45 protein-coding genes and 1 pseudogene (2 of these 46 running past the window's edge) are annotated in these 57671 nt (G+C 42.5%); 29 read left to right on the forward strand and 17 right to left on the reverse strand.

Going from position 1 to position 57671, the window contains the following annotated elements:
• On the forward strand, positions 1-1076 hold the 3' portion of the coding sequence (locus ACO5E4_RS02315; RefSeq protein ID WP_485861941.1) for a glycerol-3-phosphate dehydrogenase/oxidase. The gene continues 514 nt to the left of window position 1, outside the view; the window shows 1076 of its 1590 coding nt (coding positions 515-1590); its start codon lies off the left edge, out of view; it ends in the stop codon at positions 1074-1076.
• Positions 1077-1333: 257 nt separating this feature from the next.
• Positions 1334-2671, forward strand: a complete 1338-nt coding sequence (locus ACO5E4_RS02320) for an NAD(P)/FAD-dependent oxidoreductase (protein WP_485861942.1) — start codon at positions 1334-1336, stop codon at positions 2669-2671.
• 90 nt (positions 2672-2761) lie between these two features.
• Here ACO5E4_RS02320 and ACO5E4_RS02325 read toward each other — a convergent pair whose 3' ends face one another.
• The gene (locus ACO5E4_RS02325) at positions 2762-3352 is read right to left on the reverse strand and encodes an FMN-dependent NADH-azoreductase (protein WP_485861943.1); all 591 of its coding nucleotides are present in this window, start codon (positions 3350-3352) and stop codon (positions 2762-2764) included.
• A 199-nt stretch (positions 3353-3551) separates the two neighbouring features.
• Between ACO5E4_RS02325 and sohB the strand changes: the two genes are divergently transcribed.
• Positions 3552-4610, forward strand: a complete 1059-nt coding sequence (gene sohB, locus ACO5E4_RS02330; RefSeq protein ID WP_485861944.1) for a protease SohB — start codon at positions 3552-3554, stop codon at positions 4608-4610.
• A 58-nt stretch (positions 4611-4668) separates the two neighbouring features.
• On the opposite strand, the gene ACO5E4_RS02335 is transcribed toward sohB, so the two are convergent.
• Positions 4669-5544, reverse strand: coding sequence for a fructosamine kinase family protein (locus ACO5E4_RS02335; RefSeq protein ID WP_485861945.1), 876 nt, complete (start codon positions 5542-5544; stop codon positions 4669-4671).
• Positions 5545-5783: 239 nt separating this feature from the next.
• On the opposite strand from ACO5E4_RS02335, the gene thrS reads away from it, so the two are divergent.
• The 4 genes from thrS to rplT all read left to right on the forward strand — a co-directional run bounded on the left by thrS (position 5784) and on the right by rplT (position 9375).
• A complete protein-coding gene (gene thrS / locus ACO5E4_RS02340; protein ID WP_485861946.1) occupies positions 5784-7715 on the forward strand; it encodes a threonine--tRNA ligase in 1932 nt (643 codons plus the stop codon).
• 347 nt (positions 7716-8062) lie between these two features.
• On the forward strand, positions 8063-8560 hold the full coding sequence (gene infC, locus ACO5E4_RS02345; protein WP_442542257.1) for a translation initiation factor IF-3: 498 nt from the start codon (positions 8063-8065) through the stop codon (positions 8558-8560).
• Positions 8561-8768: 208 nt separating this feature from the next.
• A complete protein-coding gene (gene rpmI, locus ACO5E4_RS02350; RefSeq protein WP_005542274.1) occupies positions 8769-8966 on the forward strand; it encodes a 50S ribosomal protein L35 in 198 nt (65 codons plus the stop codon).
• 55 nt (positions 8967-9021) lie between these two features.
• Entirely contained in the window at positions 9022-9375 is a 354-nt protein-coding gene (gene rplT, locus ACO5E4_RS02355) for a 50S ribosomal protein L20 (protein ID WP_005596075.1), read from the forward strand.
• A gap of 387 nt (positions 9376-9762) precedes the next feature.
• Here the strand turns inward: rplT and dxs are convergent, their stop codons facing one another.
• The 4 genes from dxs to ACO5E4_RS02375 all read right to left on the reverse strand — a co-directional run bounded on the left by dxs (position 9763) and on the right by ACO5E4_RS02375 (position 13939).
• On the reverse strand, positions 9763-11619 hold the full coding sequence (gene dxs / locus ACO5E4_RS02360; RefSeq protein WP_485861947.1) for a 1-deoxy-D-xylulose-5-phosphate synthase: 1857 nt from the start codon (positions 11617-11619) through the stop codon (positions 9763-9765).
• An 83-nt stretch (positions 11620-11702) separates the two neighbouring features.
• Positions 11703-12593 carry a (2E,6E)-farnesyl diphosphate synthase gene (gene ispA / locus ACO5E4_RS02365; protein ID WP_485861948.1) on the reverse strand — a complete coding sequence of 297 codons (891 nt, stop codon included), beginning with the start codon at positions 12591-12593 and terminating at the stop codon, positions 11703-11705.
• A 10-nt stretch (positions 12594-12603) separates the two neighbouring features.
• Positions 12604-12849: an exodeoxyribonuclease VII small subunit gene (gene xseB / locus ACO5E4_RS02370; RefSeq protein ID WP_296026697.1), complete on the reverse strand. Its 246-nt coding sequence runs from the start codon at positions 12847-12849 to the stop codon at positions 12604-12606.
• 139 nt (positions 12850-12988) lie between these two features.
• A complete protein-coding gene (locus ACO5E4_RS02375; protein WP_485861949.1) occupies positions 12989-13939 on the reverse strand; it encodes an alpha/beta hydrolase in 951 nt (316 codons plus the stop codon).
• Positions 13940-14136: 197 nt separating this feature from the next.
• Between ACO5E4_RS02375 and accD the strand changes: the two genes are divergently transcribed.
• Positions 14137-15024, forward strand: a complete 888-nt coding sequence (gene accD, locus ACO5E4_RS02380; RefSeq protein ID WP_314953539.1) for an acetyl-CoA carboxylase, carboxyltransferase subunit beta — start codon at positions 14137-14139, stop codon at positions 15022-15024.
• Positions 15025-15026: 2 nt separating this feature from the next.
• Positions 15027-16373, forward strand: a complete 1347-nt coding sequence (gene folC / locus ACO5E4_RS02385) for a bifunctional tetrahydrofolate synthase/dihydrofolate synthase (RefSeq protein WP_485861950.1) — start codon at positions 15027-15029, stop codon at positions 16371-16373.
• Positions 16374-16435: 62 nt separating this feature from the next.
• Here the strand turns inward: folC and ACO5E4_RS02390 are convergent.
• From ACO5E4_RS02390 to ACO5E4_RS02400, 3 genes and pseudogenes are all read right to left on the reverse strand, one after another.
• A pseudogene (locus ACO5E4_RS02390) lies at positions 16436-17077 on the reverse strand (histidine phosphatase family protein).
• Positions 17078-17161: 84 nt separating this feature from the next.
• Complete coding sequence (gene cls, locus ACO5E4_RS02395) at positions 17162-18619, reverse strand: cardiolipin synthase (protein ID WP_485861951.1); 1458 nt, start codon at positions 18617-18619, stop codon at positions 17162-17164.
• A 13-nt stretch (positions 18620-18632) separates the two neighbouring features.
• Complete coding sequence (locus tag ACO5E4_RS02400) at positions 18633-19541, reverse strand: LysO family transporter (protein ID WP_485861952.1); 909 nt, start codon at positions 19539-19541, stop codon at positions 18633-18635.
• 139 nt (positions 19542-19680) lie between these two features.
• Here ACO5E4_RS02400 and ACO5E4_RS02405 point away from each other — a divergent pair, with 139 nt between their 5' ends.
• The 3 genes from ACO5E4_RS02405 to ACO5E4_RS02415 all read left to right on the forward strand — a co-directional run bounded on the left by ACO5E4_RS02405 (position 19681) and on the right by ACO5E4_RS02415 (position 21684).
• Positions 19681-20361, forward strand: coding sequence for a TIGR01621 family pseudouridine synthase (locus tag ACO5E4_RS02405; protein ID WP_485861953.1), 681 nt, complete (start codon positions 19681-19683; stop codon positions 20359-20361).
• Between the two features lie 44 nt (positions 20362-20405).
• Positions 20406-21287 carry a DMT family transporter gene (locus ACO5E4_RS02410; RefSeq protein ID WP_485861954.1) on the forward strand — a complete coding sequence of 294 codons (882 nt, stop codon included), beginning with the start codon at positions 20406-20408 and terminating at the stop codon, positions 21285-21287.
• Positions 21288-21360: 73 nt separating this feature from the next.
• Positions 21361-21684 (forward strand): zinc ribbon domain-containing protein YjdM, encoded by a 324-nt coding sequence (locus tag ACO5E4_RS02415; RefSeq protein ID WP_048750901.1) that lies wholly within the window; start codon positions 21361-21363, stop codon positions 21682-21684.
• Between the two features lie 126 nt (positions 21685-21810).
• Here the strand turns inward: ACO5E4_RS02415 and tdeA are convergent, their stop codons facing one another.
• The 3 genes from tdeA to ACO5E4_RS02430 form a co-directional block, all read right to left on the reverse strand.
• Positions 21811-23181, reverse strand: a complete 1371-nt coding sequence (tdeA, locus tag ACO5E4_RS02420; RefSeq protein ID WP_485861955.1) for a toxin/drug exporter TdeA — start codon at positions 23179-23181, stop codon at positions 21811-21813.
• Positions 23182-23268: 87 nt separating this feature from the next.
• On the reverse strand, positions 23269-25200 hold the full coding sequence (locus tag ACO5E4_RS02425) for a MacB family efflux pump subunit (protein WP_485861956.1): 1932 nt from the start codon (positions 25198-25200) through the stop codon (positions 23269-23271).
• Between the two features lie 19 nt (positions 25201-25219).
• Positions 25220-26395, reverse strand: coding sequence for an efflux RND transporter periplasmic adaptor subunit (locus ACO5E4_RS02430; RefSeq protein ID WP_485861957.1), 1176 nt, complete (start codon positions 26393-26395; stop codon positions 25220-25222).
• Positions 26396-26661: 266 nt separating this feature from the next.
• Between ACO5E4_RS02430 and glnS the strand changes: the two genes are divergently transcribed.
• From glnS to ACO5E4_RS02460, 6 genes are all read left to right on the forward strand, one after another.
• On the forward strand, positions 26662-28332 hold the full coding sequence (gene glnS / locus ACO5E4_RS02435) for a glutamine--tRNA ligase (RefSeq protein ID WP_485861958.1): 1671 nt from the start codon (positions 26662-26664) through the stop codon (positions 28330-28332).
• A gap of 135 nt (positions 28333-28467) precedes the next feature.
• Complete coding sequence (locus ACO5E4_RS02440) at positions 28468-30225, forward strand: ShlB/FhaC/HecB family hemolysin secretion/activation protein (protein WP_485861959.1); 1758 nt, start codon at positions 28468-28470, stop codon at positions 30223-30225.
• Between the two features lie 42 nt (positions 30226-30267).
• On the forward strand, positions 30268-37452 hold the full coding sequence (locus tag ACO5E4_RS02445; RefSeq protein ID WP_485861960.1) for a two-partner secretion domain-containing protein: 7185 nt from the start codon (positions 30268-30270) through the stop codon (positions 37450-37452).
• Positions 37449-37895 carry a hypothetical protein gene (locus ACO5E4_RS02450; protein WP_485861961.1) on the forward strand — a complete coding sequence of 149 codons (447 nt, stop codon included), beginning with the start codon at positions 37449-37451 and terminating at the stop codon, positions 37893-37895. The genes ACO5E4_RS02445 and ACO5E4_RS02450 overlap by 4 nt, the downstream gene beginning before the upstream one ends.
• A gap of 142 nt (positions 37896-38037) precedes the next feature.
• Positions 38038-38733, forward strand: coding sequence for a hypothetical protein (locus ACO5E4_RS02455; protein WP_485861962.1), 696 nt, complete (start codon positions 38038-38040; stop codon positions 38731-38733).
• A complete protein-coding gene (locus ACO5E4_RS02460; RefSeq protein WP_485861963.1) occupies positions 38726-38962 on the forward strand; it encodes a hypothetical protein in 237 nt (78 codons plus the stop codon). The genes ACO5E4_RS02455 and ACO5E4_RS02460 overlap by 8 nt, the downstream gene beginning before the upstream one ends.
• A 330-nt stretch (positions 38963-39292) precedes the next feature.
• Here ACO5E4_RS02460 and lysM read toward each other — a convergent pair whose 3' ends face one another.
• Positions 39293-39736: a peptidoglycan-binding protein LysM gene (gene lysM, locus ACO5E4_RS02465; RefSeq protein WP_485861964.1), complete on the reverse strand. Its 444-nt coding sequence runs from the start codon at positions 39734-39736 to the stop codon at positions 39293-39295.
• 137 nt (positions 39737-39873) lie between these two features.
• On the opposite strand from lysM, the gene ypfJ reads away from it, so the two are divergent.
• Both ypfJ and ACO5E4_RS02475 read left to right on the forward strand, forming a co-directional pair.
• Complete coding sequence (gene ypfJ, locus ACO5E4_RS02470) at positions 39874-40701, forward strand: KPN_02809 family neutral zinc metallopeptidase (RefSeq protein ID WP_485861965.1); 828 nt, start codon at positions 39874-39876, stop codon at positions 40699-40701.
• Positions 40702-41081: 380 nt separating this feature from the next.
• Entirely contained in the window at positions 41082-41618 is a 537-nt protein-coding gene (locus ACO5E4_RS02475; RefSeq protein WP_485861966.1) for an ankyrin repeat domain-containing protein, read from the forward strand.
• A 372-nt stretch (positions 41619-41990) separates the two neighbouring features.
• Here ACO5E4_RS02475 and ACO5E4_RS02480 read toward each other — a convergent pair whose 3' ends face one another.
• The 4 genes from ACO5E4_RS02480 to ACO5E4_RS02495 form a co-directional block, all read right to left on the reverse strand.
• Positions 41991-42326, reverse strand: coding sequence for a hypothetical protein (locus tag ACO5E4_RS02480; protein ID WP_109103768.1), 336 nt, complete (start codon positions 42324-42326; stop codon positions 41991-41993).
• 419 nt (positions 42327-42745) lie between these two features.
• A complete protein-coding gene (locus ACO5E4_RS02485; protein ID WP_485861967.1) occupies positions 42746-43420 on the reverse strand; it encodes a DUF799 domain-containing protein in 675 nt (224 codons plus the stop codon).
• Positions 43417-43827, reverse strand: a complete 411-nt coding sequence (locus tag ACO5E4_RS02490) for a DUF4810 domain-containing protein (protein WP_006718155.1) — start codon at positions 43825-43827, stop codon at positions 43417-43419. The genes ACO5E4_RS02485 and ACO5E4_RS02490 overlap by 4 nt, the downstream gene beginning before the upstream one ends.
• A gap of 10 nt (positions 43828-43837) precedes the next feature.
• Positions 43838-44503: a CsgG/HfaB family protein gene (locus tag ACO5E4_RS02495; protein WP_314953621.1), complete on the reverse strand. Its 666-nt coding sequence runs from the start codon at positions 44501-44503 to the stop codon at positions 43838-43840.
• Between the two features lie 396 nt (positions 44504-44899).
• Here ACO5E4_RS02495 and codB point away from each other — a divergent pair, with 396 nt between their 5' ends.
• The 9 genes from codB to ACO5E4_RS02540 form a co-directional block, all read left to right on the forward strand.
• Positions 44900-46126 (forward strand): cytosine permease, encoded by a 1227-nt coding sequence (gene codB, locus ACO5E4_RS02500; RefSeq protein WP_314953601.1) that lies wholly within the window; start codon positions 44900-44902, stop codon positions 46124-46126.
• A 9-nt stretch (positions 46127-46135) separates the two neighbouring features.
• On the forward strand, positions 46136-47398 hold the full coding sequence (locus ACO5E4_RS02505; protein WP_485861968.1) for a cytosine deaminase: 1263 nt from the start codon (positions 46136-46138) through the stop codon (positions 47396-47398).
• Positions 47399-47572: 174 nt separating this feature from the next.
• Entirely contained in the window at positions 47573-48016 is a 444-nt protein-coding gene (locus ACO5E4_RS02510) for a YcgN family cysteine cluster protein (protein WP_048750348.1), read from the forward strand.
• A gap of 251 nt (positions 48017-48267) precedes the next feature.
• The gene (locus ACO5E4_RS02515; protein WP_485861969.1) at positions 48268-48636 is read left to right on the forward strand and encodes a hypothetical protein; all 369 of its coding nucleotides are present in this window, start codon (positions 48268-48270) and stop codon (positions 48634-48636) included.
• A gap of 27 nt (positions 48637-48663) precedes the next feature.
• Positions 48664-50853, forward strand: a complete 2190-nt coding sequence (glgB, locus tag ACO5E4_RS02520) for a 1,4-alpha-glucan branching protein GlgB (RefSeq protein WP_485861970.1) — start codon at positions 48664-48666, stop codon at positions 50851-50853.
• Between the two features lie 3 nt (positions 50854-50856).
• Positions 50857-52872, forward strand: coding sequence for a glycogen debranching protein GlgX (gene glgX, locus ACO5E4_RS02525; protein ID WP_485861971.1), 2016 nt, complete (start codon positions 50857-50859; stop codon positions 52870-52872).
• 19 nt (positions 52873-52891) lie between these two features.
• On the forward strand, positions 52892-54202 hold the full coding sequence (gene glgC, locus ACO5E4_RS02530) for a glucose-1-phosphate adenylyltransferase (protein ID WP_033002556.1): 1311 nt from the start codon (positions 52892-52894) through the stop codon (positions 54200-54202).
• A 163-nt stretch (positions 54203-54365) separates the two neighbouring features.
• Positions 54366-55808: a glycogen synthase GlgA gene (glgA, locus tag ACO5E4_RS02535; RefSeq protein WP_485861972.1), complete on the forward strand. Its 1443-nt coding sequence runs from the start codon at positions 54366-54368 to the stop codon at positions 55806-55808.
• Positions 55809-55918: 110 nt separating this feature from the next.
• A protein-coding gene (locus ACO5E4_RS02540) for a glycogen/starch/alpha-glucan phosphorylase (protein ID WP_485861973.1) crosses the window boundary here: on the forward strand, positions 55919-57671 show its 5' portion. The gene runs 713 nt beyond the window's last position; the window shows 1753 of its 2466 coding nt (coding positions 1-1753); its start codon is at positions 55919-55921; its stop codon lies off the right edge, out of view.

Below are 57671 nucleotides of genomic sequence, written 5' to 3' on the forward strand. Positions count from 1 at the left end.
CACAAACTGTTGTAGAACAAGGCGGTACCGTGTTGAATTATGCGAAAGTAACCGAATTGCTTAAAGATCAACAAGGCAAAGTCAACGGTGTTAAATTTACGGATGAATTAAGCGGTGAACAATATAGCGTACAAGGTACAGCGGTGATTAATGCTACTGGTGTGTTCATGAATGATATTTTATCTATGGATCACGGCACTGATAAAAAATTCGTCGTACCAAGCCAAGGGGTGCATTTGGTATTAGATAAATCCTTCTTGCCAAGTGATGACGCATTGATGATTCCAAAAACCTCTGATGGTCGTGTGTTGTTTGCAGTACCATGGCATGAAAAATTAGTGGTCGGTACCACAGATACATTGGTTAAAGAACCGTCTTATGAGCCGATTGCTTTAGAGCAAGAAATTCAATTTATCTTAGATACTGCCGGTCAATATTTAACGAAAAAACCAACACGTGATGATGTGTTAAGTATTTTCGCAGGGCTTCGTCCGTTAGCTGCGCCGGAAAAGGCCGGTCAAAGCACCAAAGAAGTTTCTCGTAGTCACAAAGTCGTGGTCAGCGATAGTGGTTTAGTGACCATTACCGGTGGTAAGTGGACAACATATCGTCAAATGTCCGAAGATACTGTAGATGAAGCATTAAGCATACATCCGCAATTAGCGAAAAAACCATGTGTTACAACGAATTTAGCGATTCACGGTAAAATTCCGGCAGAACAAGTGGATTTGAAAAATCACTTGTATATTTACGGTGCTGACATTCCGGCAATTAAAGCATTGGAAGCTGAACATCCGGAAATGGCGGAAAAAATTCATCCACGACATCCGAATACTGTTGCTGAAGTGGTTTGGGCGGTTCGTGAAGAAATGGCACAATCCGTTGAAGATGTTCTTGCTCGTCGTGTTCGTTTGTTGTTCCTTGATGCGCGTGCAGCCATTGACAGTGCAGCTAAAGTGGCAAGCGTCATGGCAAAAGAATTAGGTAAAGATGAACAATGGCAAAAAGAACAAGTAGAAACGTTCTTAAGCATTGCGAAACATTACTTGCTTGTGGATTATGCACCACAAGACTAATTTTCGTTTTCTCCTGAAGTTAAGATAAAAGGCAACATCATGTTGCCTTTTTCTTTTTAGTATTAAATAACTAAATATTGGCAGGAAAGTGCGGTAAAAAATAGCGTTATTTTTTACCGCACTTTTGTTTTCATTCGAGTAACAGAAATGAGGTATTTTCCGGCTTTTCTAAATTGCGTCTAAGAAAAATGGCAAAACTGGTGTTAAAATATTGTTAATTAATTTTTTACTTTTTATTTTTTAGTTTAGAGGTATTTATGAAAAACATCGTCATTGTTGGTGGTGGGGCTGGCGGGCTTGAGCTTGCCACCCATTTAGGCAATAAGCTTGGGCGTAAGAAACGTGCCAATGTCACCTTAATTGATCGTAACCAAACTCATTTATGGAAACCGTTGTTACATGAATTAGCGACCGGTGCATTAGATGATGGCGTAGAGGCATTAAGTTATCGTGCCCATGCCCACAATCATTATTTCAACTTTGAGCAAGGTTCCATGGTTGGCTTAAATCGCCAACATAAATATGTGGAACTAGCGCCGGTTTATGGCGACGACGGCGATATGATCGTGGTTTCCCGTCGCATTCCTTACGATTATTTAGTGATTGCCATTGGCAGTAAATCTAACGATTTCAACACAAAAGGTGTGGCGGAAAACTGTATCTTTTTAGATAGCTCAGCGCAGGCCATGCGTTTTCAACAAAAAATGTTAGAGCTTTTCCTGAAACTCCGTGAAAACCAAGTATTGGACGATATTGGTGAGACTGACAGTAAACAAGAATTAGTGCAAGATGGCCACATCAATATCGCGATTGTGGGCGCCGGGGCAACGGGCGTGGAACTTTCTGCTGAGCTTTATAACGCCGCAGAGCATTTGTCTTCTTATGGTTATGGGCAAATTGATAGCAGCCGTTTAAAAGTGACCTTAATCGAAGCCGGATCCCGTATTTTACCTGCATTGCCTGAACGTATTTCCAATGATGCCACGGAAGAGCTACGCAAATTGGGTGTGAATGTAAAAACCAATACGATGATTGTTGAAGCGAATAAAAAACAGTTGGTAACAAAAGATGGACAACATATTCCGGCGGATTTAATCGTATGGTCGGCAGGCATTCGCACTTCGGGTATTACGAAACGTTTTGACGGATTGGAAATCAATCGAATAAATCAATTAGTGGTGAAGAAAACCTTGCAAACAACAAATGACGACACGATTTTTGCCATGGGTGATTGTTGTTTCTTTATGCAAGAGGATGGCAAACCGGTGCCGCCGAAAGCCCAAGCCGCGCACCAAATGGCAAGCCGTTGTGCGAAAAATATCATTGCTTTATTTGATAATAAGCCATTGAAAGATTTTAAATATAACGACAAAGGTTCATTGGTGTCTTTATCTGAATTTACCGCATTTGGCGCGTTAGGGGGCAAGATTACCGGCGGTTCTTCCATGACAATTGAAGGTAAGATCGCACAATGGATGTATGTGTCCCTTTATCGCATGCATCAAGCGGCATTACACGGTTGCTTTAAAACCGGTTTAATTATTGTGGTAGGGCATTTGAACCGTTATTTAAGACCGTCATTAAAACTGCATTAAGAAAAATGCGGAAAAAAATGACCGCACTTTTCTTTGTATTTTGTCCACAAAAAAAGCACCTTCATGGTGCTTTTTTGTTTTTAGGCGTGATTAAAGTGTGATTGCCATTTTATCAATTTCTGCTTTGGCTTGGGCTTGTGCTTTTTCGACCGCTTCCGGACCAAATCCAATGCCTTCCATGTAAACGAATTGTACATCAGTAATACCAACAAAGCCTAAAATAGCCTTCATGTATGACGTGACTAAATCCGTTGGCTGGTTTTGATGAAAACCACCAAACGCGACTAACACCACCGCTTTTTTGCCTTTTAATAAACCTTCCGGCCCTTTTTCTGAATATTGGAAAGTGACACGCGGACGCGCAATAAAATCAAAATAGCTTTTTAGTTGTGTCGGAATATGGAAGTTATACATGGGCGCGTTAATAATCAACGTGTCTGCCTTTTTAATTTCCGCTACTAATTCATCAGATAACGCCAATAATGCGTTTTCTTCAGTACTTGTTGGTTGGCCACGTAATGCCGTTGCAGCCGTTGCATCAAAATGCGGTAGTGGATTTGCGGCAAGATCACGGATAACCACATTTTTGTCGGCAAGTTTACTGACGAAATAATCGGATAATTGGTTGGTTTGTGAATTGTCTGCCAGAATGCTGGATTTTAAGACGAGAACATTATTCATGTTAGTTCCTTTTTGAAATCATGAAATGAAAAGTGCGGTCATTTTAACGGGTATTTAAGAAAGATAAATAGGGCTTTTTGAAAAGCATTATTAATGCTGGGTTAATAATCCTTTATTTTTCAGCTAGCCGTGAAGGTGGCATTGAGATAAGCGATACTTTATAATCCTGGACCTTATTTATTCTTACTAAGGAACAATTATGTGGTCTGATATTTTTGTCGGTTATGGCGTGTTTATTTTAGAAGTGATCACCTTGTTATTGGTGGTTGCGGCAGTGGTTGCCATGATCATTGCCATGAAACAAAAAAAAGCGCATTTGCACGGTGAATTGGTGATTACCGATTTATCAAAAGAATTTGAGGAAAACAGCAAAATATTGAGTAACTTTCACCTCAGCGAAGATAAATTAAAAGAGGCGGAAAAAGCTGAGAAAAAGGCAGAAAAGGCGAAAGCAAAAGCCTTAAAAGCACAACGTAAAAAAGGTGAAGATACAGAATCCGAACGAAAACCAAGCCTTTATGTATTACATTTTAAAGGTGATATTTCTGCTTCAGAAACGGCGGCATTGCGGGAAGAAATCAGCGCCATTGTTCAGGTGGCGAAGCCAAATGATGAAGTGTTGCTGTGCTTGGAAAGCCCTGGTGGTGTGGTGCATGGTTATGGTTTAGCCGCATCGCAATTAATGCGTTTAAAACAGCATAACATCAAGTTGACGGTTGCCGTGGATAAAGTGGCGGCAAGCGGTGGTTATATGATGGCCTGCGTTGCCGATAAAATTGTATCCGCGCCTTTTGCGATTATTGGCTCTATCGGTGTTGTTGCTCAGATTCCAAACATTCATCGTTTATTGAAAAAACATGATGTGGACGTCGATGTAATGACGGCAGGCGAATATAAACGCACGATGACAATGTTGGGCGAAAATACGGAAAAAGGAAAACAAAAATTCCAACAGGAATTAGAAGAAACTCACCAATTATTTAAACAATTTGTTTCACAAAATCGACCGCACTTGGATGTAGAACAAGTAGCAACCGGTGAGCATTGGTTTGGTCAACAGGCATTAAATTTGAATCTCGTGGATGAGATTATGACCAGCGATGATTTATTGCTACAAGCGATGAAAGAAAAACAGCTTATTGGTGTGAAATATGTGGTGAAAAAATCTTTGTTGCAAAAAGTGGGTAAGCAAGCAGAGGAGAGCGCCGATAATATTGCGTTACGTTGGTTAAAGAAAAACGAAAGAACGCTGATGTAAAATTACGCTATACAAATAAAAAGAAAGGGCATCGCGCCCTTTCTTTTTTATGTCGCCTTTAGCGATTTTTGTAACGTTGTAACACATCGTGTACGAGTTTATTGGCAAGCGCCACATAGTTGCCGTGGAAACGGCTACTGAAGTTAAGCAGATGATAAAGCTGATAAATGATTTTCCGCTCTTGATAACCTTCATCTAACGGGAAAGTGTGGTGGTAATTTTCATAGAATTCCTGTGGGAACGGCTCGAATAATTCGGTAAAGGCTAAATCGCATTCCCGATCGCCCCAATAACATGCCGGATCATAAGTCACTGTATGTCCGTCAATGTTGGCGCAGTTTTCAATCCACAAGTTTCCATGCAATAAGGATGGCTGGGGTTGATGTTTGGCTAACAAGGTTGCTACGGCTTTGATGATTTCTTCTTTATCACCGAAATGCAGATTCTTTTCCGCACAGAGCTGTAATTGCCAACCAATGCGTTGTTCACTGAAGAATTTTGCCCAACGGGAACCCCATTCATTCGGTTGATATTGCGGCCCGAGCCAGGTATCAAAAGATAAACCGTAATTTTCTGAACCTTGATATTGGTGTAGCCGAGCCAGTTGTTCACCAAATTCCGCCATGTTTTGCGGCGTATTCGGTTGCATATTCAGTCCTTCCAATAACAGAAAACTGTGATTTTGTGAACAACCAACGCCATAGACTTCCGGCACGCGAACGGTATTGGTTTTTGCCAGCATGATTAACTGATCCGCTTCGGCACGGAACATGGAACGGTAGGACTTTTCATTCATTTTTACAAAGACGGGTTGAATGCCGTCATCAATGATCCAAGATTCATGCATTTCGCCGGTGTGAATTTTGGTTTTATTTTTGATGGAATAATAGGCCCCGAATTGATCAGCTAAAACTTGAGAAATCGACTTCCACATACTCTGTTCCTTCTTTTCAGTTAATCATGTTTCTAGTGTAAAAGATTAAGAAAAAATTACTGTGACTCAAGTCAAAATTTAGGCATTTGGTTGTCCTCCTAAAATATGCTAGAATTGCGCGCCGCACTTGGCTTGTCCGTTTGTAAGGATGATAAAAGTGCGGTGCTTTTTTAAAACGTTTTTTAATTAAATGAAACAAGCCACCTTGCGTATGGGTGACCACTGTATAAGGATGCATTATGCCAGTTATTACTTTACCTGACGGTTCACAACGTCAATTCGATAAACCTGTTACTGTCTTAGAAGTTGCGCAAAATATTGGCGCAGGCCTTGCCAAAGCGACCATTGCCGGTCGTGTCAACGGTGAGCGTAAAGACGCCTGTGATTTGATTACCGAAGATAGCACATTAGAAATTATTACCGCTAAAGATGAAGACGGTTTGGAAATTATTCGTCACTCTACGGCGCACTTACTCGGCCATGCGATTAAACAATTATTCCCGGATGTCAAAATGGCCATCGGGCCGACGATCGACAACGGTTTCTATTATGACGTGGATTTAGACCGCTCTTTAACCCAAGAAGATATTGATGCCCTTGAAAAACGCATGTTGGAATTGGCGAAAACCGATTATGACGTGATTAAAACCCCGGTAAGCTGGCAAGAAGCAAGAGATACGTTTGAAAAACGTGGCGAGCCGTACAAAATGGCGATCCTAGATGAGAACATCGAGCGTACTGCAACGCCTGCGCTTTATCATCACCAAGAATATATTGATATGTGTCGTGGCCCGCATGTGCCGAATATGCGTTTCTGCCATCATTTCAAATTACAAAAAATTGCTGGCGCCTACTGGCGCGGTGACAGCAAAAACAAAATGTTGCAACGTATTTACGGCACGGCTTGGGCAGATAAAAAACAACTCGATGCCTATTTGCAACGCTTGGAAGAAGCAGCAAAACGTGACCACCGTAAAATCGGTAAAGCGTTAGATTTATATCACATGCAAGAAGAAGCGCCGGGCATGGTGTTCTGGCACAACGATGGTTGGACGATTTTCCGTGAATTGGAAACCTTCGTACGTACCAAATTAAAACAATACGATTATCAAGAAGTGAAAGGTCCGTTCATGATGGACCGCGTGTTGTGGGAAAAAACAGGCCATTGGCAAAACTACGGCGATTTGATGTTTACCACCCAATCGGAAAACCGCGAATACGCTATCAAACCGATGAACTGCCCGGGACACGTTCAAATTTTTAACCAAGGGTTAAAATCTTATCGCGATTTACCAATTCGTATGGCGGAATTCGGTTCTTGCCACCGTAATGAGCCTTCCGGTTCTTTACACGGTTTAATGCGTGTACGTGGTTTTACTCAAGACGACGCCCATATTTTCTGTACCGAAGATCAAATTGAAAGCGAAGTGACCAGCTGTATCCGCATGGTTTACGATATTTACAGCACCTTTGGCTTTACCAATATCTTCGTTAAACTTTCAACCCGTCCGGAAAAACGTATCGGTGCGGATGAAATGTGGGATCGCGCAGAGCAAGGTTTAGCTAATGCGTTAAAACACAATGGGCTTGAATATGAAATTCAAGAGGGCGAAGGCGCGTTCTACGGTCCGAAAATCGAATTTGCCTTACGCGACTGTTTAGATCGTGAATGGCAGTGCGGTACTATTCAATTAGACTTTGCACTACCGGGCCGTTTAAATGCGTCTTATGTGGCGGAAGATAATGATCGCCGTACACCGGTAATGATTCACCGTGCGATTTTAGGTTCGATTGAACGTTTCATCGGTATCATCACCGAAGAATATGCAGGTTTCTTCCCAGCATGGTTGGCGCCAACGCAAGCGGTCGTGATGAACATCACTGACTCTCAATCCGAGTATGTGCAAAAGGTGGCGAAACAATTATCTGATGCAGGTTTACGCGTGAAAACCGATTTACGCAACGAAAAAGTGGGTTTCAAAATCCGCGAACACACTTTACGCCGCGTACCTTATATGTTGGTTTGCGGTGATAAAGAAATTGAAGCCGGCAAAGTGGCAGTGCGTACCCGTAAAGGTCAAGATCTCGGTACATTCACGGTGGAAGAATTCTTAGAGATTCTGAAAACACAAGTGAGAAATCGCGACTTGAAATTGTTGGATGAAGAGTAGTTATCCATATAGAAGTATAAAAGTGCGGTCAAAAACGACCGCACTTTTTATTTGTTAAACAGTGAATGTTTTTAGCTAATATGAACCTAAAATGTAGCAGGTTTATTTTTAATGAAATTAATCCTGTGCACATACAAATAAAAGGCGGAATTACTGCGTTTTCCGCTATTGCGTAACGTGGTGAAATTCTGTAAAATGCACCCCGTTTTTGCTCATTCTTAGAGCATCAAAAATGAATTTAACTTCTGTTTTTGCATAGCAAAACAGCAGTTTTGAGGCTTAATTAATAGAGGAATATCATTATTAAAACCGTAAAAAAAGCACCTGCAGTAAATCGCCCGAATCGTATTAATGACGAAATTAGAGTAAAAGAAGTCCGCTTGATTGATCAGGACGGCGAACAAGTTGGGGTTGTTGCGATTCAACAAGCATTAGAAATGGCGGAAGCCGCAGCTTTAGATCTTGTAGAAATCAGTCCAAATGCAGAACCACCTGTGTGTCGCATTATGAACTACGGTAAATTCCTCTACGAAAAGAGCAAAACAGCGAAAGAACAGAAGAAAAAACAAAAAGTGGTGCAAGTGAAGGAAATTAAATTCCGTCCAGGCACAGATGAAGGTGACTATCAAGTTAAGTTACGTAGCCTAATCCGCTTTTTGGAAGATGGTGATAAAGCCAAGATTACTGTACGTTTCCGCGGTCGTGAAATGGCTCATCAAGACATCGGTTTTGATGTATTGGAGCGTGTAAAAAATGATTTAGCCGATATTTCTGTGGTTGAATCTGCGCCGGGGAAATTAGAAGGTCGCCAAGCAGTTATGGTGTTGGCACCTAAGAAAAAATAATTTTTGATTCAGATTTAATCTGAATAACGGAATTTTCACTTCGGTGAAGATACAACGGTACATTGGGCACACTACGCAGCCTAATGACGTTTGAAAAGGGCAGTTTTAAATTGCCTTGATTGGAAATAATCAGTGCCTACAAGTAATCGCCTTAAAACGGTTCGCCTGATTATGTTGTTTAAACTTAAAAATGCGGAGTTATTTAACAATGCCTAAAATTAAAACAGTACGCGGTGCTGCTAAGCGTTTCAAAAAAACTGCTTCCGGTGGTTTCAAGCGTAAACAATCTCACTTACGTCATATTTTGACTAAGAAAACAACAAAACGTAAACGTCACCTACGCCATAAATCCATGGTTGCTAAGTCCGACTTAGTATTAGTAGTAGCGTGCTTGCCATACGCATAAGCACAAACGTACGTCAGTTCATTTTAGTTAAAAATATTACATAGGAGATTAAATAATGGCTCGTGTAAAACGTGGTGTTATTGCAAGAGCACGCCATAAGAAAGTTCTTAAGGCTGCTAAAGGTTATTATGGTGCACGTTCACGCGTGTATCGCGTTGCTTTCCAAGCAGTGATCAAAGCTGGTCAATACGCATATCGTGACCGCCGTCAACGTAAACGTCAATTCCGTCAATTATGGATTGCACGTATCAACGCAGCGGCTCGTCAAAATGGTTTATCTTACAGCAAATTCATCAACGGTTTGAAAAAAGCGTCTGTTGAAATCGACCGTAAGATCCTTGCTGATATCGCAGTATTCGACAAAGTGGCATTTGCTGCATTAGTTGAAAAAGCAAAATCTGCACTTTAATTCGTTAAAGTTTAGGTAAAAAATTAGGACGCTTTAGGGCGTCCTTTTTTATGCCTATTTTTTAGATTTTATTGTTTTCGGCGTAATAGAAATAGAATCAGATTTTAATTTACTCTTTTAAAACTCGCCTAAAATAGACCGCACTTTTTCCTTTTTCCCAAAAAAGAAAAAACCGCTATCCAATTTCTGAATAGCGGGGAGGTCTTAAATATAAGAAAACGTTAAAAGACAACTGCATTTGCAGTGCACTAGCAATTGTTAAGACTAGGTATCTTTAAAATAGTTCAAATAAAAAAGAAAAATTTATTCTATTTTTTAGAAAATGGGATGAACCGCAAAAAGAAAAACGACAGAGGTTGAATCATCCGTCGTTTTTGATTGGAAGAGTTATTTCCCAGCCAGAAAATCCACGATTTGCTGTTCAATGCCTGCGGCATCTAATTTTAAATCGGTGAGTGTTTCAGCTTGCGATCCTTGAGGGATAAAGAAATCCGGTAACCCTAATTGCAACAATTTCACTTGATGTTGTTGCTGATTCAATACTTCCGCCACCGCACTTCCTGCGCCGCCTTGAATCGCATTTTCTTCTAATGTCACAAGGAGTTCATGGCTGTTGGCAATCTCGTTAATACGGGCGACATCCAACGGTTTGACAAACCGCATATCAATCACGGTGGCATCCAGCTTTTCCGCGGCAATCAAGGCATTTGGTAAAAGCGTACCAAAATTTAAAATCGCGATTTTTTTCCCTTCACGAACACACTTTGATTTCCCCAATTCCAAGGGGTGTAACGGTTCTAAAGTAACGCCCACGGCATTTCCGCGTGGATAACGCACGGCAGCAGGTTTACCGCAATGATAGCCGGTATAAAGCATTTGGCGGCATTCATTTTCATTGCTTGGCGTCATGATGATCAGGTTTGGAATACAGCGCATGAAACTGATATCAAATGCACCTTGGTGAGTTTGTCCATCGGCGCCGACAATGCCTGCTCGGTCAATAGCGAAGAGAACCGGTAGATCTTGAATGGCGACATCATGAATCAGTTGGTCATAAGCGCGTTGCAAGAAAGTTGAATAAATCGCAACTACAGGCTTGTATCCACCGATCGCCAAACCGGCGGCAAAGGTTACCGCGTGTTGTTCAGCAATCGCTACATCAAAATACTGTTGTGGGAAACGTTGAGAAAATTCCACCATGCCGGAACCTTCGCGCATTGCCGGGGTGATGCCGATAATTTTTGGATCTCGTTCTGCCATTTCACATAACCAATCACCGAAAATTTTGGAATAGGTTGGGGTGGCATTGGATTTAGGTAATTGACCGCTTAAATGGTCGAATTTTGGCACGCCATGGAAACCGATGGGATCGTTTTCTGCCGGGGTATAGCCTTTGCCTTTCTTGGTTTTGATGTGGAGTAATTGAGGACCTTTTAGATCGCGCATATTGCTCAATGTGGCGATTAATTCATCAATATTGTGTCCATCGATAGGGCCAATATAGTTGAAACCCAACTCTTCAAATAAGGTACTTTCCGGTGAGAACATCACACCTTTCATGTGTTCTTCGGTTTTTTTCATAAAGTTTTTCACCGTCGGCACTTTATCGAGAATTTTTTTGCTACCGTCGCGCACGGTAGAGTAGAACGAACCGGAGAAAATTCGGGCAAGATGGTTGTTTAACGCGCCGACATTTTCCGAAATAGACATTTCGTTATCATTTAAAATCACCAACATATTGGTGTGCAACGCACCGGCGTGATTTAATGCCTCAAATGCCATACCTGCCGTAATGGCGCCGTCACCGATGACACAAACCGTTTGTCTTCCGGCATTTTCTCGTTCTGCGGCAATGGCAATGCCTAATCCTGCACTGATCGAGGTGGAAGAGTGTCCTACGCTTAATACGTCAAATTCGCTTTCACCACGCCAAGGGAAGGGATGTAACCCGCCTTTTTGTCGAATGGTTGACATTTGGTCACGACGACCGGTTAAGATTTTATGCGGATAGGCTTGATGGCCCACATCCCAGATTAACTGATCGAAAGGCGTTTTAAAGACATAATGCAGTGCAACGGTAAGTTCCACCGTACCTAAACCAGAGGCTAAATGACCGCTACTTTGGCTCACTGATTCTAACAGGTATTCACGCAATTCTTGGCAGACTTGAGGGAGTTTTTCTTTGTTTAATAAGCGCAAATCATCAGGTGAATTAATTAAGGATAAAAGGGGGTAATTTTGCATAAAGGGTAATCAATTCCAACGTTAAATTTCTATCTCAGCACGCTAAAAACAGCGTTAATTTCCACCGCACTTTTGAGGGCGGATTAGCTTCTTCGTTTAATGATAAATTCCGCCAACGCATAAAGTGCGGTGGTATCAAAAGGTAAATCTCTCAGTTCGGCTAATGCCATTTCGTAAAGCTCTTGTGCTTTTTGTTTGGCACCTTCCAGCCCCAATAATTTCGGATAAGTGCTTTTATCTGCCGTCAAGTCAGAACCGACCGTTTTGCCGATGGTTTCGCTATCGCCTTCAATGTCTAAGATATCATCTTGCACTTGGAAGGCGAGTCCAATTGCCGTGGCGTAGCGTTCTAACTGTTGTGCTAAAGCCTTGTCGGCAAAATGAGGCGAGCAAATAAAGCCCATCGTGAGCGCCGCCTTGAGCAAGGCACCGGTTTTATTTAAATGGATGTGTTCTAATTCTTGCAGGCTGATGATTTTGTGTTCTGATATTAAATCCAGACTTTGTCCCAAGCACATCCCTTTGATACCGGAAGCGGCACTTAAGGTTTTAATGAGCGCCAGCTTTTGTTCCGCCGATAGCGTTGGAATCTCCGTTAAAATCTCAAAGGCAAAGGCTTGCAACGCATCACCGGCTAAAATTGCGGTGGCTTCGTCAAAGGCAATGTGACAAGTTTTATGACCTCGACGTAATTCGTCGTCGTCCATGGCAGGCAAATCATCATGAATCAATGAATAAGCATGAATGGCTTCAATGGCAGCCGCTGCATAATCGAGCTGGGCGACATCCGCACCGAGCATTCTGCCGGTGGCGTAAACCAAAAACGGGCGAATGCGTTTTCCACCTAACAACAAGCCATATTTCATGGCTTCAGCTAAAGGCGCGGGCGCGCTATCGAGGTGAGCAAATTGTTCTGCTAAAAAGTGATTAATTCTCTGCTGAATGTGCTGTAAATCTTCTGAGAACTGATACATTGCCGCCCCGTTATTCTTCCGCTTGATAATCGCTGAGTTTCGCACTTTCGCTTTTTTGTAACAAAATTTGGATGTGCTGTTCCGCTTGTTGTAAGCGTTCTTGCCCTAACTGAGCCAGCTTGATGCCTTGTTCAAAATCTTTTAATGCCTCTTCAAGAGAAAGGTCGTTATTTTCCAAACGGGAGACGATTTCTTCCAGTTGTTTTAAGGTATTTTCAAAATCCGGTTCGTTTTTTTCAGCCGGTTTGCGCGCCATGGTCTCATCCTTTTTTGCAGCAAAATAGAATTGCCGTATTGTACTTGATTTTTATTGCTATTGTTAGGGCGAATTTAGAGTATTTCCGGTGAATAATCGCTTCTAAAAAATAACGGAAAAAGGTACCGCACTTTGGTGGTTAGAATTCACAATCCTGTTGTGCTTTACAGCGAGAAAAAAGCCACTTCAACCCCTCTAATAAAGCCGGCATGACACTGGTCATATGGGTTTCTTCAGGATAAATTTTACTCACAACGGATAGTTTATCATTAGGCAGCCCATTCAGTTTTTCTGCTAAATTGTTGACTTGCGTCACCATGGCGCGCTGATCTAACTGCTTTTGCCGTTCGGGATCTTGTTTCATATAGGGCGCTAATTTTTGTTCATATTCCCCAACGGTGAAACGCACGCCAATTTTTTCTTTTATGCTTTGCAGATGTTCGGAAAATGCAGGGAAATCTTGCAAAATCCGTTGCTGATTCCACCAGATTGAAGGGCTGGCGATAAGATAGTTGCGGAACCCATCCGGATGATTAAATAAACTGTATAAACTAAATAAGCCGCCATAAGAATGCCCGAAAATGTTTTGTTGCGCCGCGTTAATTGAAAAACGGCGATGTAAATCTGGCGCGAGTTCTTCCTGAATAAAGCGATAAAAATATTCTGCACCACCAAATTTTTTATTGGTTTTATCGCCGGTATCGCCATAACTTTCTGAGGGGGGCGTATAGTCTTGTGCGCGTTCTGTCGGATTAAGAAGTTGAGTATTCGGGTAGCCGATGCCGACGATTAAAAATGGTACGGCATTGGTTTCTTGCGCACGCGCCATCATATTTTGCGCCATGCTGGCAGCTGCCGGGAAAAGGGCATCGCCATCTAATACATAAAGGACGGAGTAGCCGATACGCCTTACTTCACCAACAGGCATCACCTGAATGCGATAATCTTTTTTCGTAAATTGGCTGTGAAGCACATATTCTTGTGCATTAGGGATGAGCGCTGGTTCTAAATTGCCGGCAGAAGTCGATTGATGTCCCTCGGCAAGATTAAAAAATACGCCACAAGAAAGTGCCAATAATAACGGTTTCATACGTTTTCCTTTTTGAGATTTTTGCGCTAGCGTAGCAAAGTGCGGTCAGTTTTTCTAACGTTTTTATCAGATAAAAATACTCGGGAAAATGACCGCACTTGATGACTAATCAGATCAGTATAAATTGCTATAAAATTTTTCAAAATTATGGTCTAATAGCCCACAATTTTTTGTTAATCAAGAGAAAAAGGTTAAATATGAGCTGGATTGATAGAATTTTTAGTAAAAATACATCGTCTTCTTCCCGCAAAGCTAATGTGCCTGAAGGTGTATGGACAAAATGTACCTCATGTGATCAGGTGCTATATCGTGAAGAATTAAAACGTCATTTGGAAGTTTGCCCGAAATGCGGCCACCATATGCGAATTGATGCGCGCGAACGCTTATTGGGCTTATTGGATCAAGACAGCGTACAAGAATTAGCGGCAGAGTTAGAACCGAAAGATATCTTGAAATTCAAAGACTTAAAGAAATATAAAGATCGTATTAGTGCCGCGCAGAAAGAGACCGGTGAAAAAGATGCCTTAATTGCATTTTACGGTACGTTATACAATATGCCGATTGTGGCTGCCGCCTCTAACTTTAGCTTCATGGGCGGTTCCATGGGGTCTGTAGTGGGCGCGAAATTTGTCAAAGCCGCAGAAAAAGCCATTGAAGAAAATTGCCCGTTTGTCTGCTTCTCCGCCAGTGGTGGTGCACGCATGCAGGAAGCCCTGTTCTCCCTCATGCAAATGGCAAAAACCAGTGCCGTGTTGGCTAAAATGCGTGAAAAAGGCGTGCCATTTATTTCCGTATTGACGGATCCAACCTTAGGTGGGGTTTCTGCCAGTTTCGCGATGTTGGGAGATATCAACATTGCTGAACCAAAAGCATTAATCGGTTTTGCCGGCCCACGTGTTATTGAACAAACCGTGCGTGAAAAATTGCCGGAAGGTTTCCAACGCAGTGAATTTTTATTGGAAAAAGGCGCTATCGACATGATCGTAAAACGTGCTGATATGCGTAATACCTTGGCGAGTTTGGTCAGCAAACTGATGAATAAGCCATCTCCTTTTGTGGAAAGCGAATTAATCACAGAAGAATAAATATGAACACAATGTTAAAAGCCACTTCGCCACTCGACGAGTGGCTTTCTTATTTGGAAAACAGCCATTTTAAAGCGATTGATTTAGGGCTGGAACGCATCAAATCTGTCGCCCAAGAATTAGATTTGCTCACGCCGGCACCTTTCGTGATTACCGTAGGTGGTACAAATGGCAAAGGTACCACTTGCCGTTTGTTAGAAACCATTTTATTGAATGCGGGCTATCGTGTCGGCGTGTATTCTTCACCGCATTTGTTACGTTATAACGAACGTGTTCGTATTCAGAATCACGAGTTGGATGATGCACAGCACACGGCTTCTTTTGCGTATATTGAGCAAAATAAAACGCAATCATTAACGTATTTTGAATTCAGTACCTTGTCTGCGTTATATTTGTTTAAACAGGCAAAATTGGATGTGGTGATTTTAGAAGTGGGGCTGGGTGGTCGCTTGGATGCCACGAATATCGTGGACAATGATATGGCGGTCATTACCAGTATTGACATTGATCATACGGATTTCCTCGGTTCTACGCGCGATCAAATCGGGTTTGAAAAAGCGGGAATTTTCCGCGCCAATAAACCGGTGATTATTGGCGAACCTAATATTCCGCAAAGCATGTTGGCGCATGCCGAAACATTAGGTTGCCAATTATTTTGTCGTCATCTTGATTGGCATTTTTGCCAGCAGGAGCAAAGCTGGACATGGCAAACCACGCGTAAAGACGAAAAAGTGCGGTGGAATTTATTAGCAGATTTACCGCTTTGCCAAATTCCATTAGCCAATGCCGCAACTGCATTGGCGGCGGTACAAAAATTGCCGTTTGAAATTTCTCTTGAAACCGTGAAAAAATCCTTGCTTGAGGTGGAACTCACCGGGCGTTTTCAAACGATGAAACCGGCAAGCCTAAAGCATTTTGCGCAAATGGTTCAGCGTGAAGTGGAAGCGCTACCGCGTATGATTATTGATGTGGGGCATAATCCGCACGCAGCACGTTATTTAGCAGAAAAACTGACCGCACTTAAAGCCCAGTCGCCAGGAAAACTGATTGCCGTTTGTGGTATTTTAAAAGACAAAGATTCGGTCGGTGTGTTGACGCCTTTACTGCCGTTGGTGGATGAGTGGTGTTGTGTCACATTAGGTGGCTATCGAGGGCAACATGGTGAGGATTTATTTGTGACGTTGCAACAGGTTGCAACTCAGCAGCATTTGAGCGTGCAGGGCCGTTATTTAGATTCTGTGGTAGAAGGCGTGAAAAGTGCGGTAGAAATGGCTAATAAAAATGATACCGTGCTGGTGTTCGGATCTTTTCATACTGTTGGCGAGTTTTTGACATTGGCTCAAGTCTAATCAAAATTTATTTTACTAAATATCATATAAAAAGCGCCGAGGAATAATCCTTGGCGCTTTTTTTAACGTAAATGTCCGGCTTCATTTATTGTTTCAATAGTAAATTTTCCGTCCGTCTCATGGCTTTGTTTATAGTGCACGATGTTAATCGCACAATTTAACAAAGATTGGCTTTTGCCTTCATCACGATGTTCTTGCCAGCCTGTTCCGGCAAGTAAGGCAAGCAATAAACGCAATGTATGTCCGTGTGAAACAATCAAAATATTGCCTTGTTCATGTACTTGAATAATGTCTTGAAGCGCCTTCATTGCCCGTTTGGCAAGTTGTTCAAAGGTTTCTCCGCCATTGCTTTGCGCTTTGTAGTTTGCGGCATCTTTGAGCATTTGGTTAAACTCATCTAAACAACGCAATTTCTCCACCGGTAAACCTTCCCAAGACCCGAAATATTGCTCGTTTAACCCTTTATGTTGAAACAGCGGCACATCACGTTCGCCTAAAATATATTGCGCGGTGTCGATGGTACGTTGTAAACAGCTGGAATAGGCGGCAACAAAAGGAATGTGCTTAAGTGCTACACCGGTTTGTTTCGCGCCTTGAATGCCAAGCTCCGTTAAGGCGGAGTTGCCGAACCCTTATAATAGTCCTTGTTCGTTCCAAAGAGTACGTCCGTGGCGGACGAAATAGAACGTGAGATGTTTATTCATGAGTTATCCTGTTAAATCTTATTGAGATAAAAATACTGAGGTAAAAAAGCGGAAAGAAACGCAGAAAAAAACGACCGCACTTTCCTATAGTAGTGGGCTGAAAAGAAAAAACAGTTTTTCGATAATACGTTGATAAACGGAACGATTTGCCCACTCGACGTAGTTCAGCAATTCAGCATTTTTGATGTAGCCTTCATGCAGCAGAGCAATTTCGTTAGCAAATGCCGCATCTTCCACCACCATGGTGACTTCAAAATTCAATAAAAAGCTGCGCATGTCCATGTTTACGGTACCGACTAATGCTAATTTATTATCAATCAGCATGCTTTTGGTATGCAGTAAGCCTTTATTGAAATGATAAATTTTTACACCGGCGGCGAGTAAATCATCAAAAAATGTGCGGCTTGCCCAATGCACCATCATCGAATCATTTTCTTTTGGCAGAATGATAGAAACATCCACACCTCGTAGCGCAGCTGTGCGTAATGCTTCGGCAATGTTATGGCTTGGCACAAAGTAAGGAGAGGTGATGACAATGCTTTTCCGTGCGGAAAAAATTGCGATAGCGAGAGATTGCGCCATTAAATCATCCGGAAAGCTAGGGCCGGTGGCAAGAATTTGCACGGCGTGAGAATTGTTTTGTTCTAAAGGCAATAACGGGCAATCAGGAATATGCAATGGCACGGATTGTCCTGTTTCAATTTCCCAGTCCCACGCATGTAAACCGTTGAGAACGGCAGACACAGGGCCATTGATACGCACCATGACATCAATCCATTCGCCGACATTGCTGTCTTTTTTGAAGAACTTCGGATCCACCATGTTCATGCTGCCGGTGTAAGCAATTTGGTTATCGATCACAATAATTTTGCGATGTTGACGCAAATCGATTCGACTGAAAAACATGCGGAATAAATTCACATGTAAGGTTTCAACAATTTCAATCCCTTGGGCTTGCATCGCGCGGCAATCCGCACTTTTTAAAAACGGGCGACTGCCTACGGAATCCAATAAAATGCGTACTTTCACACCACGTTGGCAGGCTGCGATAAGCGCTTCTTTGACGTCGTTCACCAAACCAGAAGGCGACCAAATATAAAACACCATATTGATGGATTTTTCTGCGCGTTCGATGTCTTCAATGATGCTGCGCATGATGTTTTCCGGCGTGTCCAGAATATGCAGTTCGTTTCCTAAAACACAAGGAATGCCAAGACGTTGTTTGGCTAAGTCAAAAATTGAACGATAGAGTAGATCTGTTTGTGTATTCACTAAATTATCGCATTTCGATAGCTTGTCGAACCACGCCATAAATTGGGGTTTGAGCTGGTTGAATAGTGTTGCGCGGCGTTTTCCGAGATTAATTTCCCCGAAGATCAAATAGGCCACAATGCCGACAATAGGGAAGATATAAATCACCATTAACCAAGATAGCATGGCGGCGACAGATTGCTTTTTCATGACCAAACGAATGGTAATGGCAATGGTGAGAACCCAGATAAGTGCAGGAATAATGTAGGCGATAATTTGTTCGATATTCATAAAAATGACCGCGTTATAAAGGTGTCGAGGTAAAAAGCATTAACAAAATCGGCGGTGTAATGTTTGTGATAAACCCAAAACTAAAAGCAAGCGGTAAAACTTCTACGCCGCCGGCTTTTTGAATAATGGGTAAGGTGACATCAAGGGCGGTTGCTCCCGGAAAACCCACTGCCGTTGAACGGTAGTTTTGCATAAATAGCGGAATAATAAATAAGCTAATCAATTCACGTGATAAATCATTAAAAAATGCAATACTGCCCCAAATCGGCCCCCAAGCATTACTGAGGGTCACGCTGGACAACGAATACCAGCCAAAACCGGAGGACACGGCTAAACCTTGTATCACCGGTACAGACAACACGAGGGCAGCAATAATTCCACCGAGTAAGGAGGTAAGCATGAAAATGATGCCCATGGCTAAGCCGCGTTTATTGAAAAATACCGCACGCATGGAAATGCCATTGTTGCGCAATTGTACGCCCACACAAAAAATCATGACAACCAGCACATAAGTGGTGGCGTCGTGCGGTAAAGCAAAATAACCTTTGAACAGCCAACCCACCACGAAACCAATGAGCACCACCGTGCATAATTTCAATGAATCCAACATGATATGCCAACGCGAGGCAATTTTTTCTGCAACGTGTTTTAGTGGCTGCGGCTGGAGCTTGTCGTAAAGAAATAAGCCGATGAAATTTAGGCCTTGAATAAACAGAATAAAGGTGAGGGCATAAACGCCGATTTGTGGTAATTGTTGTGCTAAATCATCCAGTTGCCCGAGGGAAAAACCCATGGTGAATAAAATCATGTACAACAAAATCATGGTCACACGACCGAAAGATTGCAAAATGGCGTGATTTTTCACTTTCACCATGTAACCGATAAACATCGGCACTAAAATAATGAGTAATCCTTCGTACACTGTTGCCACCTTCAAATGCTATATGGTGGCAGAGTATAGCACTTTTCCCTATTTTCGCCTATCGGTGAGGCTTAACACTAAAGCCAACGTCATTGATTGTGCTATACTTTCGGGCATTATTTCCCTCTAGTATTTCCCTATGACATTCCAAATTGTATTTCGACACCCTGATTTTATTGTGATCAATAAACCTAATGGCATTAGCGTACATAAAGATGATGCGGATGTGGGGTTAACTCAATTAGTGGCGCAGCAACTTGGCGTGTCGAAAGTCTGGTTGGTGCATCGGTTAGATAAAGTCACTTCCGGATTGTTGATTCTTGCGTTAAGTGAAAAAGCCGCTGTGACGTTGTCGCAGAAATTTGCGCAACACCAAATTCAGAAAACATACATTGCATTGGCAACGCATAAACCGAAGAAAAAACAAGGCAGAATCAGTGGTGATATGCAAAAGGCCAGAAGAGGCGCATGGAAACTTTGCCAAAGCAAAGAAAACCCTGCAGTGACAGATTTTGTGTCTTACAGCTTGGCCCCCAATTTGCGTTTATTTATCTTACAACCGAAAACCGGTAAAACCCATCAACTCCGTGTGGCAATGAAAAGTTTGGGCAGCCCGATTTTAGGGGATGAATTGTATGGTGGAGATGAGGCTGATCTTACTTATTTACACGCCTACCAATTATCGTTTGACTATTCGGGTTTGATGGTTCAAATTAAGGGAACACCGATTAATGAGAGCGAAAAGTGCGGTGAAATTTTTCAACGTTTTTGGCATGACATTGAAAAATATCTTCATGGTGAAAATGAAAAAACACCTTAAGAATTGACCGCACTTTGGGCGCTGCGAATCAAGGAACGTTGCCAATGCCGAATAAGATCATAACCAGTTCATACCACAAAGCCATTGTTTGCATGGTGCTTGCCTATATCAGTATCGCCTTGATGGGCGTGTTCGTAAAATATGCCTCGGACGAATTACCGGCAAGTGAAATTTTGTTTTCTCGCTTTCTGATTGGTTTTGTTTTCTTGTTACCTTTTATGATTCGCGATGGTGATTTTCGAGTCGAAATGCGCCAGTGGCCGTTTTTGGTAATTCGCAACCTTGCCGGCATCGGTAGCATGTTATGTACTTTTTATGCCATCAAATACTTGCCGCTTTCCATTTCTATTTTGCTATTAAATACATCTGCGTTATTCGTTCCGGTATTGCTCTTTGTTTTGCGTACTCGCACACCGCTGAAAGTGATTGCCTGTAGTGTACTGGGATTTATTGGCGTAGCGATTATTTTACTCACCGAGCACCATGGCGAGGTAGAACCCTATTATATTTTTGTGGCATTGGGCGGGGCGACGTTAGCTGCCATGGCGTTTATCAGTTTGCAGGAATTAAATAAGCATAATTCGCCGAAAAATATTGTTTTTTATTTCCATTTGCTTGGCGCTATTTTGTTACCGTTATTTTTTATGGCGCAGTGGACGCTCCCGACAGCGCATGGCTTGTTCATGCTTTTATTGGTCGGCGGCTTTGGCTTAATTTTCCAACTTTTGCTGACGCGAGCGTTTAAATACGCTCCGGCAAATGTCATCACGCCTTTTGCATTTACCGGTGTTATTTTTTCTAGTGTTTGTGACTGGCTGTTTTGGCAGAATGTGCCGACAGTGCATTTCTGGTTTGGCTCTTTGGTGATCATTGTGTCCGTCAGTTTATTGGCTAGAATGCGTGGCCAAGGGAAAACGAAGGCATAATTTATTCCCCAAAGGCAGTTGATTTTCCGCTACAATAGCGCACCTTAAAATGAAATTGAAAACGAGGAAATCCATGGAATATCCAATTTGTCCATCTTGCAAAGGTGAAAACACCTATCACGATTCCATCCAATTTGTTTGCCCGGATTGCGGCCACGAATGGACCGGCAACGAAGTCGAAGAGCATGACGATGATGCGCTTATTGTCAAAGATAGCAACGGCAATTTACTGGCTGATGGTGACGATGTGTTGTTAATCAAAGATCTGAAATTAAAAGGGTCTTCCGAAGTATTGAAAAAAGGCACAAAATTTAAAGGTATTCGCCTTGCTCGCGGCGACCACAATGTGGATTGCGGCAAAATTATGTTGAAATCCGAGTTTTTGAAGAAAGCATAAAAACACGCTATAAAATCACCGCACTTGATTTGTGCGTAGTGAACTTCATAAAAAACGGCGCTTTGTTAATCAAGCGCCGTTTTATTTTTTAAGAGAAAGTGCGGTGATTTTTCACCGCATTTTTACTTAACGAGAGTAGTAACCTGCCATGGAGCTGTAAACGGCATTTTCTGCTTGAATCACGTTGAATTTGGCTTGCAAAATGGAAAGCTGGGAGGCTTTTTCTGTATTGGCCGCCGTTAACCATTCGCGCAATTCAGACACGCCTGCGTTATAGCGGTTGCGGTAATATTGCGTGATGCGTTGGTTGTAATTGTACGTTTGTTGCACGTTGCTAAAGTGGCTTTGCGCTTGAATGAATGCGTAGTAGTTGGTATCTACGTCATTTAACGCGGTGGTGATACTTTTTTCATAGTTTAAACGGGCTGTTTCGTAATCCGCTTCAGAAATTTTCACATTCCATTTAACCGTGTTCCAATTTAAGAACGGCAGCGTAATACCAACGTTACCGGCGCCAATAGAGGAGAATGTGATCGCCCCGGTTTGATTGGTAGCATTACGGCTTAAACTTCCGCCCAAAGTGATTTCTGGGAACCAGCTTTTTTCGGTGGCTTTGGCATTTTTGAATGCACTGCTTAAACGGGCTTGATAGCCTTTGACATCAGGACGGTTGGCGATCACGGAAACCGGCACGTTTAAATTCACGCCCACAGTTTTCACGCTCAAAATATGCGGGAAGTTGATGTTTAATGCGTCATCCGGTTTTAAGTTCAGCAAATTACGTAAGGTTTTTTCTGCGTTTTTACGGTTGGTTTGCAACGTAATTAAATTATTACGCGCCGTTAATACCGCTTGTTGTGCTTGATCTACGCTAGCGCTGTCTGCGACACCTTGTGCCAAGCGATTTTTCATGATGTTGCTGATGTCGGTGTAATACTTGATGCTTTCTTGAGTGGTGCTAATGGCATCGTTTAAATAGGCAATTTGATAGTAGGTTGTCACCACGGAGTTGATTAAAGAAAGACGGGTAGATTCCATGTCTTCAATGGTGGCTTTATGTGACCACTCCGCCGCATCGGCGGTATCCGCTAAACGACGCCATAAATCCAAGGTGTAGGACACATTTAACGCGCCGGTATGCGTGATCGCGGAGTTGCCGCCATGATTAATGTCTTTTTGGGCAGCGGATTTTGCCGAACCGCTAAAGGCCGGAATCAAGCTTGCACCGGCAAGGTTGGCGCTATACAGCGCGCGGTTGACGGAAACTGCCGCTTTGGCTAAGTCTTTGTTATTTGCAAGGGCTTGTTCAACCACACGGTTGAGTTGTGCATCGTTATAAAGCGCCCACCAGTTGTCTTTAATGTTGTATTGCTTGGTAATGTCTTCATATTGTTTGTAATTATCGAGGCTGGCTTGATAAGAATCGCCAATATTGGCACAGCCGGCGAGCGTTGTTGCCATCACCACGGCAAGGGCTAGTTTTTTCATTTTTAACATTTTTTATCCTTCTTTCAGGTTCAAGGGGGCTATTTTATGCCTCAAAAGTGCGGTCGATTTTAACCGCATTTTTAGGTTTTACAAAATCTATTCACGGGCTAATGCCGTAATCGGATCTAATTGTGCTGCACGTTTTGCCGGAGTGTAGCCGAACACTACGCCGATTAAGCTGGAAAAAGCGACTGCGGCAATAATCGAACCGCCGGAAAATGCCATGGTGAAATCGGTCATAAAGGTGTTAAACAGCACTCCAATCGCACCGGAAAGCAAAATACCGGTGACACCGCCGATGAGGCAAATCAACACGGCTTCAATTAAAAATTGTTGCAGGATGTTGGATTGTCTTGCACCGATTGCCATGCGCACGCCGATTTCTTTGGTGCGTTCTGTCACTGACACCAACATAATATTCATCACACCAATCCCGCCGACGATTAAGGAAATAAAAGCAATCGAGGAGATAAGCAATTTCATCGTGCCGGTGGTGCTTTCGATAGTTTGTTTAATCGTATCGCTGTTCATGATGAAGAAATCTTTTTTGCCGTGGCGTAACGTCAGCAATTCTGTAATGCCTTTTTCTGCCGCCGTTGAGTTAATTTCTTCCGCCACTTTCACCGTAATCGAGCCGATTTTTTTGCTGCCTGAAATGCGGTTCATAACGGTAGTGTAGGGCGCGTAAAGATTCAATGAACTGCTGGCGCCACCCAGTTGACGGTCTGTCACGACACCGATAATACGCAACGGACGTTTATTAAACATCACCACTTTGCCAAGCGGATCTTCATTGGGGAAAATGGCTTTTTTGGCACTTTCATCAATTAACGCCACTTGCGCATTTTCTGCCACATCCTGCGCTGAGAGTAGGCGACCTTGTTTTAATTTTAAACCTTCAACATCAAAAGATTCTTCGCTCACGCCTTTTAAGGACGTCGTCGAAAACGCTTTATTCGCATAAATCAAGGTGCCGCTTGACGCGCTATTCGGCGTAACGCTTTGCACGTAGGTTTGTTGGCTTAATGTGTTGGCATCGCTAACGGTAAGATTTTGCATTTGTTCCGCACGGCGATCGCCAAAGCCGGTGCCGTTAAAAATGGTGATGGTGTTTGTGCCGATGCCGCGAATATTTTCCAGAATTTTTTGTTGTGATCCATTGCCCAACGCCACTACAGACACTACGGAGGTAATCCCAATAATGATGCCAAGCATGGTGAGCAAAGAACGCATTTTATGTGCCACAATGGCGCTAACAGACATCCGAAAGGCTTCCATCAGCTGATCTTTGCTGAAGCCAAAACGTCCTTTAAAAACACCTGAATTTTTGACCGCACTTTTCACTGGCTGGGTTTGCGTGTCACTGATAATTTCGCCGTCTTTGATTTCAATCATCCGATTGGCGCTGGCAGCGATATGCTTGTCGTGGGTGACCATAATAATGGTATGCCCTTCTTGGTGTAGTTGGCGCAGGATTTCCATCACATTTTCGCCGCTTTGCGAATCCAACGCACCGGTCGGTTCATCGGCTAAAATGATTTCCCCGCCGTTCATTAGGGCGCGCGCGATACTCACCCGTTGTTGTTGCCCACCGGAGAGTTGATTCGGCTTATTCTGCCATTTGTCGCTTAACCCTAATTTTTCCAATAATTGTTTAGCGCGTTCCAAACGTTGGTTGTGCGGCATGCCCGCATAAATTGCTGGTAATGCCACGTTTTCTGCTGCGGTGAGGCTGCTCAATAAATTGTAACGTTGGAAAATAAAACCGAATTTTTGACTGCGTAAATCGGAGAGCTGATCGGCGGTTAATTCGATGGTTTCTTTATCATCGATTTTGTACGAACCGCTGGTCGCTGTATCTAGACAACCGATAATGTTCATCAACGTGGATTTGCCCGACCCCGATTGCCCGATAATGGCAACGAAATCGCCTTTTTCGATATTTAATGAAATGTCTTTCAGAATATGAACACGATTTTCGCCGGCACCAAAGTAGCGGTTGATGTTTTTCATTTCAATAATATTCATTGGAAATTTCCACCGCACTTTAGAAGATTCGTGGACCGCGCATATTGCCGACAGCTTCGCCGGCAGCCACTTGTGACACAATGACTTTTTCGCCTTCAGCAACGCCGGATTTAATTTCTGTTTGGTAATCGTTTTGTACGCCGATTTCTACTTCACGTTGTTCCGGTTGGTTGTTGCTGTTCAATACCTTCACAAAGGTTTTGCCGTTTTGTGTTTGAATTGCCATATTCGGCACGGAAAGCACGTTTTGCGCGTTGGCAATTTTGATGTTGTTTTCTGTGGTCATGCCAATGCGCAAAATCTGGTTGGGATTTTCCACGATAATGTTGGCGTAGTAATAAACTGCGCTGTTACTGGTGCTTGACGTTGAGCTTGTGGTGCTGGACGTAGAGCTATTGCTAATCGTCGTTGTCGCCGGATCAACGGATTCAATTTTGGCGTGATAAAGGGTTTTGCTGTCGGACAAAATACTAAATGTCACCTCTTGTCCGGCTTTCACCTTCGTAATATCGCCTTCAGAGATTTCCGGTTTAATGCGCATTTTGCTTAAATCTGCCACTTTGACGATGGTCGGCGTGGTTTGATTGGAGTTTACCGTTTGACCTTCAGAAACCGGCGTAGCAATCACCGTGCCGTCAATCGGTGAGGTGATTTTGGTGTAGCCTACATTGGTTTCCGCGGTATTTACTTCAATTTCGGCTTGTTTGATGTTTTCCTGCACCACATTCATTTCTGCTTTGGCGTTATCTAAGGTCGCTTTTGCGCTGTTTAAGCTGTCCAAGGACGTGCCTTTTTGCGCATACAATTTGGTTAAACGATGGTAATTAGAAAGCGCCACATCATAGGCGGTTTTACGGGCGACAAACTGGGCTTGGTAGCTTGCAAGCGCCGCTTTTCGAGTGTTTAGCGTGTTGATTTGCGTGGTGGAGTCAATTTCCGCAATCATATCGCCTTTTTTCACTTGCTGACCTAAAGCTACATGGAGTTTGGTAACTTTACCGGAAACCTGCGCGCCCACATCAACGGTGTTGACACTTTCAATTGAGCCGGTCGCCACCACGTTTTTTTCAATGTCGCCACGTTGCACGGTTTCCGTTAAATAAGTGGTTTTAGGCGTGGAATTGCCCATAAAAAAATAACCGCCGGTGATCACCGCGGCAGCCAGTGCGGCCATTATCAAATGTTTTTTTGTCATATTTTCTCAAGGGTTAAGGAAACAGTGAAAATAGAATACAGGAGAAAGATTAAGGAAATCTTAATTATTAATGAATGAACGTTCATTTAGTGACGCATTTTAGTGGGAAATTAAATTTTTTGCACGAGAAATTTCAAAAGTCCACGCAAGATTTTGCCTTGTGCTGAAACAAATAACACTGCGATTCCTTAGATAAATTTCAGCTTTCAAGGAAAAATGTGTAGAATAGTGCGGTTATTTTTTTATGCGTTTTAATTGAGAAAATTATGAGTACAGAAACTATCTTAGAAACGACGGAAAATGCCCGTCCGCACAATTTTATTACCCAAATTATTGATGAAGATTTAGCGTCCGGTAAACACCAGCGCGTTCACACCCGTTTCCCGCCTGAGCCAAACGGCTATTTGCACATCGGTCATGCCAAATCTATCTGCTTAAACTTCGGTTTAGCAAAAGAATATAACGGTTTATGTAACCTCCGTTTTGACGACACCAACCCGGTGAAAGAAGATGTGGAATATGTAGATTCTATCAAAGCCGATGTGGAATGGTTAGGTTTCAAATGGGAAGGCGAGCCGCGTTATGCTTCCGATTATTTTGATGCGCTTTATGGCTATGCCATTGAATTGATCAAAAAAGGATTGGCGTATGTGGACGAACTCTCACCGGAAGAAATGCGCGAATATCGCGGCACGTTAACTGAGCCGGGGAAAAACAGCCCGTATCGTGATCGTAGCGTAGAAGAAAACCTCGCGTTATTCGAGCGAATGAAAAACGGTGAATTTGCAGAAGGCACACTGAGTTTGCGTGCGAAAATTGACATGGCGTCGCCGTTTATGGTGATGCGCGACCCGGTGATTTATCGCATTAAATTTGCCACCCACCATCAAACCGGCGACAAATGGTGCATTTATCCAATGTACGATTTTACCCACTGTATTTCGGATGCCATCGAACGCATTACACACTCATTATGTACCCTTGAGTTCCAAGACAACCGCCGTTTATACGACTGGGTGTTGGAAAATATCAGCATTGAGCGCCCATTGCCGCACCAATATGAATTCTCTCGTTTAAATTTAGAAGGCACGCTCACTTCTAAACGTAAATTGTTGAAATTAGTCAATGAAGGCATTGTAGATGGCTGGAACGATCCGCGTATGCCGACCATTTCAGGTTTACGCCGTCGCGGTTATACGCCGGCGTCATTGCGTGAATTCTGTCGCCGTATTGGTGTGACCAAACAAGATAACGTGGTGGAATACAGTGCATTAGAATCTTGCATACGTGATGATTTAAACCAAAATGCGCCGCGTGCTATGGCTGTTATCGATCCTGTTCGTGTGGTGATTGAAAATTTTGAAGGCGAAGAAATGTTAACTGCGCCGAATCACCCGAATCGTCCGGAATTAGGCGAACGCCAATTGCCATTCACCAAAGAAATTTACATCGATCGTGCAGATTTCCGTGAAGAAGCCAACAAACAATATAAACGCTTAGTGTTAGGCAAAGAAGTGCGTTTGCGCAATGCTTATGTGATTAAAGCAGAACGTGTGGAAAAAGATGCCAACGGTGACATCACCACCATTTTCTGTACCTACGATCCGGAAACCTTAGGTAAAAATCCGGCAGATGGTCGCAAAGTGAAAGGCGTAATCCACTGGGTTTCCGCCACACACAACCACCCAGCAGAATTCCGTTTATATGAACGCCTTTTCACCGTGCCAAACCCGGGCGCAGAAGAAAATATCGAAAGCGTGCTAAACCCAACTTCCTTAGTGGTGAAACACGGTTTTGTCGAACAAAGCCTTGGCAATGCGGAAGCAGAAAAAGGCTACCAATTTGAACGTGAAGGCTATTTCTGTGCTGACAGCAAAGACAGCCATCCGGAACATTTGGTGTTTAACTTAACAGTGAGCTTGAAAGAAGGTTTTTAACCCCATCACCGATTAAAAAGTGCGGTCGTTTTTCGTGGTGAATTTCGACCGCACTTTTTTAACTGTTAATGCCAATAGTGATTGGCGTTTAGAAGAAATAGTATTTTTATTCATTATATATGGAACCAATAAAACATGAGATTTGCCTATTTCACTGCTTTTAGTCTTTCTACAGCTATGTTACCTGCGTTTGCTGAACCTAGTTCAATACAGAATGCTACCCAGCAGGCAGTCGATACACGCCAACAACAGCAACAAAATATTTTAAATGCCGAAATTCAATCCCAACAAGTAAAAGCTCCAACGGTTCGCTTGGAAAGTGAAAAGGTACATGCACTTGGATTTCCAAAAAATGAAGAACTCTGTTTTCCTATTCATCAGCTTGTCCTTACCGATTATCAACACACCGTTTCAGAATCTACCTCTTTTTCTCCCAGCTCATTTTCCTGGGCAAAAAGTGCGGTCTATTCTGAGGGTGATTTTGCATTACCGGCCTGTGTTGGTGCTCAAGGAATTAACGTCTTATTACGTCGAATTCAAAATTATTTGATTGAGCAGGGGTATGTGACTACACGGGTGGTTGCAGAACCGCAAGATTTACGTACAGGCGTGCTTAGATTAACGGTGATTCCGGGAAAAGTGGGGCATATCCAATTACAAGATCAAAGTGCTGTTCCTTTTGCGACAAGAAGTATGCTTTGGTTTGCTATGCCGATGGCTGTTGGGGATTTATTGAATGTGCGGGAAATTGAGCAAGGCCTAGAAAACCTTAAGAGAGTACCAAGTGCTGACGCTAATATTGAGCTTCAGCCTGGAGAGGCTTTGGGTGAGACAGATATTGTAGTGGCATATAAACACCGCATTCCATTTCATTTAACCTTAGGGTTAGATGATTCGGGTTCCAAATCGACCGGACGTTTACAGGGCGCTGCTACTTTTTCTTGGGATAACCCGCTTCGCTTAAATGATATGTTTTATGTTAGCGGTACGCGTAGTTTTAAACGACATAGTGATGCAGCTGAGGGAGATTATGGCAGTCATAATCTGAGCTTGTATTATTCCATTCCGTGGAAAAACTATTTGCTGACGCTTTCAGGCTCCCGTTATACCTATCATCAAACCGTTGCGGGTGCTTTTGAGTCTTATGAGTATTCCGGCGAAAGTAAACAAATGAAGCTCAATTTAAGTCGTCTATTGAGCCGTGGCGCACAACATAAAACTTACACGAATATTGCCTTATGGACGAAAAAGTCCCACAACTATATCAATGATACGGAAGTTGAGGTTCAACGTCGTCGTACAGCCGGATGGGAGCTAGGTCTTACGCACACGCACTATGTAGGCGTAGCGACATTTTCTATTTCCGCTAATTACAAACGGGGGACCGGTGCGAATAATGCCCTTCGTGCACCGGAAGAACGATTTAATGAAGGTACCTCAAGAATGCGGATTTTGACCGCCTCCCTTGATTTTAGTTATCCGTTCAACATTGGAAAACAACCTTGGCGCTTTAATACCTATTGGCAAGCGCAATGGAATAAATCACCGCTCGTGCAACAAGACAAATTCAGCATTGGTGGACGCTATACAGTACGTGGGTTTGACGGTGAACTTACTCTTTCAGGAGAGCGCGGTTGGCTTTGGCGCAACGAACTGGCATGGAATGTGATGAACAAAGGACATGAGATTTATCTCGGACTCGACCGAGGCATTGTCCGTTCAAGCAATGAGGAATTACAAGTAGGCAATAGTTTAACCGGTGGTGCATTGGGGATGCGCGGTAATCTTTGGGGACTAAATTATGAATATTTTGTTGGCACACCAATTCGAAAACCGCAAGGTTTCAGAACTAGTCATGTAACAACAGGGTTTAACCTCAGCTATCGTTTTTAAGTATTTTTAAAAATAAGCAGATTTTATTATTAAGGAAACATCATGAATAAAAAACATTACAAAGTAATTTTTAGCCAAGCATTAAATCAACTTGTGGTTGTATCGGAACTTGCCAAATCAAAAGGCAAAGCCACGAGCGAAAATGTTGAAAGTGCAGAGATAAAAACAACGTTAAAAGCTACCGCACTTTCTACTTTATTCGGCACTCTCACACCGGTTCATTTCAGCATTATGTTAGCGTTGGGGTTTGTTTTCGTTTCTCCTGCTGCATTGGCAAATGCGGATATGGCGATTCGCGCAGACAAATCAGCACCAGGCAATCAACAACCAACGGTGTTACAGACGGCGAATGGTTTGCCACAAGTCAACATTCAAACACCAAGTGCAGGCGGTGTGTCGCGTAACCAATATTCGCAATTTGATGTAGCGGAAAAAGGCGCCGTATTAAACAACGCTCGTAAGGCGGTACAAACCCAAACGGCAGGTTGGGTACAAGGCAACCCCAATTTAGCCGCAGGTGAAGCGAAGGTGATTTTAAATGAAGTCAATTCATCCGCTCCGAGTCGGTTAAAGGGCTATGTAGAAGTGGCCGGACAAAAGGCTGATGTTGTGATTGCGAACCCGACTGGTATCCATTGCGATGGTTGTGGTGTCATTAACGCAGGACGCGCCACAATGACCACGGGGAAAGCTAAATTAGAAAATGGTGAGCTCAAAGGGTATGAAGTCAACGGTGGCAAAGTTAAGGTGACCGGCAAGGGCATGGATAACCGCCAGGCGGATTATACCGATATCATTGCAGAAAACGCGCAAATTGATGGCGGTGTGTGGTCGAAAAAAGCCATTAAAGTCACCACGGGTAAAAACAAAGTTGATCGCACGAATGATTCGGTGGTTTATGTAGGTGATAAAAACACTGTTGAAAGCGACCGCACTTTAGAAAACCCTCAAGCTTACAGCGTGGATGTGAGCCAATTGGGCGGCATGTATGCCGAGAAAATTCATTTGGTGGATAATGGCCAAGGTCTCGGTGTACGCAACGCCGGCCACATCGGCGCCTCTGCCGGTGAGGTGAACATTGATAGTCAAGGACGAATTGTGAATAGCGGGCACATTCAAGCTCAACAGGATCTTCATGTTCGCACTCAACAAAGCATCGATAATCAAAAAGGTGGACATCTTTTATCTCATCAAGGCAAGGCAAAAATTGAAAGTCAGCATGAAATTTCGCAATCAGGTGTCATTGGTGGAAAACAAGAAGTTAGCCTATCTGCAAAAGCTTTGACACAAACATCTCAAGGGGAAATTCAAAGCCAGGCAGTGCGTATTAATACTAAAGAGACCGTAAACAATCGAGGATTAATTCAAAGCCGTGGAGAACAAGAACAGCGCGAGCCTGATTTAATTATTAAAGCGGATACAGTGCAAAATACCGGCTCCGGACGTATTTATGGTAACCAAATTGCTATTGGCGCAACGACGATTATCAATGAAGATGAGCTAAACGCAGATGGTATCCGTCAAGATGGGATTATTGCTGCACGGGATACACTCACCTTAGGGGCACAAAAAATCCACAACAAGACAGCAAATTACGTAGCAAGTCAACAAGGTGCCTCGACATTATATGGTGAGAAGGGAGTGACGATTGCCGGCGCGCTTAATGATCAATATCAAGCGGAGGGGCAAGCGGCTCAATTATTAAATGAAAGTGGCACAATTGAATCTTCGTCTGGGGCAATTCGCTTAAATGTTGCTGATGTAGTTAATCGAAATCTACATTTTCGTGCAGAAATTGAAAACCAATCAGATGAGCCGATTTCAGAGAGCTATGTCATTCCGAAAGGCTATAAAACTGAAGAGCGGATTGATTATGCTTTATTAAAATGGATTCCATTTAGTCGTGCAGGGAAATTGGCATTTCGTCAAGACGGTGCAAAGGCGCTAGAAGAAGGAGAGGAAATTCGTGCAGATCGACTATTACCGACAGTTAACGAATATCAGTGTCAAGATTATACCAATGAAGCCAGTTGCCGCTTAAAACCGGAATCCGTATATGGGCCACAGAATCCGGCATGGGCTTATTTCGGCATTCAAGCACCAACGGAGATGCCGGCAGGTTTAACGGATATTGAAATGCCTGAAGAACCGATCAAACCAACAGAAGTTGAAAAACCAAGAAAAAACAGAAGAGAAAAACCGGAAAGCTATGCTGCCCGTTTGGCGGATTATGAGAAAGCTGTTGCTGATTACAACATTGCGTTAGCCAATTATGAAAAAGAAAAAGTAACTTATGAAACACGTTTAAATGATTATCAGCAGGCAATTGCACCATTTAAACGTTGGATTGATGCTAATGAACAGGCGTTTAATGCTTTGCAAAGTAAAATTGCCGAACATAATCAACGTTTATTGGGTAAAACCTTTAGCCATTTTTGGATAACCAAACTTAATCAACGAGTCATTGATGAAAGCGTTGTAAAAACCACGTTACCAGGCCAAATTTTGGCCGGCGGAGATATTGTTATCAATGGTGCACAAGTACTCAATGATCGAAGCCAGATGATATCCGGCGGACGTTTAAGCTTAAATGGTGATGTACGCAATGAAGATGAAACCGGCTATCACGTATTAAATGAATACGGCACATCACAATGGACGGCAGATCGCTGGCGTGGCGGGGTTAAACGCTATTTCCAGCGGGATTGGGGTTCAGTCAATGCTTATAACAACCATGTGACAACAGAATTTAAAATGGGGGTGGCACAAAGTAAGGAACAGGTGGATTATCGAAATAATTCGTCCACCCATCCGTCCCAAAGCCAAGCCTTAATGACAAAAGCGAATGAGGTGTTATTGCCAAGTTCTTCGTTATACCGACTCAATCCGGAAACAGAGGGCGCATTAATCGAAACAGATCCGGCATTTACTGATCGCAAAAAATGGCTTAACAGTGACTACATGTTCAGCGCATTACGTAGCGATCCGCAAAATGTCCTTAAACGCCTTGGTGACGGTTATTATGAGCAGCATTTAGTGCGCGACCAAATCAATCAACTTACCGGTAAAATGTTTTTAGGCGAATTCAAAGATTTGGAAAGTCAATATAAGGCATTAATGGATAACGGTATTACGTTTGCAAAAAAATTCAATCTTACGCCGGGTGTCGCATTGTCAGCTGCTCAAGTGGCACAACTAACGTCGGATATCGTATGGTTTGAAGAAAAAACAGTGACTTTACCAAGTGGTAAACAAGTTAACGTCATGGCGCCACGTGTATATGCCATGGTTCAACCGGGCGATATCAATGGAAAGGGAAGTTTGCTTTCAGGGGAAGAGATTGATTTACACGGTAATCAGGTTGTTAACAGCGGAACTATTGTCGGACGAAAACTCGCTTTGTTAAATGCGGAAAGCTTATTTAATGAAGGCGTCATTCAAGGTGAACAAGTCGGTATCCAAACAAAAGGCAATTTTGACAACATCGGCGGTACTGTAGAAGCCGAAAAAACGCTTGTGGCAAATGTAGGCGGTAATTTAACTCATAGAAGTACGACAGCCACAAATGAAATCGCGTTATCCGGTTTTCAACGCGAGCAAACCACGCTTGCACGTAAAGCATTGTTCCATGTGAAGGGGGAAGACGGCACATTACATCTTTCTTCCAATAAATTGGAGGCACAGGGCGCAGATATTATCAATGAAGGTAAAGGCACCACGCTGGTTCAAGCTAAAACGGCTTTAAATCTGACCGCACTTTCGGTGGGGTATGATGAAAAGATGGGGGGAGGCAATGACTCTCGCCGCGAGAAAATAGAAAAGGCAGTGGTGAGCCATATCAAAGGCAAGGGGGATGTCACAGTTGCGGCGAAAGACCTCTTGTCGGAAGGGGCCCGACTTGAAAGTGCCGAAAAACTCACCGCGATTGCAGAAAACGATTTGGTTTTGAATGGAGCAAAAGAAAGCTCTGATTTTGAGGAGTTCCATCAAACGAAAAGCGGCAGTTTAGCGAAGACCACAAAGACAAGCTTAGACAAAGCACAATTAGACAGTCATGTAGGCACGCAACTTAGTGGAAAAGATATTTTGTTAAGTGCAGGCAAAGATGTGAAAGCCAAAGGACTGCAGGGCATTGCCGATAAAAACCTAAGTATTCAAGCGGGAGAGGATGTTGTTCTAGCGGCGGACACCAATCGATTCAAAGAAGTGCATCAACAAACGAAGAAGACGTCGGGTGTGTTTACGAGTGGCGGAGGCATCACCTTTGGTTCGAAATCAGAAAAACATCATGTTGAATCGGAAGGTTGGACGCAATCGGATGCGCGAAGCACCTTGGGGGCAATGGATGGCAATGTAAAAATCAGTGCCGGCAATCATGCTCAAGTGATGGGCACGGACATGATAACACCGAAAACGAATCGTATAGATATTGAAGGCGCGAGCGTGAAGGTTGAGGCGGGGAAAGATATTATCCATTCTAATGAGCGCCATGAGTATAAACAATCCGGCGTAAATTTGGCGGTAAGTACACCGGTAACCGACATGGCGCAAGCTGTCTATCACAGTGTAAAACGCGCACAACAAGTCAGTAATCCAAAACTCAAAGCCCTTTATGGCATAAAAGCGGCAGAGGAAGTTGCAATGGCGGCACAAAATGTCGGTAAGGTAGCAGAGACGTTAGATGCATTGCGGGCAGGGAATATGCAACAAAACGGAACCACGTCCAGCCCGAGTGTCAAAATTAGTATTGGTTATGGTAGCCAAAAACAAACGCAAACCAGTGAAAGCCAAAGTATTCAACATCAGAAATCAACTATCAATACAGGAATACTAGATATTAAAGCCCGTGGTGAAAAAGTCATTTTTGAAGGCGTGGATGCAAATGCTAAGCTAATGGCCCTTTCCGGCAAGCAGGGGATTGACATCAAAGGGGTGAAAGACGAAGAGCATCAGCGTACGGAGAATAAATCGTCCGGCGGTAGTGTCGGTGTTTTTGTGGGTACCAACGGTAATAGTTACGGATTGGGGATAGAGGGTTCGGTGAATGTAGCGAAGGGCAAGTCGAACTCGGATAGCGAACGTTGGCAAAACAGCCATCTAACGGCAGATAAAATCATCACGAACAGTGAGGAAGGCGACTTAACCCTTGATGCGGCGAATCTTAAAGCAAAACGTTGGGAAGCGGATATTCAAAATCTGACAATAACGAGCCGTCAAGATACGGAAAAATACGAATCGAAACAAACGAGTGCGAGTGCAAGCGGCTCGGTGGCGTATGGTTCGGGCGGTGGTGCATCGGTGAGTGCGTCTTACAACAAGGCAAAAGTGGATTATGCGCAAGTCAATGAACAAGCCGGGATTCGTGTCGGAGAGGATGGCATGGATGCCAACATCCACAACCATGCTCAACTGAACGCCGCTATCATCGAAAGTGGTGCCGATGAAAGTAAAAACCGCTTTAAAACAAAATCGCTGACACATACCGATATTGAAAACCGCAGTGAGATAAAAACCGAAAGTGCGAGCATCAGTGCGGGCACGGGAGGCATTAACCCGATGCAGGCGCTTAGCAGTGCGTTGAGCTTATTAGGTAACACGAATGAAAGAGAGCGAAGCACCACCAAATCAGCTATTAGTGGCAACATTCAGATAGAGACCGAAACACCGGAAAATCTGACCGCACTTTCACGGGATACGAAGAATGCGAATCAACGAGTTGAAAAGCAAGATTTACAAAAAGTGCAAGAACGCCAAGAAATGGCGAAAGTGATAGGCGACATCACGAACAACGCGATAAGCATCGCCACGTATAATGAGCGAGAGAAAATCAACAAGCTAGGGCTTGAGAAGTTTAAGCTGGAAGAGCAAGAAAAAGCCTTGAAGGGACAAGCCGGTAATGAACAACAGCTTGCCGCCATTAAGCAACAACTGACAAGTATTCAAGCCGAAATCACGAAAACTCAAGGTGAAATCGACCGCACTTACGGCATAGGTAGTGAAAAAGGGATGGCGATTCGAGCGGTGACGGCGGCATTACAAGCGGCGGCACAAAATGATACCGCAGGTAGTCTTGTCGCACTGGCTTCGCCTTATCTCAATCAAAAAATCCATGAGATGACGGCAGGCGACACGGCAAAAGACAAAGCTGCGAATCTGATGGCGCATGCCCTTCTTTCCGCAGTGGAGTTCCAAGTGACAGGCAAAGACCCATTGACGGGCGCAATTGCTGGGGTAACAGGTGAGGCAACCGCTGAAATCATCGCGAGAGCTTATGGCAAACCGGTCAGTGAATTAACGGCAAATGAGAAGGAAAACATTAGCACGTTAAGTCAACTGGCAGGTGGACTGGCTTCGGCATTGACGGCGAAGGCGAATGGCACCACAGCAGAACAAGGGGGTAATTTGCTTGCTGCAACCTCTGGGGCAGAGACGGCTAAAAGGGCGGTGGAGAATAATTTTTCTTTAGAATCAGTAATAAATAATCCACAGGAGGATTGGGGAGCTAGTGCGAAAGCACAAGAAAAAATTAGTGAAACAGAAAAAAAAGCAATTGAACAATTTGCAAAAAGTCATCCTAAATTGATTAATAACTTGAAAGCAACGGGAGATGTTGCCTCTTTTCTAGCTGATTTTACCCCTGTTTTAGGTGATGCGAAATCATTTGCTGAAGCAGAGGATGCTATAGATTATGCTTTAGCTACAGTGGGAGTGGTGTTTCCTCCACTAAAATCTTTTAAGAAAGTCAACCAGATGGCTAGGACTGCAGAAAAAGCAGGAAATGCGACGGATGTTCTTAAGTATCAAAAAGAGGCTATTAAACAATTTGAAAATGTTAAAGCTCTTGATGTTAATAGCTATAAAAATTTAAAGCAACGCTCAATTGTTGGAGATAATCTTGATTTAGATCACATTCCATCATTTGCTGCTTTGAAGAAGGAAAAAGAGAATAAGTTGGGGCGAAAATTATCACCTATTGAGGAAAAAACATTAAGAGATGAGGCTACAGCAATAGCTGTACCAAAAGATACACATATTAATAGTAGAACATATGGAGGAAAAAATACAAAAACTCAAATAGTTAACGATGCTAGTAATTTATGCTACGCACAAGAGTGTGATATTAATCATATGAGAAAATCTTTAATAGATAAAGGTTATGATTCTTTGGCGGTTGAAGATGCAATAAATGAAATTATTATAAGAAATAAAAGTAGAGGAATTAAATGAAAAAATTTGTGGGTGATATAAATATTTTTTTAAATGCTTTGGGTGAAAAACAAGGTAGTAACTTAATATTAAAAGCTATTTCTATTGTGGCTACGGATTTTGAAGTGGAGTATTTTGAATGCGATAATATTCAACATACTTATTTTCACTTTTTTAAAAGAGGAGTCGATTTTGTTTTTTCTAAAAATAATGATGGTGAGTTTTTGGAATCTATATTTTTTTATGTAAATAAATATAACAATGAGTATTATGAGTACCCTTTTTTAGAACAGCTTTTTTTTGATTTAGATAATAAATTTACTCAAAATGATCTAATTGTGAAATTTGGAAAGCCTGAAGCTTATTCTGATAATTGGATTAGGTATAGTATTAATAATAAGTATGTTCATTTTGAATTTAATGAGTTAAAGGAGCTTTCTCAAATAACATTGTTTATTAAATGAGGTACCCCAGATAGTGCGCATTTCCTAACGCGTGCTTATATCTATCTAAGAATAAACAAACTAAAGTTGTGAATGAAAATAGTATAAATCTGAATTAAATGAAATTGATGTTATGGGCGCGCGTTAGGAAACGCGCGCCATCGTGGGGGTCGTTGTTGTCTATAATCGACCAACAGGTAATATTATTTCGGAAATGCTTTATGCTGCTTATGATAAAACGAATGATTTATTGGGAGGCAGATTGCCATTAACCACTGCAGAGAAAGCAAATGTTAAGTTGTACAATTATGCAAAACAAAATGGTTATCAAATTGATCTGAGTAATCATAGTCGAGGTGGTTTAACTGCAAGTGTGGCACTTCAATATGCAAATAGAAATGGCTTAACGAACATTCCAATTAGAGAGTCTCGTTTTTTTGGCACAGCAACGAATGTACAAAGTTACAAGAATAACCTAGTTGAAAACAATGGTGGTTATATTTATAAAGATAAAAATGGAATTTGGCAATCGAGTAATGGAACAGAAGTTAAGTCTGCCGTTCATAAATCTGACTTTGTAGGCAATAAATGGAATTTAGGTTTGACAGGTTTTAATGATACAACCGGTGGAGCATGTTTATTATGTTACTCTCATAGTAGTTATTATGCTGAGATTCCTAGTGAAAAGCTCGTGGATGATAATGGGAACCCTATAGATTTAAGAGGAATAATAGTTCCTGAATCTAATCAAGCCAAAAATAAATATTTGAAAGATTTCAAAAATATTTGGGGGAGTGCGGATATTAATCTTTCTCTACCTAAAGTAATAACATATTCAGGAGATAAAAAACATGAGTAAGATAAATCTATATATCTTTTTGGTTTGTAGTATTTTGACAGCATGTGTTTCTTCTAATAGTTATTTTGTTCGGTTCTGGAATGGTGATGTTATATCTGATATGACTCCTGAGGAGGAGAAAAAATTTGATCTATGTTATGAGAAAACTAAAAATTTACCAAGAGGAACTGCTGAGGAAAGGGGAAAAGCAAGTCTTGCTACATTAAAATGCATGGACGATAAAAAGTAAAATAAGAGCATGCTATCAAAAGTTATAGTCCCTAGATAGCGCGCGTCTCCTGACGCGTGCTTGAATCTAACTAAAATAGACAAACCGAATAAAGTTGTTAATGAAAATAGTGAGGACCTGAATCAACTGAAACGGATGTTTTGGGCACGCGTTAGGAAACACGCGCCATCGTGCATAGCATCTTTTGCGGCTACCTTAAAATTAGTTTAATGTTTTCCATAAAAAATCTGCACGTGAATTAATCGTTTATGGTGTTGACATATTCACGTGCAGATGATGTTTAATTTAGACGCGAAGTGCGGTCGTTTATCGAAACGTTTTTAAATAACACTATAAGCTTTTCGGTAAACGAATTTTTTGGCCCGGGAAGATTTTATCTGCGTCTTTAATCACTTCTTTATTTGCTGTCACGATTGCCGTGTATTTACTTCCATTGCCGTAATGTTTTTCAGCAATTTTCCAAAGGGTATCGCCTTTTTGGATGACATAAAATTCATCATCGCCGGCAAGGGTTTCGCCGTTTTTTACCGTCACGTCATCAATATTGACATTGCTAATACCGATGATGTTACCCGCCATTAATACCGCTTTTTCTAAAGCACCGGCAGAGCTGGCGACGCCCGAAATTTTCGCTACGCCGTTTTCGACTTTCACCGCCACATCCGCAACGCCCGGGTTGTCTTCGTTAATGTGTTGGGTTACTGCGGCGGAAGCCTCTTCTTCTTTACTAAAAATTTTTTTGCCGATATCGCCGACAAAATCAAATAATCCCATTTTCATCTCCTTGTTGATTCATTAAGAGAGCCACAACATACCCAATTCAGCCATATAAGTCTAGGAATAAAATGTTAGGTGGGAAAAAGGGTTCTAGATTAGAATAGCGCGAATTTAACTTAAAGATAGGAAAGCTTATGCGTTGGCAAGGTCGTAGAGAAAGTTCAAATGTGGAAGATAGACGCTCCTCGGGCGGTGGTTTCGGTGGCGGAAAACCGACCGGTATTTTGGGGCTGATCATTATTTTGGTCGGCGCTTATTATGGCGTGGATTTATCGGGCTTAGTTGGTGAGATGGAGGTGGGCACTACGCAAAGTTCACCTTTGCAATCACAGCAAGAAGACCAATTATTTAAACTCTCCAAAGTGGTATTAGGCGACACAGAGGAAGTGTGGTCCACATACTTTTCCAAAAATAACCGACAATATGTAGAACCTCGCATGGTTATCTACAACGGCGTAACCCCGACGGCGTGCGGCACGGGGCAATCTGCCATGGGGCCATTTTATTGTCCGAATGATCAGCGGGTCTATTTGGATTTATCGTTTTATAACGACATGAAAAATAAACTGGGTGCAGCCGGCGAATCTGCGTTTGCTTATGTGATTGCCCATGAAGTGGGGCATCATGTACAGAATTTATTCGGCACGTTGACACAAGTGCATCGTCTGCAAAGTCGTTCATCCCGTGCAGAAGCAAATCAACTTTCCGTGAAATTGGAACTTCAGGCGGATTGCTATGCCGGTGTGTGGGCATCACAAGCGGTAAAAAGCGGTTTATTTGAACGTGGCGATATTGAAAAAGCGTTTAATGCAGCGGAATCGGTAGGCGATGATCTTTTGCAAAAACGCAGCCAAGGTTATGTGGTTCCTGATAGTTTCACCCATGGCACTTCAGCCCAGCGTTTGCAATGGTTTAAAGTGGGGCTAACCAGCGGCAATCCGGCACAATGTAATCCCTTTTAGCGGTTGGCAGAAATAAAAAGTGCGGTGGATTTTTGAGGCGTTTTTCAATGCAGAAAAACATGTTGAAAACTGACCGCACTTATTCATCAAAAGGCTGATGTTGACGGTGTGTCGAAATCGGCCTTTGATTTATTCAAATCAGATAGCGCGCGTTTCATAATGCGAGTTTGTATCTATCTAAAAATAAACAAAATGAAGTTGTTAATAAGAATAGTGAAGATTTGAACTAATAGGTATTGATGTTTTAGGCACGCGTTAGGAAACGCGCGCCATCGTTGGAGAATCGTTCTGAAAATCGAAGTCATAGAAATGAGATGCCTAGCAAAGATGATATTGAACGAATTTTTCATGATATGAAAAACTTTGAAAGAGGAAAATAAATGAATAATAAGTTAGAGATGGGCATAAAAATTTTAGATGCAATGGATTCTGGTAATTTAACTTTATTGGAAGAGCTTTTTCAAAATAAGGAAAGGAATATTATGGAAGTGACTCCTGTAGAGCATTGGAATTGGTTGCATAAAGCCTTATTAGGATTTGAGTCAAACAAACCATCCTCTGATGTTATTAATTATCTAATTAATAAGGGTATAGATATTAATGCTCAGGATATATATGGAATGACACCATTGCATTATGCGTTAAGAGGTAAAAATATTGATGCTGCGATAGAGTTACTTAAGGCTGGTGCAAACCCTAATTTACCAAATGAAAGAGGAATTACACCTTTATCCTATATTAATGGTTTCCCAGAAAGACTAGATTTGCTTCAATTAATGCTAGATAACGGGGGAGATGTAGATTTCTTTACTGGACAGCATGGTATTTTAGAAGGGATAAAAAAATATCGTTCACAAGATCCTAAATTTAAACCGGTGATTGAGTTGATGGAAAAGTATTCCAAAAAGGGCATTTAATTTACTTTGGGAATAGATTTTAAAAGTGTGCTATATAAAGCCCATTTTAAATTATTTACAAGTAGATTGGAAAAATGGAAATATCAAGTGCGGTCAATTTCCAAAGCGTTTTAAAATCTCCCCAATGATAGCGCCAGCGTCCACGCTGGTGCTGTTTAATAAAAACATTGCGAATTTTACCCATAAACGTTGGGAGAACCAATGTTCAAAATCCTTTGGATTTTGTGACCGCACTTTTAGTTGATAGGCACAAGCGAGGACGCTTGCGCCATCGTGGGGGGAAAACTCAAGAGTAAAAGAGCAAGATATGATTTATAAAAAAGGTCGTCTGAAATAGTTTCAGACGACCTTTTGCTCGATTTACGGCAATTATTAGCAGCGGCCAGCAGCTTTCAATAAAGCGTTACAACTCGATCCTCCTCGACTTCCTTTGCCGCCATGAACATTTGAACCGGAACATAAGGCGTCAGATGAAACTGCTCCCATGACAGTGGTTACATAGCAAGAGTATGATTTACCGCCTGTTGTTGCTACGAATTTGACTGAATCGATGTCTCCATGGCGATTAGAAATTCTAATACTTTCAGCCGGAACATTTAATGCAAATGCGGCTTTATTTTTTAACGAATTGTCAGAAATGGTAGCATTACCAACTACTCCACAAGCGGACAAGGTTAATATCATTAACAAACTTAATGTGTATTTCATATGAAGTTTCCTTTGATGCTAGGTACTAGGGTTGTAATCCAAAGAACGATTCTAAGAAGAAAAAAAATAAAGTCAATATTTTGGAGAAAAAGGGTATGGTTGTATTTCTTTAAGTGATGACTGTAATAATGCAATAGAATTCTTAAATTTTTGCTCAAAAGATAATAAGTTTGAGGTGGTTTTTTCTGAGAATATTAATCACTTGGCAGCTTCGAAAACTATGCCCAAAGAATGTTAAGTTCGACTAAAGATACCAGCGCTGTTTGATACTTAAGATGCATACAGTTTGAATTGGGATATAAAGTGCGGTCAATTTTCAAAGAGTTTTAAAACCTCTCAAAAATTGACCGCACTTATTCATTAAAAAAGGCTGATTTTGACGGTGTGTCAAAATCAGCCTTTGGTTTATCGAAAGGGGATTATTTAGGCATCTTTAATTGAGGATCTTGTCCGTATGATGGATGTCTTGGGCCGTAAAGCAAGCAGCCATTACAAGAACGACCTAACATATTTCCGGTTGCCCATCCTGCCACTTTATATCCTTTATCGGACACGTTATTGGCAATCTGTTTAACAACTGCCGTCACAAGCATAGCAAGCGCGCCGCCGTTGTTATTGCTTTCAGCATCGTCCGCATAGCCTTTGCCTTCCCATAAGGTTTTACCATTGCGTAAGTCAACGAGTTTGCCACTCACTTTCACTCTGGTTACGCTGTCGAACACTTGGTAATTCACACCGTAGTCGTCCACATTAATGTAGAGCACGGCATCGGCACCAAAAATCTCGCGTAGTTTTTGTGGGTTGACGTTATGAATTTCTTGCGCTTGTGTTAACCCGTTATTTTTAAAGGTTTGATAAACAAGAGCCGGTGGAAAAACATAGTAGCCATTTTCAGCCAATGGCGAAATGGCTTGTGCCAATACAGCCGGGGAGCCTTTTACATCATTGGTCGTATCGGTTGGAAGCAACACTAAGATAGAGTGCGGTTTGCTCTCTAAATAGTTGGTGTAGTCATACGGCGTTGGCTTCATTGTAGAACACGCAGAAAGCAAAAATGCGCAAGCCATGGCTAAATAGAGTGAAATTTTTCTCATTTTTTCTCTCCTTTTTTCGCTTTTTTATTTGCGCGATTTTCTTGGGCTGTCTCTACTTTTTTTCCTTTATTTAACAGGAAATTGATGTATTGCGTTGATTCAGGAAACAGGCTCATTTCTTTTTGATAAGATTCAGCCATTTTTCCCGGATTCCCTAATTGCCCATAAAGAAGTCCAATTTGTGCGTATAAACCGGGTGGCACTTTGTTACCGCCATCCAGTTGAGCCAGTTCTTCTAATTTTTGCAGTTGTTCTTGCGGATCACCTTCTTGTGTTAGGTGTTGATAAACAGAAGAAGGGTAAACATCACCATTCCAAGTGTAGAGCGAGTGTTGTTTGTGCCCTGATGAACATGCCGTCAATACAGCGACGGCAGACAAACATGCAAGAAGTGTTAATTTCTTCATTATCTAACCCTTAATTAGCAGGTTTCCATTGACCTGCTTCAACACCTGAAACAAGGTTGTTTACCGCTTCACGAATAGCTAAATCTAACACTTTACCATTGAGTGTAGAGTCGTATCCTGATGTACCGCCAAAGCCTAATACTTCACGGTTGGAAAGATTGTATTCGCCGGCACCTTGAACGGAATAAACCACTTCGGATGTTTGGGTGTTGACAATATTTAAGGTGACTTTTGCGTAAGCCACTTGTTGTTTTCCGCGACCTAAAATACCAAATAATTGTTGGTCGCCAACGGTTTTACGGCCAAATTCTGTTACGTCACCGGTAACCACATAATTTGCGCCTTTTAAGGTTTGTTTTTTACCTTTGATTTTTGCTTCTGCTGCAGTTTCAGACATATTGGTGCGATCTAACACACTAAAACGGCCTGATTGTTGTAAATGAGAAACTAAAATCGTTTTTGCTTGATTTCCTAATTGATCGCCATCGGAGAATACGCCATTTTGATAGCTTGAACGGTTATCAAATTTACCGACGGAAATCGGCGCTTTTACGCCATGATAAGCCGTGTTGTAGCTGGTGACTTTTTGTACTTCTACGGTACGGGAGCCCTCAGTTGCACAGCCTGCTAATGCTAAAATACTTGCTGATAATAAAACCGGATAGAATTTTTTCATCATAGAATCCTTATATATTTATGAATAAAAAGTGACCTGAATATCAAGATCGTTGCATTTTAAAGAATTTATTGTTCCTTCGCTATCAAATTTTCTGCAGAATTTATGTAAGTTAATCACCTTTTAGCATCGCATTATCGGAAATACGAAAACCCATTTAATCGCCCGTCGTGGTGAACAAGAAATTGTCGGGATTTTTGATGAAGAAAGGCGTTTGTCGCAGCGAAAGGAGAGTGCGAGAGAAAGTGCGGTCAATATCTGATGTGTTTTTTCCGTTGAAAAACATTGTCAATATTGACCGCACTTTTTTTATTCTTTTTCATCAAGCAAACGTTTGCTTTTGGTTTGGCTAAAGATTAGAATTTGCCGATTTTTTTACTTTGAAAGGATACCAAAATGAGTTCTGAAAATTTTAGTTTGAAGCCCGTTCCACAACATGAACGTAAAGGTGCGGTGGCATTGACGTTTGTTATGCTGGGATTAACGTTTTTCTCTGCAAGTATGTGGACGGGCGGCACGCTAGGCACATCACTCACTTACCATGATTTCTGGTTAGCCGTGATCATCGGTAACTTAATGTTAGGAATTTACACGTCATTTCTTGGCTACATCGGAGCAAAAACCGGTTTAACAACCCATATTTTGGCGCGTTATTCCTTTGGTGTGAAAGGCTCTTGGTTGCCATCTTTAATTTTAGGCGGCACCCAAGTGGGCTGGTTTGGTGTCGGGGTGGCCATGTTTGCGATTCCGGTCAATAAAGTTACCGGCATTGATGTGAACTATTTAATTTTAGGCTCAGGGTTATTAATGACCATTACGGTTTTCTTCGGTATTTCCGCGCTGACTATTCTGTCCACCATTGCGGTGCCGGCAATTGCTTTGCTTGGTTCTTATTCGGTGTATTTGGCCGTAGCGGATGCCGGTGGTTTATCTGTGTTAGAAAATATCATACCGAAAGACGAGATTTCCTTACCGATGGCGATTACCTTAGTTGTGGGTTCTTTCATCAGCGCTGGTTCATTAACGGCTGACTTCGTGCGTTTCGGACGCAAAGCCAAACAAGCGATTTTAATCAGTATGATTGCGTTCTTCTTGGGCAACTCATTAATGTTCGTCTTTGGCGCCGCCGGGGCAGCCGTGACCGGGATGTCTGATATTTCTGATGTGATGGTTGCCCAAGGATTAATTCTGCCGGCGATTATTGTGCTTGGTTTAAACATTTGGACAACTAACGATAACGCGCTTTATGCCTCCGGTTTGGGTTTCGCCAACATTACCGGTTGGAGTAGCCGTCCATTATCGGTGTTAAACGGTGTGATCGGTACGCTTTGTGCCTTGTGGTTATACAACAACTTTGTGGGCTGGTTAACGTTTTTATCTGCTGCGATTCCACCGATTGGTGGCGTGATCATTGCCGACTATATTTTGCGTAATAAGGCCTATGCCAATTTTGAACAAGCAAAATTTGTCACCATCAACTGGACAGCCATTATCTCTGTGGCAATTGGGATTGCTTGCGGTAAATTCTTGCCGGGTATTATTCCGTTAAATGCCGTTATTGGCGGCGCAGTGGCTTATTTTGTGTTAACGCCGTTATTCGGTAAAAAATTGGCGTTCAAATAGGAGCGATAAATGTTAGTTAAAAATATTCATATTAACGGCCGTGAAGGCTTATGGCAGATTGCCATTGAAGACGGCAAGATTGCCCGTATTCTGCCTAACGAACAACAGATTGATTTTTCCGGTGACATTTTAGACGGCGAACAGGGCATTGTGTATCCGCCGTTTGTTGAACCGCACATTCATTTGGATGCGACACAAACTGCAGGACAACCGAACTGGAACCAATCCGGTACGTTATTTGAAGGGATTGAACGTTGGGCTGAGCGAAAATCTTTATTGAGCCATGAGGATGTTAAATCCCGTGCGTGGAAAACCTTAAAATGGCAAATCGCAAATGGCGTGCAACATGTGCGCACCCATGTGGATGTGTCTGACCCTACGTTAACCGCACTGAAAGCCATGCTTGAAGTGAAAAAAGAAGTTGCCCCGTGGGTCGATCTTCAAATTGTGGCATTTCCACAAGAGGGGATTTTATCTTATCCAAACGGCGAAGCCTTGTTGGATCAAGCCATGGCAATGGGCGCAGATGTGGTTGGGGGGATTCCGCATTTTGAATTCACTCGTGAATACGGTGTGGAATCCATGCATATTGCCTTTAATATTGCCCGGAAATACAACAAACAAATCGATATTCACTGTGATGAAATTGATGATGAACAATCCCGTTTTGTGGAAACGGTTGCCGCATTGGCATTGAAATATGAAATGGGCGACAAAGTGACGGCGAGCCACACCACTGCAATGCATTCGTACAATAATGCCTATGCCTCTCGTCTTTTCCGTTTGTTGAAATTATCCAAAATTCATTTTGTGGCTAATCCGCTCGTCAACATTCATTTGCAAGGTCGATTCGATACTTATCCAAAACGCCGTGGCGTGACCCGCGTGAAAGAAATGCTGAAAAACAATATCAATGTGTGTTTTGGCCATGATGACGTATTCGACCCTTGGTATCCATTGGGAACCGCGAATATGTTGCAGGTGTTACACATGGGGTTACACGTTTGCCAACTCATGGGCTACGGACAAATTAACGACGGCTTAAAATTAGTGACTGAAAACAGTGCAAAAGCGCTAGGGTTACAAGGTTATGGCGTGGAAGAGGGGAATGCCGCTAACTTTATCATTTTACCGGCAGAGAATGGCTTTGATGCGGTACGTCGTCAAGTGCCGACACGTTATTCTATCCGACACGGCAAGGTCATTGCAGAAACCAAATTAGCCGAAACCACCATTCATTTAACCGATAACGAACGCGTCACCTACCGTTAATCTGTTATTTTTTAGGATAAGTGCGGTCAATATCCGATGTGTTTTTCCCGTTGAAAAACATCGTCAATATTGACCGCACTTTTTGGTTTTTCTAAACCTCTCTTTCAGTATTTGTCACAGGCTGCGTTCCTCACTATAATTCCCGCTTTTAAAACCAAACAGGTAAATAATCCTATGCAATTAGAACCTGATTTCTGGCGACACAAAAACCTGCTTGATATGAATGATGCCGAATGGGAGGCATTATGTGATGGTTGCGGCAAGTGTTGTTATCGTAAATATATTGATGGCGAGGGCAAATATGAGCGTTTGTATTACACCCGTATCGCGTGCAATTTATTGGATTTGGAAACGGGAAAGTGCGGTCATTATTTGAAACGTTTTGAGTTGGAAGAGGATTGCACCAAACTGACCAAAGACAATTTACCTGAATTTGGTTGGCTGCCAACGACTTGCGCCTATCGTTTACTTTATGAAGGCAAACCTTTGCCGTCATGGCACCCGTTAATTAGCGGCGATCCTGAAAGCGTAAAACGTGCAGGCGTGTTAATCCAAAATGGCATTCATGAATGTGATGTGATTGATTGGTTTGAGTTTGTTGTGGATGAAGAACAATAAGCTTATAGGTTGAATAGTCATTCTATTAATAAGGAATCATTCCTTAAGAAAGCCCAGGTTAAGTGGGCTTTTTTATTTGCCAAATAGATGATTGAAAATTCATTAAAAATGACGGCTTAATCCTTGTAAATACGGAAAGATTTATTTTGACGGAGATCACTAATTTCAACTAAAAGCGTTGTAATTCTTTCTGCCTCTTCTAGAATACTCATAAAGCGTTAGTTTTAGGCTGTATTTTGTTGTAGGTGCGTATGCAAGTTTTCAATTCTCCAGCACAAATTGCCGAAGCAATCGGTGGTTCTTCTTCTCATTTAGCGCATTTACTGATAGATGCGCGTTTGATTTATGCCCCTCCGGAAACACGGCATGATTTCACCGCACTTTGGCAACCGCCACATCATCGGATAACCGCGGTATTTTATGATAATTTTAGTCGTATCCCTCTTGTCTTATTCATATTATCGTTCGTTTATTATTGCTTAAATTTTTTAGCTTCTCGTCAAAGAGAAATGTTTCCGCTCCATCAGCGATCTTTTTTACCGTTCAAATTACCTTGTTTATTAGCTTTTAGCGATGTGCAAATCGCGTTCCTTTTCTTTTCTTTTCATTTCATTTATTAAGCCCGCAGAGCTTAGCGAGGATTTATTATGACTCAACTCGTTGCACAATCCGTGATTAATCAATTCTTTGATGGAACACATTCTGATCCTTTTTCCGTATTGGGTATGCACGAAACCGATAACGGCATTGAAATTCGTGCTTTATTGCCGGACGCGTGTCGTGTTAGCGTCATTGATAAAGAAAATCAAGACACCGTCTGTGAATTGGATTGTTTAGATGATCGAGGTTTTTTTGCCGGCGTTGTGCCGCAAACCCATGATTTCTTTGCTTATCAATTACAGGTGTATTGGGGCAAAGAATCGCAAATCCTTGAAGACCCTTACCGTTATCATCCAATGATTAATGATTTGGATGAATGGTTTTTGGCTGAAGGCTCATTCTTGCGTCCGTATGAAGTGTTAGGTGCGCATTTTATCGAATGTGATGGTGTGTCCGGTGTGAATTTCCGTTTGTGGGCACCGAACGCTAAACGGGTATCTGTGGTGGGGGATTTCAACTATTGGGACGGTCGTCGCCATCCGATGCGCTTACATCCGGCAAGTGGCGTATGGGAATTATTCCTACCGAAAGTCGCATTAGGACAGTTGTATAAATTCGAATTAATTGATTGCCATGGCAATTTACGCTTAAAAGCCGACCCTTATGCATTCAGTTCGCAGTTACGTCCCGATACCGCGTCACAAATTAGTGCGTTACCGGATATTGTGCCCATGACAGAAGCCCGCCGCAAAGCCAATCAATGGGATCAACCGATTTCCATTTATGAAGTGCATTTGGGCTCTTGGCGCCGCAATTTAGAAAATAATTTCTGGTTGGATTACGACCAAATCGGCGATGAGTTGATTCCATATGTGAAAGAAATGGGCTTTACGCACATTGAATTTTTGCCGCTTTCCGAATTCCCGTTTGATGGTTCTTGGGGCTACCAACCGCTAGGGCTATATTCTCCAACCAGCCGTTTTGGTACGCCGGAAGGATTTAAACGTTTAGTTGAACGCGCCCATGACGCCGGCATCAACGTGATTTTGGACTGGGTGCCGGGTCATTTCCCAAGCGATACCCATGGTTTAGTGGCGTTTGACGGCACAGCATTATATGAATATGCCGATCCGCGTGAAGGGTTCCATCAAGACTGGAACACGCTCATTTACAACTACGGTCGCAACGAAGTGAAGAATTTCCTGTCCAGTAACGCCTTGTATTGGATTGAGCGTTTCGGTGTTGATGGTATCCGTGTCGATGCCGTGGCCTCCATGATTTATCGTGATTACAGCCGTGCCGAAGGGGAATGGATTCCGAACCAATACGGTGGACGGGAAAATTTAGAAGCCATTGAATTCTTAAAACACACCAACTGGAAAATTCATCGTGAAATGCAAGGGGCAATTTCCATTGCAGAAGAATCAACCTCATTTGCCGGTGTAACGCATCCAACCGAAAAGGGAGGCTTAGGCTTTAATTTCAAATGGAATATGGGCTGGATGAATGACACCCTTTCTTACATGGAAAAAGATCCTATCTATCGCCAATATCACCACAACCAAATGACGTTCGGCATGGTGTATCAATACAGTGAAAACTTTGTCTTGCCACTTTCCCACGATGAAGTAGTACATGGAAAATGTTCCTTAATCGGCAAAATGCCGGGCGATGCGTGGCAAAAATTTGCGAACTTACGCGCTTATTACGGCTACATGTGGGGGCATCCGGGTAAAAAATTATTGTTCATGGGAAATGAATTTGCCCAAGGTCGAGAATGGAATTACCGCGAAAGTCTCGATTGGTTCTTATTGGATGAATCCATCGGTGGCGGATGGCATATCGGTATGCAAAAGTTGGTGAAAGACTTAAATAAAATTTACCGTGAAAACGCACCGCTCTTTGAGCTGGATTCTGATCCGCAAGGTTTCGATTGGTTGGTCGTGGATGATGCGCAAAACTCTGTATTTGCCTTTGAACGACGTAGTCGCAAAGGTGAACGCATTATTGTCATCAGTAACTTTACGCCGGTGCCACGCCATGATTATCGTATTGGCGTGAATGTTGCCGGTCAATATCACGAAATTTTAAATACCGACTCCGCTTTCTACGAAGGTTCAAATTTCGGTAACGGCGGTACAGTAGAGAGTGAGGCAATCCCAAGCCACGGACGAGATAATTCCATTTCTGTTTCTATTCCGCCATTGGCAACCCTCTATTTGAAATATCAAGGATAGGGCATGGTTGAAGTAAAACATCAAGGCCAAGCTTATCCGTTCGGTTATAGCCAATATGAGGAAGACGGCGAGCAAATTACTCAATTTGTGTTGTATTCTTCTGTGGCGGATGCCGTGACGTTGTGCTTGTTTGAGAACGGCAAGAAAGAACAGCGTTTTGCTATGCGTTGTCGCGACAATGTTTGGCATATTGCGCTTTCCGGCGTGGCCAACGGTATGCAATACGGTTTTAGAATCACCGCCGAAAATGACCGCACTTTAGCCAATCCAAACAAGCTCATGCTTGATCCCTATGCGAAAGCCGTGGTGGGTAAACCGGATTTAAGTTCGCCAGAAGTGCGGTCGATTTTTCAGTTAAATGATCCACGAGATAACGCTGAATTTGCGCCGAAAGGTCAAATTATTGAGACGGCATTTGATTGGCAACACGACAAAGCCCCGAAAACACCTTGGGCGAAAACCGTGATTTATGAGGTCAGCGTAAAAGGCTTTAGCCAATTACGCACGGATCTCCCTGAAAAGTTACGCGGAACCTATGCCGGTTTGGCGCAACCGCAAAGTGTGGCGTATTTAAAAGAATTAGGTGTTACGGCAGTGGAACTATTGCCGATTAATTACCACGTGAACGAACCGCACTTGCAAGAAAAAGGACTACAAAATTATTGGGGCTATAACCCGTTGGCGATGTTTGCCGTAGAGCCAAAGTATTGTTCCGAAGCAAACCGTGAAAACCCGTTATATGAATTCAAAAGCATGGTGAAAGCGTTACATGAAGCGGGGATTGAAGTAATTTTAGACGTGGTGTTTAACCACACGGCAGAATCAGAAAAAACGTTTCCAACCTTTAGCCTACGTGGCATTGATGATCGGACGTATTATTGGCAAAACGAGCAAGGCGAATATATTAACTGGACAGGTTGCGGCAATATGCTGAACCTCGCCAATAGCATCACCCGCAAATGGGTGGTGGATTGCCTTCGTTATTGGGTGGAAGAATGCCATGTAGATGGTTTCCGTTTTGATTTAGGCACGGTGTTAGGGCGTGAATCACCGGATTTCAATCCGCACGCCAAACTGTTTGAGGATATTGCGCAAACGCCGAGTTTGCAGCAGGTGAAATTCATCAGCGAACCTTGGGATATTGGTCATTACGGTTATCAATTAGGGCGTTTTCCCCATTATTTTGCCGAATGGAACGATCGTTTCCGTGATGATATGTGTCGTTTTTGGTTATGGAAAAGTGGGGAAGTGGACGCATTTGCCGAGCGTTTTGCCGGCTCAAGTGATCTGTTCAAGCGAGAAACGCGTTTGCCACACACCACCTTAAATTTTATTACTGCTCATGACGGTTTTACGTTGCGCGATTTGGTCAGTTATAACCATAAACATAACGAAGCGAACGGCGAAGATAATCGCGACGGACGCAATGAAAATTACAGTTACAATCACGGCATTGAGGGCAGTCAATTAGATCGAAATGACGAGTACCAAAGTGCGGTGGAAAATCAGCGCGTTTTAGCGCAAAGCGGATTATTGGCAAGTTTGTTGTTGAGCAACGGCACGCCGATGTTGCTTGCCGGCGACGAATTTGGCAACACGCAATTTGGTAACAATAACGCTTATTGTCAGGATAATGAAATCACGTGGCTGAAATGGCAGGATTTCAATCAGGAATTATTTGACTTGACCAAACAACTGATTGCAACACGAAAACAAATTCAAAGTTTGCAACGGGATGTTTGGTGGTCAGATGAAAATGTCACTTGGCTCAACATTGAAGGGAAATCAATGCAAGTCGAAGATTGGCATCATCGGGAAAGCAAGGCGCTGCAAGTGGTATTAGATCAGCGATGGCTTTTCTTAATCAATGCGAAAGCAGAACCGCAGTCTTTTACATTGCCAAACGAGATAAATGGTCAATGGAAAGCAAGGGCAGGTACAACAAACTTAACGATTCAACAACAGCAAGTTGAAGTGGGTGGTATGGCGTTTTGTGTGTTGGAAAATATGGATAATTAAAAAAATAACGGAGTTTATTATGAAAAACGGTCTTTCCCAACTTCCTAACAAATATGATTTAGTCAAAAATACGCTTGTGCTGATTTTAGCCGGTGGTCGTGGCTCACGCCTGCACGAATTAACGGATAAACGTGCAAAACCGGCACTGTATTTTGGGGGGAATCGCCGAATCATTGATTTTGCGTTGTCCAACTGTATTAACTCCGGCTTAAATCGTATTGGGGTTGTCACGCAATATGCTGCACACTCTTTATTACGCCATTTACAAAAAGGGTGGTCTTTCTTGCCACAAGAAAGGGGTGAATTCATTGATATGCTCCCGGCGCGCCAACAAATTGATGATTCCACGTGGTATCGTGGCACAGCCGATGCGGTATATCAAAATATGGCGATTATTCGAGATCACTACAAACCTAAATATATTCTCATTCTTGCCGGCGACCATATTTATAAACAAGACTATAGCCAAATGTTGTTAGATCATGTCACCAGTGGGGCAAAATGTACCGTGGGGTGTATTGAAGTGCCACGCTCCGAGGCCCATGAATTTGGCGTGATGGCGGTCAACGAAAATCTGAAAGTGAAAGCATTTGTAGAAAAACCGAAAGATCCGCCCGCCATGGTGGGCAAACCAGAGACTTCATTGGCATCCATGGGGATCTATGTGTTTAATGCCGATTATCTTTATGAAATGCTAAATAAAGAAGTGAACACGCCTTGCACCTCTCATGACTTTGGTAAAGACGTATTGCCGAAATGTTTGGAAGAAGGCACGTTATACGCCCATCCGTTTAGTCGTTCCTGCATGGGACGTAACACGGAAGGCGATATTTATTGGCGCGATGTGGGGACATTAGACAGCTTCTGGCAATCGAATATCGACTTGGTGTCTGAACATCCGCAATTAGATATTTATGACCAAACTTGGCCGATTCGTGGTAACCCGGTGCAAGCCTATCCGTCTAAATTCTTTTATAAAAATGCCAATGTTAAGCCGGTGGATAACTCTCTTATTGGCGGCGGTTGTGTCATTACCGATGCCTCAATCAGCTATTCTGTGTTATTTGATCGGATTAAAATTAACGAAGGTTCTGTGATTGATCATTCTGTGATCTTGCCTGAAGTGACGATTGGCAAAAATTGCATATTGAAACATTGTATCGTGGATCGCCATTGTGTCATTCCGGACGGTATGCAAATTGGTGTGGACCGTGAATTGGACAGTAAACGTTTCCGTATCAGTTCAACCGGCAAAGTGATTTTAGTCACTCCGTCTATGTTGAAAAAATTAGAAGGACAAGATGTGTTCTCGGAAGAACATTTAGACTAACGTGAAAGTGCGGTCTGTTTTCAACACGTTTTGATTTTTACTCGCTCCTTCGGAGCCGTTGGCAAAGCAACGTTCAAAATCCTTTGGATTTTGTGACCGCACTTTTTAGTGTATAGGGCGTTTTTAATACGCCCTCATTAATCAAGGGACATGAGGAAAATAAATGAAAGTATTGCACGTTTGCTCGGAGTTATATCCTTTACTGAAAACCGGCGGATTAGCCGATGTGATGGGGGCATTGCCCTTTGCTCAAAAAGAAATTGGTATTGATGCGCGTATTTTGTTGCCGGCGTATCCGGCGATTGCGGCGGGCATTCCAAATACGTCAGTTGTTGCGGAATGGGATAATTTTGCCGGCCACATTGTTTTGCGTTATGGTGAATATCATGGCGTTGGCGTTTATCTTATTGACGCACCGCACTTGTATGGACGGGAAGGCAATCCGTATCATGATGGCTATTACAATGATTATGGCGATAACTATAAACGTTTTGCATTATTAGGCTGGGTAGGGGCGGAGTTGTCCACCGGATTAGATTACTGGTGGCGCGCTGACGTGGTTCATGCCCATGACTGGCATGCCGGTTTAACCGCAGCCTATTTATTTAATAAAGGTCGTCCGGCTAAATCGGTTTTCACCATTCATAATTTGGCGTATCAAGGGCAATTTGATTATCGCCATTTAGTTGAAATCGGCTTGCCACACAGCATGTTCCATGTGAATGGCTTGGAATTATTTGGCCAAATTTCCTATTTAAAAGCCGGGCTTTATTATTCTGATGCGGTGACTGCCGTAAGCCCGACTTATGCAAAAGAAATTACCACACCGGAATTTGCTTACGGCTTACAAGGATTGCTTTCTACTCTGGATCAAGAAGGGCGTTTGGTGGGCATTCTAAATGGAGTGGACGAAAAAATTTGGCATCCGATGAACGATCAGTATATTCAACATCATTACAAGTTGAAGTACATGGGCGGCAAGGCAAAAAATAAAGCGGATTTACAGGCTTATTTTCACCTTCCGGCGCAATCTGAGGCATTATTGTTTGTCATGGTGACCCGTTTAACAGAACAAAAAGGCGTGGATTTATTGCTAGAAAGCGCGGATGAAATTGTTAAACAGGGCGGACAGTTGGCGATTCTTGGTTCAGGCGCACCGCACTTAGAAGCCGGTATTCGTCAATTAGCGGAAACCTATCCGCAAAATATTGCGGTTAAAATCGGTTACGATGAAGCGTTGTCACATCTCATGGTTGCCGGTGGCGATGTCATTTTAGTCCCAAGCCGTTTTGAACCTTGCGGTTTAACCCAGCTTTACGGTTTAAAATACGGTACGTTACCTCTCGTTCGCGCTACCGGTGGTTTAGCGGATACCGTCGTCAATAGTACCGCAGAAAATATTCAAGCTCGAACAGCAACCGGGTTTGTTTTCTCTCACGCAACGGCCGAGGAACTCCGTAATGCCTTGCAGACAGCGTTTGCGTTATGGAAAAAACAACGTTTATGGACAACGGTTCGTGTAACTGCAATGGAACAAGATTTCAGTTGGCAAATCTCTGCAACCCACTACCAACATTTATATCAACGAATTTTATCTCACTCATGAAACACCTATTTTCTGCGTAAAGAAAAATAATCTTTGCGCAGAAGAGTGTTGTTTTTTTATCTTGAATGATTAAAATTCATCCGCTTTTCATTTACTGAGGATGTTTTCTTATGATAATGGATAATTTTGATTCTCCATTCCTGTACAATCGACCTGAAGTCAATGTTGATTCATTGAAAAAAACGATTGTTTATAAACTGATTTTTTTAATTGGTCGGTCTCCTAAAGAGGCGAGCCAACGAGATTGGCTCAATGCCACGTTATACGCGGTGCGGGATTTCGTCACCGAGGGTTGGATCACCACCGCGCGTGAAGCCAGATCTGAAGACGCACGCCGTGTGTATTATTTATCAATGGAATTTCTGATTGGTCGTACGTTATCCAATGCCATGATTGCAGAAGGATTGTACGACATCGCCAAAGAAGCCCTTTCCGAATTAAACGTTGATTTAGAAGAGATTATTGAAAAAGAAGTGGATCCGGGCTTAGGTAACGGTGGGTTAGGTCGTTTAGCCGCCTGTTTCATGGATTCTATTGCCACTTTAGGCTTACCGGGCATGGGCTACGGTATTCGTTATGAATACGGAATGTTCCGTCAAAAAATTGAAGACGGACAACAAGTTGAACGTCCGGATGCGTGGTTAGAAAAAGGCGCGCCTTGGGAATTTATTCGTCCATCTAAACGTTTCACCGTTTCTTTCGGCGGTAACATTCATTTTGAAGACAAAAAATGTATTTGGAATAAAGGCGAAGAAGTGACCGCACTTGCTTATGACCAAGTGATTCCGGGCTATCAAAATGACTCTGCCGCCACATTACGTTTGTGGGCTGCTCATGCCGGCGAACTGTTTAACTTAGAAGATTTTAACCGAGGTCAACACATTGCAGCGGTGGAAAGCCGTGCTTCCATTAAGAATCTTTCCCGTGTGCTTTATCCGGATGATTCCACTTGGAACGGTCGTGAATTACGTTTGCGTCAAGAATATTTCTTGGTTTCTGCATCATTGCAAGACATTATCCGCCGTCATAAACGCACACATAGCAGTTTGGAAAATTTAGCGGATAAAGTGGCAATTCATTTAAATGATACCCATCCGGCATTAGCGATTCCGGAATTGATGCGTATTTTAATTGATGAAGAAGGATTTTCATGGCAGAAAGCCTGGGATATGACCCGTCGTATTTTCTCTTATACATGTCACACCTTGATGTCTGAAGCCTTGGAAACCTGGCCGGTGGAAATGATGGCGAAAATCTTACCGCGTCATTTACAGATGATTTTTGAAATTAACGATCATTTCTTGGAATACGTCAAAACCTACATCACTACCGACCTGGATTTCATTCGTCGCGTTTCTTTAATCGAAGAAGGGTATCAGCGCAAAGTGCGCATGGGGTGGTTATCCGTGGTGGGATCACATAAAGTCAACGGTGTTGCGGCAATTCATTCTGATTTAATGGTGACATCGACTTTTGCAGATTTCGCTCGTATTTATCCGGAACGTTTCACTAACGTGACTAATGGGATCACCCCGCGTCGTTGGCTTGCTGTGGCAAATCCACAATTAGCGTCGTTGTTTGATAAATACATCGGTTCTGATTGGCGTTGTGATTTAAGTCAGATCGAAAAATTAAAGCAATACGCGCATGAGGCAGATTTTAAACACGCCATTGCGGATATTAAATTTGCGAATAAAGTGAAATTGGCAAATTATGTGAAGAAAACACTAGACATTGATCTTGATCCCCATGCGTTATTTGACGTTCAAGTGAAACGGATTCACGAATATAAACGTCAAATTTTAAACGTATTGCATATTATTGCCCGTTACAATGCCATGCTGGCGCATCCGGAAAAAGATT

The sequence above is a fragment of the Aggregatibacter sp. genome (genome assembly GCF_057314075.1).

Coding starts and splice junctions, on each gene's coding strand:
- ACO5E4_RS02495 (WP_314953621.1), bottom strand. CDS start 44,503: ATGAAAAAATTCTATCCGGTTTTATTATCAGCAAGTATTTTAGCATTA.
- codB (WP_314953601.1), top strand. CDS start 44,900: ATGAGTTCTGAAAATTTTAGTTTGAAGCCCGTTCCACAACATGAACGT.
- rplT (WP_005596075.1), top strand. CDS start 9,022: ATGGCTCGTGTAAAACGTGGTGTTATTGCAAGAGCACGCCATAAGAAA.
- ACO5E4_RS02510 (WP_048750348.1), top strand. CDS start 47,573: ATGCAATTAGAACCTGATTTCTGGCGACACAAAAACCTGCTTGATATG.
- ACO5E4_RS02430 (WP_485861957.1), bottom strand. CDS start 26,395: ATGACAAAAAAACATTTGATAATGGCCGCACTGGCTGCCGCGGTGATC.
- ACO5E4_RS02325 (WP_485861943.1), bottom strand. CDS start 3,352: ATGAATAATGTTCTCGTCTTAAAATCCAGCATTCTGGCAGACAATTCA.
- ACO5E4_RS02425 (WP_485861956.1), bottom strand. CDS start 25,200: ATGAATATTATTGAAATGAAAAACATCAACCGCTACTTTGGTGCCGGC.
- sohB (WP_485861944.1), top strand. CDS start 3,552: ATGTGGTCTGATATTTTTGTCGGTTATGGCGTGTTTATTTTAGAAGTG.
- glgC (WP_033002556.1), top strand. CDS start 52,892: ATGAAAAACGGTCTTTCCCAACTTCCTAACAAATATGATTTAGTCAAA.
- ACO5E4_RS02480 (WP_109103768.1), bottom strand. CDS start 42,326: ATGAAATACACATTAAGTTTGTTAATGATATTAACCTTGTCCGCTTGT.
- rpmI (WP_005542274.1), top strand. CDS start 8,769: ATGCCTAAAATTAAAACAGTACGCGGTGCTGCTAAGCGTTTCAAAAAA.
- accD (WP_314953539.1), top strand. CDS start 14,137: ATGAGCTGGATTGATAGAATTTTTAGTAAAAATACATCGTCTTCTTCC.
- xseB (WP_296026697.1), bottom strand. CDS start 12,849: ATGGCGCGCAAACCGGCTGAAAAAAACGAACCGGATTTTGAAAATACC.
- ACO5E4_RS02405 (WP_485861953.1), top strand. CDS start 19,681: ATGACATTCCAAATTGTATTTCGACACCCTGATTTTATTGTGATCAAT.
- ACO5E4_RS02515 (WP_485861969.1), top strand. CDS start 48,268: ATGCAAGTTTTCAATTCTCCAGCACAAATTGCCGAAGCAATCGGTGGT.
- ACO5E4_RS02335 (WP_485861945.1), bottom strand. CDS start 5,544: ATGTGGAAGTCGATTTCTCAAGTTTTAGCTGATCAATTCGGGGCCTAT.
- glgA (WP_485861972.1), top strand. CDS start 54,366: ATGAAAGTATTGCACGTTTGCTCGGAGTTATATCCTTTACTGAAAACC.
- glgB (WP_485861970.1), top strand. CDS start 48,664: ATGACTCAACTCGTTGCACAATCCGTGATTAATCAATTCTTTGATGGA.
- ACO5E4_RS02490 (WP_006718155.1), bottom strand. CDS start 43,827: ATGAAGAAATTAACACTTCTTGCATGTTTGTCTGCCGTCGCTGTATTG.
- ACO5E4_RS02375 (WP_485861949.1), bottom strand. CDS start 13,939: ATGAAACCGTTATTATTGGCACTTTCTTGTGGCGTATTTTTTAATCTT.
- ACO5E4_RS02450 (WP_485861961.1), top strand. CDS start 37,449: ATGAAAAAATTTGTGGGTGATATAAATATTTTTTTAAATGCTTTGGGT.
- ACO5E4_RS02485 (WP_485861967.1), bottom strand. CDS start 43,420: ATGAGAAAAATTTCACTCTATTTAGCCATGGCTTGCGCATTTTTGCTT.
- glnS (WP_485861958.1), top strand. CDS start 26,662: ATGAGTACAGAAACTATCTTAGAAACGACGGAAAATGCCCGTCCGCAC.
- ACO5E4_RS02445 (WP_485861960.1), top strand. CDS start 30,268: ATGAATAAAAAACATTACAAAGTAATTTTTAGCCAAGCATTAAATCAA.
- ypfJ (WP_485861965.1), top strand. CDS start 39,874: ATGCGTTGGCAAGGTCGTAGAGAAAGTTCAAATGTGGAAGATAGACGC.
- thrS (WP_485861946.1), top strand. CDS start 5,784: ATGCCAGTTATTACTTTACCTGACGGTTCACAACGTCAATTCGATAAA.
- ACO5E4_RS02475 (WP_485861966.1), top strand. CDS start 41,082: ATGAATAATAAGTTAGAGATGGGCATAAAAATTTTAGATGCAATGGAT.
- folC (WP_485861950.1), top strand. CDS start 15,027: ATGAACACAATGTTAAAAGCCACTTCGCCACTCGACGAGTGGCTTTCT.
- ACO5E4_RS02410 (WP_485861954.1), top strand. CDS start 20,406: ATGCCGAATAAGATCATAACCAGTTCATACCACAAAGCCATTGTTTGC.
- ACO5E4_RS02320 (WP_485861942.1), top strand. CDS start 1,334: ATGAAAAACATCGTCATTGTTGGTGGTGGGGCTGGCGGGCTTGAGCTT.
- glgX (WP_485861971.1), top strand. CDS start 50,857: ATGGTTGAAGTAAAACATCAAGGCCAAGCTTATCCGTTCGGTTATAGC.
- ACO5E4_RS02440 (WP_485861959.1), top strand. CDS start 28,468: ATGAGATTTGCCTATTTCACTGCTTTTAGTCTTTCTACAGCTATGTTA.
- ispA (WP_485861948.1), bottom strand. CDS start 12,593: ATGTATCAGTTCTCAGAAGATTTACAGCACATTCAGCAGAGAATTAAT.
- ACO5E4_RS02460 (WP_485861963.1), top strand. CDS start 38,726: ATGAGTAAGATAAATCTATATATCTTTTTGGTTTGTAGTATTTTGACA.
- ACO5E4_RS02415 (WP_048750901.1), top strand. CDS start 21,361: ATGGAATATCCAATTTGTCCATCTTGCAAAGGTGAAAACACCTATCAC.
- tdeA (WP_485861955.1), bottom strand. CDS start 23,181: ATGTTAAAAATGAAAAAACTAGCCCTTGCCGTGGTGATGGCAACAACG.
- ACO5E4_RS02505 (WP_485861968.1), top strand. CDS start 46,136: ATGTTAGTTAAAAATATTCATATTAACGGCCGTGAAGGCTTATGGCAG.
- dxs (WP_485861947.1), bottom strand. CDS start 11,619: ATGCAAAATTACCCCCTTTTATCCTTAATTAATTCACCTGATGATTTG.
- cls (WP_485861951.1), bottom strand. CDS start 18,619: ATGAATATCGAACAAATTATCGCCTACATTATTCCTGCACTTATCTGG.
- lysM (WP_485861964.1), bottom strand. CDS start 39,736: ATGGGATTATTTGATTTTGTCGGCGATATCGGCAAAAAAATTTTTAGT.